This is a genomic window from Actinotalea fermentans, assembly GCF_007991475.1.
Taxonomy (GTDB): Bacteria; Actinomycetota; Actinomycetes; order Actinomycetales; family Cellulomonadaceae; genus Actinotalea; species Actinotalea fermentans.
Map to the genome: position 1 here is coordinate 1 of NZ_BJYK01000007.1, position 57671 is coordinate 57671.

At 73.8% G+C, this 57671-nt stretch carries 47 protein-coding genes, 1 tRNA gene and 1 riboswitch (1 of these 49 running past the window's edge); of the genes, 18 read left to right on the top strand and 30 right to left on the bottom strand.

Annotated elements, in window-relative coordinates:
* The 6 genes from AFE02nite_RS10825 to AFE02nite_RS10850 form a co-directional block, all read right to left on the bottom strand.
* The coding region (locus AFE02nite_RS10825) for an ABC transporter permease subunit (protein ID WP_407643094.1) at positions 1-536 on the bottom strand (536 nt) is incomplete at its 3' end.
* Positions 533-1618, bottom strand: coding sequence for an ABC transporter permease (locus AFE02nite_RS10830; RefSeq protein WP_034247746.1), 1086 nt, complete (start codon positions 1616-1618; stop codon positions 533-535). The genes AFE02nite_RS10825 and AFE02nite_RS10830, both read right to left, overlap by 4 nt.
* A complete protein-coding gene (locus tag AFE02nite_RS10835; protein WP_146819627.1) occupies positions 1615-3264 on the bottom strand; it encodes a sugar ABC transporter ATP-binding protein in 1650 nt (549 codons plus the stop codon). The genes AFE02nite_RS10830 and AFE02nite_RS10835 overlap by 4 nt, the downstream gene beginning before the upstream one ends.
* Before the next feature lie 96 nt (positions 3265-3360).
* Entirely contained in the window at positions 3361-4398 is a 1038-nt protein-coding gene (locus tag AFE02nite_RS10840) for an ABC transporter substrate-binding protein (protein WP_034247747.1), read from the bottom strand.
* A 289-nt stretch (positions 4399-4687) separates the two neighbouring features.
* Entirely contained in the window at positions 4688-6235 is a 1548-nt protein-coding gene (locus AFE02nite_RS10845) for a sugar ABC transporter ATP-binding protein (protein WP_034247748.1), read from the bottom strand.
* Complete coding sequence (locus AFE02nite_RS10850) at positions 6232-7251, bottom strand: LacI family DNA-binding transcriptional regulator (RefSeq protein ID WP_146819628.1); 1020 nt, start codon at positions 7249-7251, stop codon at positions 6232-6234. Before AFE02nite_RS10850 ends, AFE02nite_RS10845 begins: the two co-directional genes overlap by 4 nt.
* 218 nt (positions 7252-7469) lie before the next feature.
* Here AFE02nite_RS10850 and AFE02nite_RS10855 point away from each other — a divergent pair, with 218 nt between their 5' ends.
* The 3 genes from AFE02nite_RS10855 to AFE02nite_RS10865 are packed head-to-tail and all read left to right on the top strand — an operon-like array spanning position 7470 to position 9601.
* Entirely contained in the window at positions 7470-7778 is a 309-nt protein-coding gene (locus AFE02nite_RS10855; protein WP_034249335.1) for a hypothetical protein, read from the top strand.
* Entirely contained in the window at positions 7775-9214 is a 1440-nt protein-coding gene (locus AFE02nite_RS10860; protein WP_034249337.1) for a putative T7SS-secreted protein, read from the top strand. Before AFE02nite_RS10855 ends, AFE02nite_RS10860 begins: the two co-directional genes overlap by 4 nt.
* Positions 9215-9223: 9 nt before the next feature.
* Positions 9224-9601: a hypothetical protein gene (locus AFE02nite_RS10865; RefSeq protein ID WP_034249339.1), complete on the top strand. Its 378-nt coding sequence runs from the start codon at positions 9224-9226 to the stop codon at positions 9599-9601.
* Between the two features lie 99 nt (positions 9602-9700).
* Here AFE02nite_RS10865 and AFE02nite_RS17430 read toward each other — a convergent pair whose 3' ends face one another.
* Positions 9701-10027, bottom strand: coding sequence for a hypothetical protein (locus tag AFE02nite_RS17430; RefSeq protein ID WP_186814538.1), 327 nt, complete (start codon positions 10025-10027; stop codon positions 9701-9703).
* Positions 10028-10198: 171 nt separating this feature from the next.
* On the opposite strand from AFE02nite_RS17430, the gene AFE02nite_RS10875 reads away from it, so the two are divergent.
* Complete coding sequence (locus tag AFE02nite_RS10875; protein WP_146819631.1) at positions 10199-11098, top strand: SDR family oxidoreductase; 900 nt, start codon at positions 10199-10201, stop codon at positions 11096-11098.
* 71 nt (positions 11099-11169) lie between these two features.
* On the opposite strand, the gene AFE02nite_RS10880 is transcribed toward AFE02nite_RS10875, so the two are convergent.
* The gene (locus AFE02nite_RS10880) at positions 11170-11874 is read right to left on the bottom strand and encodes a TetR/AcrR family transcriptional regulator (RefSeq protein WP_034248136.1); all 705 of its coding nucleotides are present in this window, start codon (positions 11872-11874) and stop codon (positions 11170-11172) included.
* A gap of 109 nt (positions 11875-11983) precedes the next feature.
* Here AFE02nite_RS10880 and AFE02nite_RS10885 point away from each other — a divergent pair, with 109 nt between their 5' ends.
* Together AFE02nite_RS10885 and AFE02nite_RS10890 are read left to right on the top strand one after the other, a co-directional pair.
* Complete coding sequence (locus AFE02nite_RS10885) at positions 11984-13003, top strand: NAD(P)-dependent alcohol dehydrogenase (RefSeq protein ID WP_052113959.1); 1020 nt, start codon at positions 11984-11986, stop codon at positions 13001-13003.
* Between the two features lie 49 nt (positions 13004-13052).
* Positions 13053-13526, top strand: coding sequence for a DUF5946 family protein (locus tag AFE02nite_RS10890; RefSeq protein ID WP_034248128.1), 474 nt, complete (start codon positions 13053-13055; stop codon positions 13524-13526).
* A 47-nt stretch (positions 13527-13573) separates the two neighbouring features.
* Here AFE02nite_RS10890 and AFE02nite_RS10895 read toward each other — a convergent pair.
* The 6 genes from AFE02nite_RS10895 to AFE02nite_RS10920 all read right to left on the bottom strand — a co-directional run bounded on the left by AFE02nite_RS10895 (position 13574) and on the right by AFE02nite_RS10920 (position 20405).
* A tRNA-Ser gene (locus AFE02nite_RS10895) sits at positions 13574-13663 on the bottom strand.
* 103 nt (positions 13664-13766) lie between these two features.
* Positions 13767-14207 carry a PIN domain-containing protein gene (locus AFE02nite_RS10900; RefSeq protein WP_034248130.1) on the bottom strand — a complete coding sequence of 147 codons (441 nt, stop codon included), beginning with the start codon at positions 14205-14207 and terminating at the stop codon, positions 13767-13769.
* A 158-nt stretch (positions 14208-14365) separates the two neighbouring features.
* Positions 14366-14974 (bottom strand): GTP-binding protein, encoded by a 609-nt coding sequence (locus AFE02nite_RS10905; protein WP_034248131.1) that lies wholly within the window; start codon positions 14972-14974, stop codon positions 14366-14368.
* Positions 14955-15356, bottom strand: coding sequence for a DUF742 domain-containing protein (locus AFE02nite_RS10910; protein ID WP_034248140.1), 402 nt, complete (start codon positions 15354-15356; stop codon positions 14955-14957). The genes AFE02nite_RS10905 and AFE02nite_RS10910 overlap by 20 nt, the downstream gene beginning before the upstream one ends.
* A 35-nt stretch (positions 15357-15391) precedes the next feature.
* Entirely contained in the window at positions 15392-15838 is a 447-nt protein-coding gene (locus tag AFE02nite_RS10915) for a roadblock/LC7 domain-containing protein (RefSeq protein WP_034248133.1), read from the bottom strand.
* A gap of 46 nt (positions 15839-15884) precedes the next feature.
* Positions 15885-20405, bottom strand: a complete 4521-nt coding sequence (locus AFE02nite_RS10920) for a sensor histidine kinase (RefSeq protein ID WP_186814539.1) — start codon at positions 20403-20405, stop codon at positions 15885-15887.
* Positions 20406-20597: 192 nt separating this feature from the next.
* Here AFE02nite_RS10920 and AFE02nite_RS10925 point away from each other — a divergent pair, with 192 nt between their 5' ends.
* The gene (locus tag AFE02nite_RS10925) at positions 20598-21575 is read left to right on the top strand and encodes an NAD(P)H-quinone oxidoreductase (protein WP_034248400.1); all 978 of its coding nucleotides are present in this window, start codon (positions 20598-20600) and stop codon (positions 21573-21575) included.
* A 7-nt stretch (positions 21576-21582) separates the two neighbouring features.
* Here the strand turns inward: AFE02nite_RS10925 and AFE02nite_RS10930 are convergent, their stop codons facing one another.
* A complete protein-coding gene (locus AFE02nite_RS10930) occupies positions 21583-22815 on the bottom strand; it encodes an AGE family epimerase/isomerase (RefSeq protein ID WP_034248398.1) in 1233 nt (410 codons plus the stop codon).
* 48 nt (positions 22816-22863) lie between these two features.
* On the opposite strand from AFE02nite_RS10930, the gene AFE02nite_RS10935 reads away from it, so the two are divergent.
* Positions 22864-23364: a bacterial proteasome activator family protein gene (locus AFE02nite_RS10935; RefSeq protein ID WP_146819633.1), complete on the top strand. Its 501-nt coding sequence runs from the start codon at positions 22864-22866 to the stop codon at positions 23362-23364.
* Between the two features lie 60 nt (positions 23365-23424).
* On the opposite strand, the gene AFE02nite_RS10940 is transcribed toward AFE02nite_RS10935, so the two are convergent.
* From AFE02nite_RS10940 to serS, 7 genes are all read right to left on the bottom strand, one after another.
* A complete protein-coding gene (locus AFE02nite_RS10940) occupies positions 23425-24321 on the bottom strand; it encodes an EamA family transporter (protein ID WP_261765581.1) in 897 nt (298 codons plus the stop codon).
* Between the two features lie 110 nt (positions 24322-24431).
* Positions 24432-25376, bottom strand: coding sequence for a carbohydrate ABC transporter permease (locus tag AFE02nite_RS10945; RefSeq protein WP_034247399.1), 945 nt, complete (start codon positions 25374-25376; stop codon positions 24432-24434).
* A complete protein-coding gene (locus tag AFE02nite_RS10950; RefSeq protein ID WP_052113827.1) occupies positions 25373-26332 on the bottom strand; it encodes a carbohydrate ABC transporter permease in 960 nt (319 codons plus the stop codon). Before AFE02nite_RS10950 ends, AFE02nite_RS10945 begins: the two co-directional genes overlap by 4 nt.
* Positions 26333-26619: 287 nt before the next feature.
* Complete coding sequence (locus AFE02nite_RS10955; RefSeq protein WP_034247397.1) at positions 26620-28011, bottom strand: ABC transporter substrate-binding protein; 1392 nt, start codon at positions 28009-28011, stop codon at positions 26620-26622.
* A gap of 271 nt (positions 28012-28282) precedes the next feature.
* Positions 28283-29308 carry a LacI family DNA-binding transcriptional regulator gene (locus AFE02nite_RS10960; protein WP_034247395.1) on the bottom strand — a complete coding sequence of 342 codons (1026 nt, stop codon included), beginning with the start codon at positions 29306-29308 and terminating at the stop codon, positions 28283-28285.
* 181 nt (positions 29309-29489) lie between these two features.
* Positions 29490-30308, bottom strand: a complete 819-nt coding sequence (locus tag AFE02nite_RS10965) for an HAD family hydrolase (RefSeq protein ID WP_034247393.1) — start codon at positions 30306-30308, stop codon at positions 29490-29492.
* A complete protein-coding gene (gene serS / locus AFE02nite_RS10970; RefSeq protein WP_034247391.1) occupies positions 30305-31603 on the bottom strand; it encodes a serine--tRNA ligase in 1299 nt (432 codons plus the stop codon). Before serS ends, AFE02nite_RS10965 begins: the two co-directional genes overlap by 4 nt.
* 84 nt (positions 31604-31687) lie before the next feature.
* Between serS and AFE02nite_RS10975 the strand changes: the two genes are divergently transcribed.
* A complete protein-coding gene (locus tag AFE02nite_RS10975; RefSeq protein ID WP_034247389.1) occupies positions 31688-32896 on the top strand; it encodes a diacylglycerol/lipid kinase family protein in 1209 nt (402 codons plus the stop codon).
* Positions 32897-32908: 12 nt separating this feature from the next.
* On the opposite strand, the gene pheA is transcribed toward AFE02nite_RS10975, so the two are convergent.
* Entirely contained in the window at positions 32909-33859 is a 951-nt protein-coding gene (gene pheA / locus AFE02nite_RS10980; protein ID WP_034247386.1) for a prephenate dehydratase, read from the bottom strand.
* Positions 33860-33991: 132 nt separating this feature from the next.
* On the opposite strand from pheA, the gene AFE02nite_RS10985 reads away from it, so the two are divergent.
* The gene (locus AFE02nite_RS10985) at positions 33992-36376 is read left to right on the top strand and encodes a hypothetical protein (protein WP_146819634.1); all 2385 of its coding nucleotides are present in this window, start codon (positions 33992-33994) and stop codon (positions 36374-36376) included.
* Here AFE02nite_RS10985 and AFE02nite_RS10990 read toward each other — a convergent pair.
* Together AFE02nite_RS10990 and AFE02nite_RS10995 are read right to left on the bottom strand one after the other, a co-directional pair.
* Positions 36339-37064, bottom strand: a complete 726-nt coding sequence (locus tag AFE02nite_RS10990; protein WP_146819652.1) for a glycosyltransferase family 2 protein — start codon at positions 37062-37064, stop codon at positions 36339-36341. The two genes, AFE02nite_RS10985 and AFE02nite_RS10990, sit on opposite strands and share 38 nt — an antisense overlap.
* Positions 37065-37511: 447 nt before the next feature.
* The gene (locus tag AFE02nite_RS10995; RefSeq protein ID WP_034245390.1) at positions 37512-38342 is read right to left on the bottom strand and encodes a DUF5926 family protein; all 831 of its coding nucleotides are present in this window, start codon (positions 38340-38342) and stop codon (positions 37512-37514) included.
* Between the two features lie 102 nt (positions 38343-38444).
* On the opposite strand from AFE02nite_RS10995, the gene pgm reads away from it, so the two are divergent.
* Complete coding sequence (gene pgm / locus AFE02nite_RS11000; protein ID WP_034245393.1) at positions 38445-40139, top strand: phosphoglucomutase (alpha-D-glucose-1,6-bisphosphate-dependent); 1695 nt, start codon at positions 38445-38447, stop codon at positions 40137-40139.
* Positions 40140-40315: 176 nt separating this feature from the next.
* Positions 40316-41569 carry an MFS transporter gene (locus AFE02nite_RS11005; RefSeq protein WP_186814540.1) on the top strand — a complete coding sequence of 418 codons (1254 nt, stop codon included), beginning with the start codon at positions 40316-40318 and terminating at the stop codon, positions 41567-41569.
* On the opposite strand, the gene AFE02nite_RS11010 is transcribed toward AFE02nite_RS11005, so the two are convergent.
* Positions 41530-42624, bottom strand: a complete 1095-nt coding sequence (locus tag AFE02nite_RS11010) for a VIT1/CCC1 transporter family protein (RefSeq protein WP_034245396.1) — start codon at positions 42622-42624, stop codon at positions 41530-41532. The genes AFE02nite_RS11005 and AFE02nite_RS11010 overlap by 40 nt on opposite strands.
* Before the next feature lie 22 nt (positions 42625-42646).
* Positions 42647-43591 (bottom strand): methylenetetrahydrofolate reductase, encoded by a 945-nt coding sequence (locus AFE02nite_RS11015; protein WP_146819635.1) that lies wholly within the window; start codon positions 43589-43591, stop codon positions 42647-42649.
* Positions 43592-43594: 3 nt separating this feature from the next.
* Positions 43595-43691, bottom strand: a riboswitch (SAM riboswitch).
* A gap of 154 nt (positions 43692-43845) precedes the next feature.
* Between AFE02nite_RS11015 and AFE02nite_RS11020 the strand changes: the two genes are divergently transcribed.
* Positions 43846-44817 (top strand): FKBP-type peptidyl-prolyl cis-trans isomerase, encoded by a 972-nt coding sequence (locus tag AFE02nite_RS11020; RefSeq protein ID WP_261765582.1) that lies wholly within the window; start codon positions 43846-43848, stop codon positions 44815-44817.
* A gap of 87 nt (positions 44818-44904) precedes the next feature.
* On the opposite strand, the gene AFE02nite_RS11025 is transcribed toward AFE02nite_RS11020, so the two are convergent.
* Positions 44905-47334 carry a GH36-type glycosyl hydrolase domain-containing protein gene (locus tag AFE02nite_RS11025; protein ID WP_034245404.1) on the bottom strand — a complete coding sequence of 810 codons (2430 nt, stop codon included), beginning with the start codon at positions 47332-47334 and terminating at the stop codon, positions 44905-44907.
* Positions 47331-49811, bottom strand: a complete 2481-nt coding sequence (locus AFE02nite_RS11030; protein WP_034245407.1) for a GH36-type glycosyl hydrolase domain-containing protein — start codon at positions 49809-49811, stop codon at positions 47331-47333. Before AFE02nite_RS11030 ends, AFE02nite_RS11025 begins: the two co-directional genes overlap by 4 nt.
* Before the next feature lie 391 nt (positions 49812-50202).
* On the opposite strand from AFE02nite_RS11030, the gene AFE02nite_RS11035 reads away from it, so the two are divergent.
* From AFE02nite_RS11035 to AFE02nite_RS11045, 3 genes are all read left to right on the top strand, one after another.
* Complete coding sequence (locus AFE02nite_RS11035; protein WP_052113613.1) at positions 50203-52296, top strand: elongation factor G; 2094 nt, start codon at positions 50203-50205, stop codon at positions 52294-52296.
* A 243-nt stretch (positions 52297-52539) separates the two neighbouring features.
* Positions 52540-53514, top strand: a complete 975-nt coding sequence (locus AFE02nite_RS11040; RefSeq protein ID WP_052113614.1) for a type IV toxin-antitoxin system AbiEi family antitoxin domain-containing protein — start codon at positions 52540-52542, stop codon at positions 53512-53514.
* A gap of 125 nt (positions 53515-53639) precedes the next feature.
* Positions 53640-54257, top strand: a complete 618-nt coding sequence (locus AFE02nite_RS11045; protein ID WP_034245410.1) for a class I SAM-dependent methyltransferase — start codon at positions 53640-53642, stop codon at positions 54255-54257.
* 36 nt (positions 54258-54293) lie between these two features.
* Here AFE02nite_RS11045 and AFE02nite_RS17620 read toward each other — a convergent pair whose 3' ends face one another.
* Entirely contained in the window at positions 54294-56177 is a 1884-nt protein-coding gene (locus tag AFE02nite_RS17620) for a DUF7937 domain-containing protein (RefSeq protein ID WP_222594390.1), read from the bottom strand.
* Positions 56178-56419: 242 nt separating this feature from the next.
* On the opposite strand from AFE02nite_RS17620, the gene AFE02nite_RS11055 reads away from it, so the two are divergent.
* Entirely contained in the window at positions 56420-57343 is a 924-nt protein-coding gene (locus AFE02nite_RS11055) for a hypothetical protein (RefSeq protein ID WP_146819636.1), read from the top strand.
* Between the two features lie 142 nt (positions 57344-57485).
* Positions 57486-57671 carry the 5' end (the start) of an L-threonylcarbamoyladenylate synthase gene (locus tag AFE02nite_RS11060; RefSeq protein WP_034249949.1) on the top strand. 435 nt of this gene lie beyond the right edge of the window, so the window shows 186 of its 621 coding nt (coding positions 1-186); its start codon is at positions 57486-57488; the stop codon falls past the right edge of the window.

Consider the following 57671-nt stretch of genomic DNA (forward strand, 5'->3'; position numbering starts at 1 on the left):
GAGTCGTCCGCGAGCCGCTCCGGGACGGTGCTGAGCATCGACGCCAGCCCGCGGCCGAGGAACATCATCGCCAGGGTCGCGATGAACGGCTGCACGTTGAAGTACTGGATCAGCACCCCGGACGCGAGGCCGAACACCGACCCGAACGCGACCATCAGCACCATCACGAGGTACGGGTTCCAGCCCGCGTTGGCCAGCAGCACGCCGGACACGCTCGAGAACGCGATGACCGCGCCCACGGACAGGTCGATGCCGCCCTGCCCGCTGATGATCACCATGGTCATGCCGATGGCGATGATGATCAGGTGCGCGTTGTTGATCAGCAGGTTCGACAGCGTGCTGTACTGCACGATCCGCCCGTAGGCGGTCTCGCCGTACACGATCATCGCCACGAAGATGACGACGGCCGCGACCGTGGGCAGGGCCGAGGCGTTGGCGCGCCACGCGTCGGCGAGCCAGGTCAGGACGCGCCGGCCCGCCGTCGGCGGCTGGGCAACCGGGGCCTGGGGAGGCGTGGGGGGTGCGGTGACGCTCATGCCGCCACGCTCGCCTTCGTCTCGACCGTCTCGGTGAGCGAGGCGGGTCTTGGCCGCCTGGACCGCAGCAGGTTGCGCACGTTGTCGGCCTGCAGCAGGAACAGGATGAGGATCACGGTGGCCTTGAAGGCGGGGGTGGCCGACGACGGCACCCCGAGGAACACGACCGTCTTGTCGAGCGTCGCGATCAGCAGCGCGCCGACCGCGGCGCCGCCCATCGACAGGCGCCCGCCCGCGAGCGTCCCGCCGCCGACGACGACGGCGAGGATCGCGTCCATCTCGAGCTGGTAGCCGGTCTGGGAGACGTCGACCGTCATGACGCTCGACACGGCGAACATGCCCGCGATCGCGGCCAGCGCGCCGCTCAGCGCGTACACCGTGACGAGCAGGCCGGCCGGCTTGATGCCCGCCATCCGGCTCGCGCGCGGGTTGATGCCGATCGAGACGATCATCATGCCGAGCGCGCTGCGCCGGACCACCAGGATGACGACGAGCACGATCGCGACCGCGAGCAGGAACACCACCGGGAAGCCGAGCACGTAGCCGTTGGCCATCCAGCGGAACTGCTCGTTCGTGGCGGTCGTGTTCTGGCCCGACGTGATGACCTTCGCCAGCCCGCGGCCGGCGAGCATCATGACGAGCGTCGTGATGAACGGTTGCAGACCGACCTTCGCCACGAGCAGGCCGCTGAACGTGCCGAGGAGCGCACCCAGCCCGATCGACATCGCGATGGCGACGAGCGCGGCGCCCAGCGACGACGGCGCACCCGCGTTCTGCAGGTACTCCATGGAGACGGCGCCGGCGACGGCCATCACCGAGCCGACCGACAGGTCGATGCCGGCGGTCGCGATGACCAGGGACATGCCGGTCGCGACCATGAGGATCGGCGCCGAGGCGCGCAGGATGTCGAGCACGTTGCCCGCGAGGTTCCCGTTGCTCGGGTTCACGCGGATGGCCAGGTAGGTCGGGTCCTTGAGCAGGTTCACGACCAGCAGCAGCAGGATGGCGACGATCCCCCAGAAGAACGGCTTCCGGACGAGCTCGGCCAGGCGGGCGCTGAGGGTGGGGCTGGGGGCGTTCACGCTGCCGGCACCCCTTCCGTGGTCGGGGCGCCGTCGTTGGCGCCGTCGCGGAGGCGGTCCGTGGGGGATCCCGGCGGGCCGTCGGGGTGATTGTCGCCCGGATCGTCGCCGTCCGGGAGGTCTCCGTCGCCGTGCGCGGCGATCAGCTCGACCACCTGCTGCGCGGTGACGTTCGGGCCGTTGGTGATCTCGCCGATCTTGGCGCGGTCCTTGAGGACGACGATCCGGTCGCTGATCCGCACGACCTCCTCCAGCTCGGAGGAGATGAAGACGACGGCGACGCCGTCGGCCGCGAGCGTGGCGACGCTGTCCTGGATCTCCGCCTTCGCGCCGACGTCGATGCCGCGCGTCGGCTCGTCGAGGATGAGCAGCTCGGGCTCGGTGGCCAGCCAGCGGCCCAGGAGGACCTTCTGCTGGTTCCCGCCCGAGAGGTTGCCCGCGAGCATGTTCGGGTTGGCCGGGCGGATGTTCAGGGCCGCGATGTACTTGCCGACGATCTCGTCCTCCTCGCGCCGCGAGAGCGGGCGGGCCCAGCCGCGCTTGGCCTGGACGGCGAGGATGACGTTGTCGCGCACCGTGAGGTCGGCGACGATGCCCTCGTCGCGCCGGTTCTCCGTGGAGAAGGCGATGCGGTTGTCGAGGCCGGCGACCGGGCTGGTCAGGGCGACCTTGCGGCCGTCGATGGCGATGGAGCCGGAGTCCGCCTTGTCGGCGCCGTAGAGCAGGCGCGCGAGCTCGGTGCGGCCGGAGCCGAGGAGCCCGGCGAACCCGACGACCTCGCCGCGGTGCACCTCGACGTCGGTGGGCTCCATCGAGCCCTTGCGGCCGATGCCGGTCGCGCTGAGCAGCGGCTCGCCCGTCCGGGCGGCGGCACGCTCGGAGCGCGTGGACTCCAGGGACGCCAGCGTCTCCAGGTCCTTGCCGATCATCGTGGCGATGAGCTTGGCGCGCGGGAGGTCACGGAGCAGGAACTCGCCCTGGTACTGGCCGTTGCGCAGCACGGTGACGCGGTCGCTGATCGCGTAGACCTGGTCCAGGAAGTGCGAGACGAAGAGGATCGCGACACCCTCGTCGCGCAGGCGCCGAATCACGCCGAAGAGCTGCTCGACCTCGGCGGCGTCGAGGCTGGAGGTCGGCTCGTCGAGGATGAGGACCCGCGAGTCGGTCGCCATCGCGCGGCTGATCGCGACGAGCTGCTGCAGCGCGATCGACAGCGAGGAGAGCGGCCGGCGCGGGTCGAGGTGGCCGAGGCCGAGCTTGGTGAGGGCCTGCGTGGCGCCGCGGTACGTGGCCTGCCAGTTGATGCCGAACGGCCCGCGCACCTCGTGGCCGAGCATGACGTTCTCACCGATGGTGAGGTTCGTGCACAGGTTGACCTCCTGGTACACGGTGGAGATCCCGGCCGCCTGCGCGTCGGCCGTGCCGTGGAAGCGGCGCTGCGTCCCCTGGACCTCGATCGTGCCCGCGTCGATCTTGTAGACGCCCGTCAGCGCCTTGATGAGGGTCGACTTGCCGGCACCGTTCTCCCCCATGAGCGAGTGGACCTCGCCCGGGAGGAGCCGGAAGTCGACGCCGTCCAGCGCCTTGACGCCGGGGAACGCGATCGAGATCCCCGTCATCCGGACGACGGGTTCTGGTGCTGTCATGGCCTCTTCCTCACTTCGACCTCGCTGTCGACGCGGCCCCGCGGGCCGACGCGTGCCCGGCACCGGTCAGCTCGGTGCCGGGCACGCGTGTGGCTGTCAGTACTCCCGGCTCGGGAGGGCCTCTTCGGCGGCCTCGGGCGAGTCGAACGTGCCGGAGGGCACGATGATGTACGAGTCCACGGTCCCACCCTCGAGCACCGTGTTCACGACCTCGAGAGCCGTCTGGCCGAACAGCGGGTTGTACTCGGCGACGAAGCTGAGCCGGCCGGCGGCCAGCGCCTCGAGCGCGGGCTTGGTGCCGTCGATCGTCGCGATCTTGACGTCCTCACCAGGCGTGAGGCCGGCCTCCTCGACGGCGAGCGCCGCGCCCAGGCCCATCTCGTCGTTCTGCGCGAAGACGATCTGGATGTCGTTGTTGTTGGCGCGGAGCACGGTCTCGAAGACGCTCTTGGCCTCCTCGGTCGACCAGTTCGCCGTCTGCGCACCGACCTTGACGAACTCCGGGTGGTCGCCCATGACGTCGTCCCAGCCGCGGTTGCGCTCGTTGACGACGCCGACGCCCGCCGGGCCCTCGAGCGTGAAGTAGTTGCCACCCTCGGGCAGCGCGGACAGGGCCCACTCGGCCACGCCCTGCGCGACGACGAAGTTGTCGGGCGCGATGCGGGTCACGTACAGGCTCGGGTCGTCAGGCTCGATGCCGCGGTCGATCAGGATGACGGGGATCTCCGCCTCCTGCGCACGCGTCAGCGAGTCCTCCCAGCCGGAGCCCTCGGTGGCCGACAGCAGGATGACGTCCACGCCCTCGTCGACGAACGAGGTGAAGGCCGCGATCTGCGACGCCTGGTCGAGGTTGGTCGCCGGCGCGTAGCTCAGGTCGAAGCCGGCCTCCTCGGTGAACGTGTCCTGGATGTTCTTCTCGTTGGCCGCACGCCAGCCACCCTCGGGGCCGACCGCGACGAAGCCCACCGAGATGAGCTCGCCGCTGTCACCGCCGTCGTCGGTGCCTGCGTCGGTGCCGGTGTCGGTGCCGGTGTCGGTGTCGTCGCCACCGTCGTCACCGGAGCAACCGGCGAGCGCGAGGGCGAGTCCTGCCGTCAGGGCGACGCCCGCGGCCCAGGTCTTGGTACGGAACATGCATCTCCTCCTTGAGAGGCGCCCCGGGGGAGTCCGGCGACGCGACGTGCACGCGTTCGTGTGGTACCGCTAACACGACGGATGTTAGCGGTAACACCGACGAACCGGTCAAGACGCCAAAGTGACGATCCGGTAACGCTTGTCCGACTCGCCCCAAGCGCCCCCAGCGCCGTCGGTGAGTGGAGCGTTTCGGACGGGCACGCCGGGCGTGTCGCGTCGGAACGCTCCACCCGTGATGCGAACGCTCCACTCGAGGCGGACCTGGGCGGCGGGAGGGCCGACGCGCGCGTCAGTCGAGTTCGCGGCCGTCGGCGGCGATCATCTCGATGACGGTGTCGGCGCTGAGGGCCGGACCGTTGCTGAGCTCGCCGATCTTGCGCCGGTCCTTGAGGACGACGATCCGGTCGCTCACGCGCACCACGTCCTCCAGCTCGGAGGAGATGAACACGACGGCCACGCCCTCGGTCGCGGCCTGCGCGAGGTGCCGCAGGATCTCCACGCGCGAGGCGACGTCGGCGCCCATCGTCGGCTCGTCGAGGATGAGGACGCGCGGCCGGGTCGCCAGCAGCGCGGCGAGGGCGAGCTTGCGCTTGTTGCCGCCGGACAGGAACTTCGCCTTCAGGTCCGGGTCGGGCGGGGTGATCGAGAACGACTCGAGGTACGTCGTCACGACCGACTGCTGCTCGTGCCGCGAGAGCGGCCGGGTCCAGCCACGCAGCGCCTGCAGCGGCAGCAGCAGGTTCTCGCGCACCGTGAGCTCGGCGACGACGCCGCCGTCGTGCCCCTCGTCGCTCAGCAGGGCGACCCGCTGCCGCAGCGCGACGCGCGGGCTGGAGAACGTCGTCGACCGCCCCGCGACGACGATCTGGCCCGAGTCCCGCGACTCCGCAGCCCCGAGCAGCAGCGCCAGCTCGGTGCGCCCCGACCCTCGCAGGCCCGCGAGGCCGACGATCTCCCCCGGGTACAGCTCGAGGTTCGTGGGCGCGATGGTGCCTCGCCGCCCGACGCCGGCAGCCCGGTAGACCGGCGGGCCCGTCGGCTCTCGCCGGTGCGCCTTGCGCTGGGAGCTGATCGCCTGGAGGCCGACGATGTCCTTGCCGAACATGGTCGAGATCAGCTCGGCCGGGTCGAGGTCGTCGGGCAGGTACTCGCCCACCCGGCGGCCGTCCCGCAGGATCGTGATGCGGTCGCTGATCGCGTACACCTGGTCCAGGAAGTGCGACACGAAGACGATCGCCACCCCCTTCTCGCGCAGCCGCCGCACGACGCCGAAGAGCTTCGCCACCTCGCCGACGTCGAGCGACGACGTCGGCTCGTCCAGGACGAGCACGCGCGGCTGCGCGACCATCGCCCGGGCGACGCCGACCAGCCGCTGCGCCGCCGGCGACAGCGAGGACAGCGGGCGGCGCGAGTCGAGGTCCTCGAGCCCGAGCTCGGCGAGCGTCGCGGACGCCACGGCGTGCGTGCGCCGCCAGTCGATCCCCCACCGGCCGCGCGGCTCGTTGCCGAGCATGACGTTCTCGCCGATCGTGAGGTTCGGGCACAGCCCGAGGTCCTGGTGCACGGCCGCGATGCCGGCCCGCTGCGCGTCCGCCACGGAACGGATCCGGGCCGTCTCGCCGTCGATCTCCACGGTGCCCGCGTCGCGGGCGTAGACCCCGGCCAGCACCTTGACCAGCGAGGACTTGCCGGCGCCGTTCTCCCCCATGAGCGAGTGGACCTCGCCCGGGTACAGCGTGAGGTCGACGTCGGTCAGCACCGGGACGCCCTGGAACGCGACGGAGATGCCGCGCATGCGCACCAGTGGGGGCTTCGTTGCCCGGGCGGGGGTCGTCATCGGGCGCCTCTGGGCGGGGCGGACGACGCGCGGACCACCAGCTCGACCGGGATCTTGGTGCGCTGCGGGATCGGCCGGCCCTCGATCGCGGCCTGCAGCACCTGCATGGCGGTCAGGCCGAGCGCGTGGAAGTCCTGCCGGATCGTGGTCAGCGGGGGCAGGAAGTGCCGGGACATCGGCAGGTCGTCGAAGCCGACGACGCTGATGTCCTCCGGCACGCGGATGCCGTTCTCGTGCAGCCCGTGGATGACGCCGAGGGCCATCTCGTCGTTGCCGGCGAAGATCGCCGTGTACTCGGGCAGCGTGGTGAGCTCGCGCGCGAACTCGTAGCCGAAGTCCGACGTCCAGTCACCGACGACGATCGGCCGCTCGCGCATCCCCCACGACTGCGCGCGGGCGTGGAAGGCGCGCTCGCGGCTGCGGGCGTCGAGCCAGTCCAGCGGCCCGGCCAGATGGAGGATGTCCGTGTGGCCGAGCGCCGCGAGGTGGTCGACGGCGAGCAGCGTGCCGAGGTGTTGGTCCACCGACACGGTCAGGAACGCCGGGTCGCGCTCGGCCTTGACCACGAGCACCGGCACGCCGACGTCGATCTTGCGGATCGCGGACACCGACGACGAGCGTGGCGCCACGATGCAGAGCGCCTCGACGCCCTGGTCGGTCAGGTGCGCGACCGACTCCTCCGGCGTGAGGTGCGCCTCGTCGCGGATGGAGATCGACGTGACGGTGTACCCCGCCTGCCGGGCGGCCAGCTCGATCGAGTTGAGCGTGCTGGTGGGCCCGTACTCCCCGACGCTGTCCATGAGGACGCCGATGCGGCGCGTGCGCTGGGTCGCGAGCGCCCGCGCGACGGCGTTCGGCCGGTAGCCGAGCTCGTGGATGACCTCGAGGACCCGCTGCCGGGTGTCGGGCAGCACCTTCGGCGAGTCGTTGAGGACCCGCGAGACCGTCATCGGCGAGACGCCGGCCCGGGTGGCGACCTGACGGATGTTCGGCCGCTCCGGCGGTGTCGTGGCCACGTCGCCTCCCTCCAGGGCTCGTCGCGCGCCCACCCCGCCGCAGACTGCTGGGAAGCATAGCGGCGCCGTCCGCGCGTACGGATCGGGACGGGGGAGCGGCGTCGAACGACGGCGGGAGGCGTTCCTTCCACGCGCCTCCGGTACGGCGCGCTTCCGGCGCGGGTGAAGTTCCCCGACGCGGCGTACCCGCGGACAGGGCCCCGGCTAGCGTGCCGTGCGTGACTGGGGGCGGGCACGAGGTAGACACCGAAGAGCTGCGCGCGTGTGGCAGCGGCATGGTCCGTGCTGGTGACGCGATCACCGGGACGGCGGCGCGGGGCGCGACGCCGGGGCGCGCAGGGTATGGCGGCGCGGACCTTACCCGGGCTGCGGACACGTTCGAGGCCCGGTTCACGTACCTGCTGCGTCGGCTCGGTGACGAGGCCGAGGACATCGGTGTCTCGATGCGGGGGTCGGCGTTCGCCTACGAGGAGTCCGACGCGATGATCGCCGCGTCCATGGACGACCTCGGCGGGATGCTCCATTGACCGGGTTCGGGCGGCTCGGGTCCACGACCGACCCGCACACTCTGGTCCCCGGGTCTGTGGACGCACTGCGGGCCGACGCCCAGGACCTGCGAACACGCGCGAACGAGCTGGAGTCGGAGTCCGAGGGTCCCGTCCGGCGGCCCGTGGCGTCGTGGACCGGGCAGGGCGCCGACCGTGCCACGGGCCGCCGCCTGAACCTCACCATGGCGATCGACGGTGTGGTGAGCGTGTACCGCACCGTCGCCACCGTCCTCGAGGCGCACGCACAGGTGCTCGCGTGGGCGCAGCAGCGGGCAGAGGTGGCGATCGACCTGTGGGAGGCCGGACTCGCCGCCGCGGCAGCCGCTGGCTCCCCGACGCTGGTGATGCGACCGCGGCAGACGAACCTCTTCGGTGTACCGGTCTCACCGTTCCCCGAGGTCGACGCCGGTGCCGGGCTACGTCGCCAAGCCGAGACCGTCCTTGCCCAGGCGCAACGGGAGGTTCGCCTCTCGCAGTCAGCAGCTGCGCAGGTACTCGACGAGTTCAACAACGGGCTGCCCGACGGCCAGTTCCACTTCGATCAGTTCCTCGCCGGCATCGGCGACTGGGTTGCTGGTCTGGCGGGCCTGGTGTGGAAGTTCAACGCGATCCGCGCCGTCGTCGACAACGACGCCATGAACGACGACGCCCGCGAGATCCGTGAAGGACTGCTGGACACGGGCGCCCACATCCTCGCCAACCCCGGCGACGCCGTCCCCCTGCTCTTCGACACCCAGACCATGCGCGACAACCCCGGCCGATGGTGGGGACGACTCGCCCCCGACATCGCCCTCACCGCCGCCGGCGGAGTCGGCGTCCTCACCAAGACCGGTGCAGTTGCTCGCATCGGCGACAACCTCAGCGACCTCGGCCGCCGCGTGCGCGCGATCGACTGGGCAGACGACTCGGGGGTCATCGACTTCCAAGCCTGGCTGCGTCGGGAACCGATCGACCTCACCGATGGAACCCAGCTTGTTGCCGCGACCGCCGAGGAACAGGCCGCCGCTGCTGCACGAATCGCTGACCTCCCTGAGGGCCCACTCCAGACGAGCGGCCCGCCTGCCGCCTACCAGAGCAGTGTGTACGGGGCGACCGAGCGAGTCGTGACTCTGCCCGGAGGCGCGACCCGATCGGTCGATGGCATCACGTCGCCATATGGGCTCATCCCGGGCGACGCGAAGCTCGTCTCGAACCCTGCGTCGTCGTTCTACATTCCTGGCACCCTCGATCCGGACCTGGGGGCGGTCGCGATCGCCAAGATGGATCGCACGCTCGAGACCCTCGTTGATGTCTCGGAGGCGCTCGGAGGGAACGGTGTTGTGGAGATCGTGACGAACAACGCGGCGTCAGCGGCCGCTTGGGAGGCGCGGATGGTTGCGGGCGACATTTCCGGCTACGTTCGGCTGCAGCCGTGAGGAGGAACCGTGCCTGAGGCAACACTCGCTGTCGCTCGAGGCGAGTTCACCATCGACCGTCTCGCCCTGGACGCCGTGATCGCCGCGCACTGGCCTGAGCGCCGGTACATCGAGATCAACACCGGTCGTCGGGCGCGCTCCCTCATCGGCCAATACCAGGTGCCAGCAGGTGCGGAGACGCCGCTTGTCGTCGATGTCGAGCGCACCGGCAAGGCTCTCGACATCATCGCGTCCAGTGACGTGATGGCAGCAGAGCTCATCGCCGCCGTAACGGCCCTGCCGGGCTTCCCCGCTGATGGCTCCGTCGTGCTGGCCGAGTGGTCCGGAGACGTCATCGCGCTCCATCCAGACACCACCGCCGAGGAGCTCCTCCATCAGCGCGACTGAGCCCCGGGCGTGACGAGCGCCCCGCCACCGAGAAGGGGCGGGGCGGTACGGGACGACGATGAGCGGTGGGGGCAAGAAGGTCTTTCCGGGGCAGTAGGGTCAGGCCCACTCCTGCGGGTGAACCTGTCCGGTTCGTCCCATCGCCGCGCCTGCACCGGCTAGCGTGCCGATCGTGACTGGGGGCGGGCGCGAGGTAGACACCGACGAGCTGCGCGCGTGCGGCAGGAAGTACGGGACGCAGCTCATGCCGGCGGTGGGTTGATGGCGTCGATCGTTGAACCCGAGCTTGCCGGTGGGCTCGGTGAAGGGACGGTCATGGACCGCACCGTCCATCCGCCGCGAATCACTCGACTGGAATATGCGTTCGAGGGGTGGCTGGGTGGCGACCTGGCGGATGTTCGGCCGCTCCGGCGGTGTCGTGGCCACGTCGCCTCCCTCCAGGGCTCGCCTGGCGCCCACCCCGCCGCAGACTGCTGCGAAGCATAGCGGCGCCGCTGCGCCGTCGGACGGCGTCACGCGGGCGAGACCTTGGGCCCTTGTCGCCGCACCACCGCGGGTCTCCGCTGGAGAGAGGATCGTCGACTCGAGGGGGCGCAGATGCTCGTCGTCGTCGCTGGGGGCACGGGGTTGCTGGGCAGCCTGGTCGCGGACCGGCTCGTGGATCAGGGTCATCAGGTACGGGCGCTGAGCAGAGGGCTCTCGCCGCACACCGGGCCGCACGACCCTCGGGTGGAGCGTGTCCGTGGCGACGTCCGCGACGCCGCCATGCTCACCACCCCGCTCGCGGGTGCGGACGTCGTCGTCTCCGCCGTCCAGGGCTTCCTGGGGCCGGACGGCGTGACGCCTGCGTCCGTGGATCGGGACGGGAACCGGAACCTGATCGACGCGGCGGCGCGGGAGGGGGCGGACGTCGTGCTCGTGTCGATGACGGGTGCCTCGGCGGACAGCCCCATGGAGCTCGCCCGGATGAAGGCGGCCGCGGAGGAGCACCTGCGGGGCGCCGGGGTGCCGTGGACCGTGGTGCGCGGCGCGGGGTTCGCGCAGGCGTGGATGGACATCGTGCAGGGGACCGCGGACGCCCGCGGCCGGCTGACCGTCTTCGGGCGCGCGGACAACCCGATCCCCTGGGTGGACGTCCGCGAGGTGGCCGAGCTGGTGGTCCGGTCGGTGACCGACCGGGCGCTGCGCGGCGAGATCCTCGAGCTCTGCGGGCCGGAGTCGTGGACGCTCGGGCGGCTCGCGGCAGAGCTCATGGCGGCCCGGGGTGTGGCGGGCCGTCCGCGGCGCATCCCACGGCCGGCGCTGCACGTCATGGCCGCCACCGTGGGACGGCTGCGGCCGGCGATGGGTCGCCAGGCGCGTGCCGCGCTCGCCATGGACGTCCTGCCGCCGGCGGACGACTCGGCGACCCGGGCCCGCTTCCCCGACCTGCCGCGCACGCCCGTGTCGCAGGTCCTCGCCGCACGCGTGGCGGGACGGCCCACGACCGTCAGCTGACGGCGACGGCGGTGAGGCCAGCCGTGCACCACCGGCAGACCCCGGCCCGGCCCGCGCGGCACGTCAAGCGCTCAGGCGCCGGACGCCCGTCGCTGGAGCCCCTCGAGGAGGACGTCGAGGGCGAACTCGAACTCGGTCTGGTCGTCGCACCAGCCGAGCGTGGAGCCCGGGTCGTCGTGGGCGACGGCCTCGAGCATCGCCGCGAGGTTCGGCAGCCGGTCGATCATCACCCGGGCCGCGGCGCGCGCCTCGGCGGCGCTCGGGTCGGGCTCGCCGACCTCCTGCGTGAACCCGTAGAGGCGGCTGCCGAGCGCGTGCAGACCGTGGTGGATGAGGTCGTGCGACAGGCCGCCGGTCCGCATGAGGCCCACCAGGGCGTCCACATGCCGGCTGGCGGCGAACCCGATCGCGGGCCGGGACGCGATCACGAGCGGCGCCCACGGGTGGCGCAGCATCACCGTGCGGGCGGCGAGGATGCGCGTCCGGACGGCGGCGTCCCACCGCACGCTGCCCTGCCGGACGGCGTCGGCGCCGGGCCCGGTGCTCGCGGCCTCGAGCACCTCGGCGAAGACGAGGTCCGCGATGCCGTCGAGCAGCGCGTCCTTGCCCGCGACGTGGTGGTAGAGCGACATCGCCTCGACGCCGAGCTCGTCCGCGAGGCGGCGCATCGTGAGCGCCGGCAGCCCGTCGGCGTCGGCCACGGCGACCGCGCGGCGCAGCACGGCCTCGCGGGTCAGCCGGACCCGGCCGGTCCGGCCGCGCGTGTCCTCGGGCACGGCCACAGCCTCTCATCCGGCCACCACCGGCCGGCCCTTGACGCACCGGCCGTGTGAACCTACCTTACGACGTAAGGCTTACAGCGTAAGGCTAGCAAAGGGGAACCCCATGGACACCCGCACCACGACGCCAGGCACGACGGCCGGCACCCGGCCCCTCATGCGCGCCGCCGTCGCGCGCCGCTTCGGCGGGCCGGAGGTGGTCCGGGTCGAGTCCGTGCCGCGGCCGACCGCCCGCGCCGGCGAGCTGGTGCTCCGCGTGCACGCCAGCACCGTCAGCGCCGCCGACCACCGCATGCGGGCGCGCGACCTCCCGAAGGGCATGTGGTTCATGGCGCCGATCGCCCTCGGGGTGTTCCGCCCGCGCGTCCGGGTCCTCGGCATGGACGCGGCCGGCGTCGTCGCGGAGGTCGGGCCGGGCGTCGAGAGCTTCCAGGTCGGCGACCGCGTCGTGGCCCGCCTCGGCTCGGCCTTCGGCGGCCACGCCCAGTACGCCCGCGTGCGCGTCGGCGTCGGGGTGGCCCGGATCCCCGAGGGCATGTCGTTCGTCGACGCCGCCGCCGTGCCGTTCGGCGGCCTGACCGCCCTGCACTTCCTCCGGGAGGCCGGGGTCACGGCCGGCTCGGACGTGCTCGTCAACGGCGCCTCGGGCGCGGTCGGGACGGCCGTCGTCCAGCTCGCGACGGCGCTCGGCGCCCGCGTCACGGCCGTCTGCGGCGACGGCGCGGACCTGGTCCGCGGCCTCGGGGCCGACGCCGTCGTCGACTACCGCACCGAGGACCTCGCCGCCGGAACGGCCACCTACGACGTCGTCGTGGACTGCGTCGGCACGGCGCCGGTCGCCAGGGTCGAGCACCTCGTCCGGCCGGGCGGCGCGTTCGCGCTCGTCGCCGTCGACGCCGCAGGCCTCCTCGGCGCCGGGCGGGCCCGCCGGCGCACGGGCAAGCGCGTCGTCGTCGGGAACATCACGGTCGACGACGGCGACCTCGCCTCCCTGCTCGGGCTCGTGGAGGAGGGCCGCCTGCGCCCGGTCGTCGACCGGACCTACCCCCTCGACGACGTCGTCGCGGCCCACGCCTACGTCGACACCTGGCACAAGAAGGGCAGCGTCGTCCTCGAGATCTCCTGAGCCGGGATCGCACGGGTCCAGCGACGGGTGGCCCGGCGACAATGCGGGGGTGACCTCCGTCCCGCGCGCCGGCGAGTGCCCCGAGTGCGGCGCGGTCACGCGGCTGCACACCTGCCACGACCTCTTCATGACCCTGCTGTCCTACGACCACGAGCAGCGTCAGCCGTGGGCGGCGTTCCACACGCTCAACGTCGCCTGCTACCTGCTCCAGCACCCCTCGCAGGGCACCGCCGCGAGCCGGGCCGGCCAGTGGCTCATGGTCCGGACGTTCGTCGACCACGGCATCGACGCCGTGCACGCGCTGGCCCGCGCCGCCGTGCGCCGCAACAGCCACCGGCACGGCGGGCGCGGCGGCCTGGACGCGGACCTGCCCGCACCCCCACCGCCGGTACGGCACCCGGCCGTCACGATCCACACCGTCGCCGTCGACGGGACCTTCCCCGCGGCGGGCTACGAGTCGCGGATGCGCGACTGGGCCGCCGCCACGCTGGCCTCGCGCGCCCCTGACGGCGCCCCCGGCTGACGTCCGCCCCAGAAGGGATCGGCCGGGTGCCGGTGACGTATCGCGTGCGGAGGGCAAGGGATTCGAACCCTTGAGGACGGGGACACCGCCCTAACGGTTTTCAAGACCGTCGCTTTCGGCCGCTCAGCCAGCCCTCCCGTGCGCCGCCATCGCGACCTGGGCGGTCCCCCACCCGTGCCCGACGCCGGCGCGCGCCCATTCTGGCAGCCCGCCCACCGCCGTCGTGCACCGGGCCGAGGGTCAGCCGGCCCACCAGCCCGCCGACCGGCCGGGAGTCACCACCTCCACGCCGTGCAGCACCGCCACCTGGGCCAGCTGCGCGTCGTAGGTCGCGATGGCGCCGACGTCGGCGTGCGTCGTCGCGATGCCCCAGTGGATGGCCGCGAACGGCGGCAGCACGCTCTGCGCCTGCGACGCCTTCCCCAGGGCTGTGTCGTAGAACCGGACGACCGTGAGCGTGTCCGCCAGGTCGCGGGCCCGGTCGCGCGCGGCACGCCCCCACGGGTCCGCCGCGCGCCGGAGCTCGGTCAGCCCGAGCGGTGAGGTCACGACGTCGCCCGCGTGCTCGGCGAACCAGGAGCGCCACGCGGCGACCTCGGCCGCGAGCTGCGGGTCGTCCGGTCCGCCGGGGCCGCCGACGACGGACCGGCTCAGCGCCGAGCCATCGGCGTAGATGAGCATGGGCGGCCTCGTGGACGGGGAGGGACGTCGTCGTGCCCGAGCCTAGCCAGCCGCGCGCCTCGGGCGAGCGCGCCGCCGACGATCACCCGTGCACGACGACGGCGCCGACGGGGGGAGGACGGTCCCCGTCGGCGCCGTCGCGGGCGGCCGTGACGCGGTCAGCCGCGCAGCCGCTCCATCGCGAGCTGCACGAGCGCGATGAGGGTCTGCTTGGTGGCAGCCCGCGAGCGCGCGTCGGTGTACATGAGGGGCACGTGCGCCGGGACCGAGAGGGCCTCGCGGACGTCGTCGAGCTGGTGCCGAGCCACGCCGTCGAAGCAGTTCACTGCCACGACGAACGGGATGCCACGCGACTCGAAGTAGTCGACGGCCGGGAAGCACTGGTCCAGACGCTCCGTGTCGACCAGCACGACGGCGCCGATGGCGCCCCGCACGAGGTCGTCCCACATGAAGAGGAAGCGGTCCTGGCCGGGCGTGCCGAACAGGTACAGCCACAGAGCGCCCGGGAGCGCGATGCGACCGAAGTCCATGGCGACGGTCGTGGTCGTCTTGCGGTCGCTCACGCCACCCGCGTTGTCGATCCCGACCGAGTGCTCCGTCATGGCAGCTTCGGTGTTGAGCGGCTCGATGTCGGAGATCGAGCCGATGAAGGTCGTCTTGCCGACCGCGAACCCGCCGGCAACGACGATCTTGACGGCGGTGGGAACCACGCCGGCTGGGACTGTGCTGCGGTCGGTCACGGCGGTGTCAGAGGGCTGAAATGCCATTGAGAACACTCTCCAGCACGCTCAGGGACAGGGCGGGGGACTGGCCGGTGTGGACACTGACCGGCGTGGAGGTGTGGACCCGGATGTGCTGGCTCTCGGCCAGGTCCGTGACCAGGATGCGCACGACGCCGAGGGGCAGCCGCAACAGGGCGGACAGCTCGGCGACGGACACGAACGTGTGGGCTGCGTGCTGAAGGATGGCGCGCTTCTCGGGCGGCAGGCCCTGACCGTTCACCGCTCCCGGGAGCGCCTCGACGAGCGCCTCCAACGGGAGGTCGGAGTTGGCGGCACGAACGCGGCCACCGGTCACGGCGTACGGGCGGACGGTGCGAGCCTCGTACTCGACCCCGTCCTCCGAGTGCGCGCCGGAGACCCGGTGCATCCCCCCGAAGGGCTCGTTGGTGGCCATGGAGGTGGTCACCCGACCGCTCGGACCGAACCGTCGATGGGGAGGTTCCCGCGCATCTCGGTGACGAGCTGCGGGGTGAGCGTGGTCTCGGTCCGCGACACGAGCATCGCCATCTCGTACCCGATGAGACCGACGTCGCACGTGGTGTCCGCGACGACGGCCAGCACCGAGCCGTTGGAGACGCTCATGAGGAACAGGAACAGCTCGTCCATCTCCACGATGGCCTGCCGGACGTCCCCGGCCTGGAGCTGACGTGCGGCGCCGCGGGTCAGGCTCGAGAGCCCCGCGACGATGGCGGCGAGCTGGTCACCGCTCGTGCGGTCCAGGTTGTCCGACATGGCCATGAGAAGGCCGTCGGCCGACACCACGAGGGTGTGTCGGGTGCCTGGCACCGTCCTGACGAAGTTGTCGAGCAGCCAACCGAAGTTGGCGGCTTCTGAGCTGATCGATGTCACGTGTCCTCCTACTGACGTCCGGCCTGGTGGTGCGTGGGGGGCGAGGTCACCATGAGGCTTCCCGCGTGGACGGGTCGGTGTCCGGGATCGGAACGGGCTCGCCCCGCCCGTCCGGACCGTCCGTGCTACCGGCGTGGCCGTTCTCGCCGGTGGTCTGCTGGGCTCCGTTGCCCGAGAGCTCCCGACCGCGGGACGTGCCCGACTGGAAGCTGGAGAGGAGGGAGCGCACCTGGTTCGCGTCGCGGGCCGGCCTCGGCGACGCCGAGGTGGTGATGGCCGGAGCGGCGGGGACCGCGGTGGGTGTGCGGCGCTGGAGCTTCGACGAGGACGACCCCGAGACCGCCTGCGGGCGGTAGGTCGACAGCTGGTTCAGCTCGGCCAGCGCCTGCTCGGCGATGTCCGCACGCTGGGCCAGCATGCTCGTCATCTCCTCGTCGAAGCCGAACATCGGCTGCGGCGTGAAGGTCTGCGGTCCGCCGTACACAGCCGGCGCGGGCGCCGGGGTGGCAGGCGGCGTCGCGGCCGCCGGGACGCCGCGCGACGGCAGCGCCGCCGGTGTGGCGGGCGCCTGCGGCCACGCGTCGGTGGGCCGTGCGGGCGCTGGTGCGGGCTGCCAGCCGGCGGGCTCGGGGGCGGGCGCCGGAGCGGCCGGGGCGGGCGCCGGAGCAGCCGGGGCGGGCGCCCAGGCCTCGGCGACGGGGGCCTCCTGCGCCGGGGCCGGGGCCCACGGCGACGCGGCGACGGGCTCGGTCCACGACGGCGTCGCGGGCTCCATCGGTGCCATGGCCGCGGGCGGCTCGACGACGGCGTGCGAGCCCGTGGTGGGCGCACCCCAGGCCGACTGGCGGACCGGCTCGGCGACGGCCGGCGGCTCGTACGAGGGCTTCGGGGTCGGCGCGAAGACCGAGAAGTCCGCGGCGGGCGCGGCAGCGGCAGCCGGGGCCAGCGGGGCCGGGGCGACCGGGGCGACGGCGCCGGAGTCGAAGGTCGGCACGGCGGGCGCGGGGATCGGGGCGACCGGGACCGCCTCGGCGGCGGCCGCGCCACGCGAGCGGCGGAACCAGCGCCGCTTGTGGCCCTGCTCGCGCAGGCTGCGCCGCGTCGGGCCGTGCACCAGCTCGGCGAAGTCGACGGTCGTCGGCGTGGCGTACGGGGGCAGCGTCGGTGCGGCGTCGACCGGGGCGGACGACGTCGCGCCCCAGGCCGGGGCAGCCGGGGCAGCCGGGGCAGCGGGAGCCGGGACGGCGGGCGCGGTGGCCTGCGCGGCGGCGACGACGGCGGCCCACGGGTTCTCCGCCTCGATCGGCTGGGCGGCGGCGGGCTGCCACGGGGTGGCCTCGGCCGCCGGTGCGCTCGGCGCCCACGGCGTCTCCGCGACCGGCGCGGCGACGGCAGGCTCCGCCATCATCGGCGCCCACGGCGTCTCCGCGACCGGCGCGGCGGGCTCCGCCATCGTCGGCACCCACGGGGTCTCCTCGACCGGCGCGGCGACGGCGGGCTCCGCCATCATCGGGGCCCACGGGGTCTCCGCGGCCGGAGCGGCAGGCTCCGGGACGCTCGGCGCCCACGGGCTCGCCTGGACGACCGGGGCGGTCGGCTCGGGGGCGGCGGGCGGCCACGCCGGGGCGGGCGCCGCGGTGAAGACCTCGAAGGGGACCTCGTCGGCCGAGCGGACGGTCGGCGTCGGGACCTCCGCGACGGGCTCGAGCGCGGCCGGGGCGAACGCGGCGTCCCCGTACTGGTCGTCGTCGTCGACGAGGGTCGGGATGACCATCGGCTCGTCGCCGAGGCCGACCGAGTCCTGATCGGTCTCGTCGCCGGCGGCGGGGCGCTGGAAGAACGCTGCGGCACCCGTCGCAGCCGCGGCGAGGCGCTCGACGGCGTCGGTACGCCCGAGGTCGTCCTCGCCCTCGCCGGCCTCGTGCACGGCGGCGGCGGCCAGCTCGGCGCGGCGGGACCGGAAGCCCGCGAACATCGCCGTGCGGCCCTCGACGTTGGTCGGGCCGCTCGCGCTCGCCGTGTCGACGGCCTCGCGGGCCGGAGGCCCGACGGGCGCGGCGGGACGGCGCGTGGGCAGGCCGGACGACGTCGCGGCGCCGACGCTCGACTGCGGGACCGGGGGCTGACCGGCCGTCGTCGGGGCGGCCGGGACGCCACCCGTGGCGGGGGCCGTGCGCTGGCGCTGCGGCAGTCCGGACGGGGCGGCGGGGGCGACGGGGGCGGCCGGCGGTTCCTCCTCCGTCCGACGGCGCGGGCTGAGCGGCGTCGACGCCTGGATCACCGGCGGCTGCCACACCTCGTCGCTGCCGGCCCTGGCGGCGTCGGCGAGCGCGTCGGGGCTCGGCGCGAGCGGGATGGCCGAGGCGGCGGCCGCGTTGCCCGCGGACATGTCCCACGTCGGTGCGGCGTCGGTGTGCGACCGGCGCTTCGGCAGGCCGGTCTCGGTGGTGCCCTCGACGAGGGCGGCGAGGTCGACCGCCTGGGCCGGGTTCTCGACCGACCCGAGCGCGCCCGCCGCGACGTCCTGGACGGCGTCGGGCACCGGGGCGTAGGCCGACTCGTGCACGACGGCAGCCGCCTCCTCCGGCAGCACGAACCCCTCCACCCGGGCCGGGGGGGCCGTGGGCGGCGTGATGGGGATGGCGCCGGGGTTGACGAACAGGACCAGCGGCATGCGGACCGTGACGAGCGTGCCCTTGCCGTCCGGGCCCGTGCTCATGCTCACCGACGCGCCGAGGCGCGCCGCGATGCGGCCGACGACGTAGAGGCCGAGGCGCTGGGCGCCGAGCACGTCGCTCGCGGACGAAGTCTCCAGGCGCGCGTTGGCCTGGTTGAGCTCCTCGGGCGTCATGCCGAGGCCCTGGTCCTGGATCGTGATGATGACGGCCGTCTCGTCGATGCCCGTCGAGACGTGCACCGGCGTGCCCGGGTCGGAGAACACCGTCGCGTTCTCGAGGATCTCCGCGAGCATGTGCGCGGTCGGCAGGGCGGTGTGGCCGAGCATCAGCGGGTCGACCGGGAGCTCGAGCTGGATGCGCTCGTAGTGCTCGATCTCGGACGACGCGGTGCGGATCACGTCGGAGGTCGGCAGCGGCTCACGGAGCCGGCGGCCGGTGTCGATGCCCGCCAGGACCAGGAGCGACTCGCTGTTGCGGCGCATACGGGTGGCGAGGTGGTCCAGCCGGAACAGGTCGGCCAGCGTCTTCGGGTCCTCCTCCGAGCGCTCGAGCGCGTCGATGAAGGACAGCTGCCGGTTGAGGAGGACCTGGTCGCGGCGGGCCACGTTGACGAACATCTCGGCGATGGACGCGCGCAGGGCGGCCTGCTCCTGGGCGACCTCGATGGTCGTCTGGTTCACCTCGTTGAACGCGGCGGCCAGGCGGCCGATCTCGTCGCGGGACTCGATCGGGATCTTCGTCAGCCGCAGGTCCGGGCCTTGGCCCGGGATGGCGACCTGCTCGACCAGGTGCGGCAGCTCGTCGCGGACGGTGCCTGCGGCCTCCGTCAGGCGGCGGACCGGGCGGACGATCGCGCGGGCGATGGACAGCGCGATGACGACGGACAGGATCACCGCGAGGGCGGTGACGGAGATGGACAGCGCCGCCTCGCGGAGAGCGGCGTTGGCGACGGCGGCCGACCGCGACTCGGCGAGGTTCGCGACCTCGCGCGCGGTGTCGTTGAGGTCGTCGAGCTCGTTCTCGGCGCCGGCGACCCAGTCGGTCGGCAGGATGGTGAGGGCGACGGCGACCTGGGCGACGCCGGCCGCGTCGAGGCGGCTCATCGTGCGTCGGTAGTTCCCGAAGTCCTGGGCGGCGGCCGTGACCAGGATCGACTCGGGGATCTGGTAGTCGGTGTCGAGGTCGAGCGTGTTGAGCGAGCCGGCGACGTCGTTGCGCAGGTCGTTGTTCTCGTTGATCGTCTCGGCGAGGAGGTTCAGCGCGGCGGTGTCGGGCTGGCCCGCGTGCACGCCGGCGAGCGTCTCGCGGCCGAGCACGAGCTCGCGCTGGTAGGCCTCCATGAGGCCGTCGAGCTCGCCCTGCGTGGAGACGATGACGGCGAGCTGCCGGTCCGTGAGGCCCTGCGCCAGGTCGACGGGGAACTCGGTGACGGCGCCGACGACGGAGTCGTACTGCTGCTGGATGACCGACGCGGCGACCTGACCGCCGTCGGCGAACTTCCGCGCGGAGTCGAGGATGCCGAGCGTGCCGATGATCCGGTCGAACGCCGCCTTGACGGTCGGGTCGAGGACGTCGAACTGGACCTTGCTGGTCGCGGTGCGGAAGCGGCTGGCCGCGGTGTCGACGTCGGACCGGACGTCCTCCGTGCTGGCCGTCGCCTGGCTCGCGAGGGGACCCATGACCTGGAGCGTGACCGACCGCTCCTCCTGGAGCGCGCCCGCGAGGAGGCGGGACTGCTCGACAGCGGAGAGGACGTCCTGCACCGCCCGGCTGGAGCGCACGTCCTGCACGGCCTGCCAGGAGACGAGACCTGCCAGGCCGAAGAGGACGAGCACGGGCACGGACAGGGCCGCGAGGACCTTGCCCCGAATGCCCAACCTGCGAAGCATTGGCGTCTCCTTCACTGTGCGGAGGCTGCGCATCCGCCGCACACCGTGCTGGATCCCGGTCGCGTCCACGTCGGCCGCCACCGTTGGATCAGCATCGGCGCACACATCGCCCGGCATTAGGCCGTTCGGGCATCGAGGTCGATCCCGCACACGATATCCGCCCTTTTTCACCCGCCTGCAACACTCGTGGCCATGCGTGTTCTCGGATTTACCGGTATCGGTGGCCCCGAAGTGCTCCAGGTGCGCGAAGAACAGGGTCCTGAGACCCCCTCCGGGGACGACGTCGTGATCGAAGTGGCGGCCGCCGGGGTGAACCGGGCGGACGTCCACCAGCGCGAGGGCCGCTACCCGCCGCCGCCGGGCGCGCCGGCCTGGCCGGGCCTCGAGGTGTCCGGCACGGTGCTCGCCGCCGGCCCCGCGGCGCCGTGGTCTCCCGGGGACCGCGTCGCGGCGCTGCTCGACGGCGGGGGGTACGCCGAGCAGGTGGTCGTGACCTCCGCGCTGGTCCTGCCGGCACCGGCCGCCCTCCCCCTGCCCGACGCCGCCGCGCTCCCGGAGGCGGCGTGCACGGTGTGGGCGACGCTGGTCATGAGCGCCGGGCTGCGGGCCGGTGAGACCGTCCTGGTGCACGGCGGCTCGGGCGGCATCGGCACGACGGCGATCCAGGTCGCCGCGGCGCTCGGCGCGCGGGTCGTCGCGACGGCGGGTGGACCGGAGCGGGCTCGTCGCTGCGCCGAGCTGGGCGCCGACGTCGTCGTGGACCACCGCGGCGAGGACTTCGTCGAGGCGGTGCGCGAGGCGACGCAGGGTCGGGGCGCGGACGTCGTGCTGGACATGGTCGGCGCGGCCTACCTCGAGCAGAACGTGGCGGCGCTCGCCGTCGGGGGCCGGCTCGAGGTGATCGGCCTGCAGAAGGGCCGACGCGCGGAGCTGGACCTGGGCGCGCTGATGGCCCGCCGCGCGAGCGTGCACGCGGCGACGCTGCGCGCCCGTCCGACCGCGGAGAAGGCGGCGATCGTCACGGCCGTCCGCGAGCACGTGTGGCCGATGGTCGCGTCGGGCGCGGTGCGGCCGGTGGTCCACGAGCGGATCCCGCTGGCGGAGGGCCGGCGGGCGCACGAGCTGCTGGAGTCGGGCGCCGTCTTCGGCAAGCTCCTGCTCGTGCCCTGAGGCGGCGTCAGTCGGCCAGGAGGCCCTCGGCAACGGCCGTGGCCAGCGTGGGGGCCAGGGGCAGGCGCGGGATCAGCGTGGCCTGGAGCGCGTGGTAGACGTCCGGCTTGCCGGACCAGACGGTGCGCGAGACGCGGTGATCGGCGTCGAGCTCGTGCCACCAGGAACCGCCCACGGGGTCGATGACGTGCGCGGCCGCCTCGTCCCACCAGCGGCGGTACCAGTCCTCGTACGCCGGGTCGCCGGTCGCCGTCGCCAGCGCGGCGGCCGCACCGATGCCCTCGCACAGCACCCAGTGCATCCGCTCGCGCACCACCGGCCGCCCGTCGAAGCCGACCGTGTACACGAAGCCGGACGCGCCGTCGGCGTGCCAGCCGTCGCGCACGGCCACCCGGGCGAGCGCGACGGCGTCGGGCAGCATCCAGGCCGGCGCGGCGCGACCGCGCAGCTCGAGGGCGGCCCGCAGGTGCAGCGTCAGCCGGGACCACTCGAGCAGGTGCCCGATCGTCACGCCGTACGGCCGGAAGGGGTGGGCCGGCACGTCCTTGTGGTGGTCGAGCAGCGGCTGCCAGGACGGGTCGAAGTGCTCCGGCAGACGCCAGTCGTGCTCGCGCGCGAACCCGTGCACCACCCGCTCGGTGATCCGCAGGGCGCGGGTCAGCCAGGCGTCGTCGCCCGTGACGTCCGCGGCGGCGAGGTACGCCTCGACCGTGTGCATGTTCGCGTTGACGCCGCGGTAGGCCTCCTCCCGGGTGAACGCCCGGTCCCACGACTCGCGGACCATCCCGGCGTCCTCCTCCCAGAAGTACCGCAGGGAGACGGCGAGCGCGTCGTCGAGGAGCTCGCGCGCGCCGGGCCGACCCGCGGCCGCCGCGCTCGACGCGGCCAGCACCACGAACGCGTGCGCGTAGGCCGCCTTGCCGTCGTCGGCGGGCCCGTCGGGCGTCCGGGAGGAGAACCAGCCGCCGTGCTCGCCGTCGTGGAAGGCCCCCGTGAGCGCCGCGACGCCGTGGTCGGCGAGGGGGCCCGAGCCCGGCCTGCCCAGAAGGTCGCCGAGCGCGAACACGTGCGTCATCCGGCAGGTGACGTAGAGCTCGGTCGCCCGCGCGTCGTCCACCGTGCCGTCGTCGCGCAGCCAGCCGAAGCCGTCGTCGACGCGCGACGCGCGGGCGAACGCGAGCAGCCGGTCCGTCTCCTGCTCGAGCCAGCGCCGGTGCGCGGGCGAGCCCATCCACGCCATGCGCGGCACGCTACCGGCGGCGGGCGGTGGGGGCGTCATGATGGAGGCATGACGGACCGCGAACCCCAGGAGATCCCCGCCGAGGCACCGGCCGAGGGGGCCGTCGACCCGTCCGACCCGGCGAGCATGATCGGCCAGCCGGCGAAGATCATGCGCATCGGCACGATGATCAAGCAGCTGCTCGAGGAGGTGCGCTCCGCGCCCCTCGACGACGCCGCGCGCGGCCGCCTGGCGGAGGTCCACGAGCGGTCGCTGCGCGAGCTCGAGGACGGGCTCTCGCCGGACCTGGTCGAGGAGCTCCGCCGGATCACGCTCCCGTTCTCGGACGAGGGGCAGCCGAGCGACGCCGAGCTGCGGATCGCCCAGGCGCAGCTCGTGGGCTGGCTGGAGGGCCTCTTCCACGGCCTGCAGACAGCGCTGCTCGCCCAGCAGATGAGCACCCAGGCACAGCTCGCCCAGATGCGCCGCGCACTGCCGCCGGGCGTCATCGTGCAGGGACACCTGGCCCATGACGAGGAGAACCCGAAGGCCCCGGGCCAGTACCTGTAGCGGCCCAGTCCCTGGAGCGGCCGCTGCGGCGCGTCGAGCGCGTCGGATGCCTCGGGCGCGTCAGGCGCCGTCGGTGGCGCCGGGCGGCGCGTCCGCGGGCGCGGGGTCGCGGCGCGAGGTCAGCGCGATGGCCACGGACACGAGGACCAGCCCGACGGCGTCGGCCGGGCCGGGCAGCTGGTGCAGCGCCACCGCACCGACGACGGCGGCGCTCGCCGGGAGCAGCGCCAGCAGGACGGCGAACGCGGCCGCCGACACGCGCGGCAGCACCACCTGCTCCACGGCGTACGGGATCACCGAGGACAGCACGGCGACCCCGACGACGAGCAGCGCCGTCCGCCACTGCCCGAACGCGGGCGCGCCCAGGCCGGCCAGCACGGGCGCGAGCACGACGGCGCCGGCCGCCATCGCGACGGAGAGCCGGGTGACGCCGTCGCCGGCCAGCGCGACGCGCCGGCCGAGCACGATGTACCCGCCCCAGCACGCCCCCGCGGCGGCGATGAAGGCGAGCCCGAGGGCGGCGTCGGCCCCCTCGACCAGCGTCACCCCCGCGAGCAGCACGACGCCCGAGGCCGCCAGCGCGACGCCGACCCGCTCGCGCCGGCCTGCGCCGGTGAGGACGGCCACCGTGACGGGCCCCATGAACTCGATCGCCACGGCCGTGCCCAGCGGCAGCCGCTCGATCGCCAGGTAGAAGGTCACGTTCATCAGCGCGAGGACCACGCCGAACGCGACCGCCGCGCCGAGCTCGCGCCGGCTCCACGCCATCCGCCAGGGCCGGCGCCACGCCAGGAGCACGACGGCGGCTGCGGCGATCCGCGCCCAGCCCACCCCGGCCGCGGGCAGCGTCGCGAAGAGCCCGACGGCGAGCGCCGCGCCCACGTACTGCCCCAGGCCCGAGACGACGAACAGGGCCGGCGCGGGCGTCCGCCCGACGAGCCGGCCCAGCGTGGTCACCGGCCAAGGCTAGGGCCGCGTCCGCGCCGCGGCCGCCAGGCGTGCTCGGCCGGACGCGACCGCGGGGCCTCGGGGGCCACCTCCCCGAGACCCCGCGACCACCGCCCCCCTCAGCCCTTGACCGAACCGGCCAACATGCCTCGGACGAAGTAGCGCTGCAGCGACAGGAACACGATGACCGGGACGATCATCATGATGAAGGCGCCGGCGGACAGCAGGTGCCACGTCTGCCCACGGGTGCCCGCCAGCTCGGCGATGGCGACCGTCAGCGGTCGCACCTGGGTGCCGGGGGCGAAGACGAGGGCGACGAGCAGGTCGTTCCAGACCCAGAGGAACTGGTAGATGCCGAAGGCGGCGATCGCCGGGGTCAGGATCGGCAGGAGCACCCGGAAGAAGATCTTCACGTGCCCGGCACCGTCGACGCGCGCGGCCTCGACGAGCGACGGCGGGATGTCCTTCATGAAGTTGTGCAGCAGGAAGATGGCCAGTGGCAGCGCGAAGATCGAGTGCGACAGCCACACCGTCCAGAAGCTGCCCGCCAGACCCCAGTCCACGTACTGGCTGAGCAGCGGGATCATCGTGATCTGGATGGGCACGATCTGGAGCGCGAAGACCGCGACGAACAGCGCGTCACGGCCCTTGAAGTCGATCCACGCGAACGCGTAGGCCGCGAGCAGCGCGATCGAGATCGGGATGAAGACGGCCGGCAGCGTGATCGCGACCGAGTTCACGAAGTACTCGATCATGTTCCCGTCGCCGAGCGCGGCCTGGTAGTTGTCCAGCGTGAAGTCCGGGTTGGTGACGACGTTCCACCAGCCGTTCGCGCGGATGTCCTCCGACGGCCGGAACGACGTCACGAACAGGCCGAACGTCGGGATGGTCCACAGCACGGCCAGGATGATCGCGATGCCGGACGCCCACGGGGAGCTCAGGCGCTTCTTGGCCATCCGGGCCCGGCGGGCCATCGGGCCCTCGCCCTTGCCGACGGTCGGGACCGGGACCTCTCCGGGCTGCGCCGCGGCGACGGACTGCGGCGGGGTCGGTGTGGTGGTCATCGAATCGCCTCCGAGATCCGCATCTGCCGCACGTTGTAGATGACGATCGGGATGACGAGGACGAAGAGGATCACCGCGAGCGCGGCGCCCATCCCCGCGTTCTGCGCGCGGAACGACTGGACGTAGAACTCGTTCGCCACGACCGACGTCTCGAAGTTGCCGCTCGTCATGGTGCGGACGATGTCGAAGACCTTCAGCGTGCCCATCGCGATGGTGGTCAGGACGACGACCAGGGCGGGCCGGATGCTCGGCACGGTGATGTACCGGAACATCGACACCCCCTGCAGGCCGTCGAGCTTGCCGGCCTCGATGATGTCGTCCGGGATGGCGCGGATCGCCGCGGCGAGGATCGTCATCGCGAAGCCCGCCTGGATCCAGACGAGCACGATGATGAGGAAGAGCGTGTTCTCCGGGGCGTCGAGCAGGAACTGCTTCGGGTCCAGCCCCACCGCGACGAGGACCTGGTTGATCAGGCCCGTCTGCTCGGTGGTGGGATTGCCGTTCGCGTCCCGCAGCGGGTCACGGAACTCGTACATGAACCGCCAGATGATGCCCGCGCCGACCATCGAGATGGCCATCGGCAGGAAGATGAGGGCCTTGGCGATCTTCTCGAACCGGCTCCGGTCCACGACGACCGCGTAGACGAGGCCGATGAACGTGGACAGGATCGGGACGAGGATCACCCAGATCGCGGTGTTGCGGAGCACGATCTGGAACTCGTTCTGCGTGAACGCGGTGACGTAGTTGTCGAGGCCGATGTACTCGTCACTGTTGCGCAGGAAGAACGAGGTGTAGATGGTCCGGATGGCCGGGTAGACCAGGCCGAACGCCATCGCCAGCAGCGCCGGGCCCGCGAACGCGGAGGTCACCACCCAGCGCGGGACCTTCTTGGGCTTGTCGACGGCGAGCAGGATGCCGCCCATCACCACCACGAACAGCACGATGGCGATGACCATGAGGACGAGCTTCTGGGCGGGGTTGTCGGCCTCGAGCAGGAACTCGCGGACCGGGTCCCACAGGTAGCCGATCCAGGCGCCGATGTTCTCGATGAACTCCACTGCCACCTCCGTCGGCCGGGGCCGGACCTCGTCGTCCGACATCCCGGATCAAGACTGCTGCGAACGCCCCCTCGACACCAGCCCCCGTGGCGGCGCGTCCGATCTGCGGTCGCGCTGCGGGCGATGTCGCCTGGCACAGCAGGGGCCTGCCGCTTCCGGCAGGCCCCTGCTGCATTCCGACTAGATCACGGCCAGGAGGCCTCGATCGCGTCGAGGACTTCCTGGTTGCTCTTGTCGCTGGCGATCCAGTTCGTCATCTCGGTCCAGAAGGACGCCGCACCGACCTCACCCGGCATCAGGTCCGACGCGTCGAACCGGAAGACGGTGTTCGGGTCGGCCAGGAGCTCGGCCGAGAGCTTGTCGATCGGGGACGCGTACAGCGAGGTGTCCTGACCGCTGTTCGCGCTGACCCAACCGGGACCCGTGGCCTCGATCTTGGCGTTGTTCCACTCCGGGCTCACGAGGTAGGCCTGGAAGGCCGCGACCTCGGGGCGGTCGGAGAAGGCGGCGACGAACTCGCCACCACCGAGGACCGGACGCGTGTCCGGGTCCATCGACGGGAAGTAGAACGCGAACACGTCGCCGTCCTCGGCCACGGTCACGCCCTCACGAGCCGACTCCCAGTTCGCCGCGTAGAACGACGCCTGGCGGTGCATCCAGCACTGGCCGTCGAGGATCGGGAAGCCCGCGTCGGTGAACGGCGTCGACGCGATGGAGCGCACGTCGCCGATGCCGGCGTTGACGTAGTCCGGGTTCTTCAGGATCGAGCCGACGGTCTCGAGGGCGTCGGCCACGGCCGGGTCGTTGAACGGGATCTCGTGGCTGACCCACTGGTCGTAGACGTCGGGGCCCGCGGTGCGGAGCATGACGTCCTCGAGCCAGTCGGTGGCCGGCCAACCGGTGGCCTCACCGGACTCGATGCCGGCGCACCACGGCTTGCCGCCGTCGGCGACGATCTGGTCGCTCAGCGCGATCAGCTCGTCCCAGGTCTCCGGGATCTCGTAGCCGGCGTCGGCGAACATGCTCGGCGAGTACCACACGAACGACTTCACGTTCGCGCCGAGCGGGGTGGCGTAGTACGTGCCGTCGATCGAGCCGTAGCCCTTCCACGCCGGGTCGTAGTACTCGTCGACGTTGGCCTCGGCCATCTCGCCCACGGGCACGACGGCGTCGGGGTTGTCGCGGACGATCGTCGCGAGCAGACCGGGCTGCGGGATGTACGCGATGTCCGGCGGGTCGCCGGCCTGGATGCGGACGGGCAGCTGGGCCTCGAACTCACGCGAACCCTCGTACTCGATGGTCGCGCCGGTGCACTCCTCGAACGGCTTGTAGGAGTCGATGTGCGGCTGGTCCTCCGGCGACGTGATGGAGGTGTAGACCGTCACGGTCGTGCCGCTGAGGTCGCCGTAGTCGGCAAAGGCCTCGCAACCCTCCGCGACCTCGCTGCCGCCGTCGTCACCACCGGCGGTGGGCTCGTCCTCGTCGTCCGGCGGTGCCGTACAGGCGGCCAGCGTCAGCGCCAGGCTCAGCCCGCCGACGACCGCGATCGCGCGGTTTCGTCTGGTGTTGCTTCGCATTCGTCCTCCACATCGTCGTGGTGATCCCCCACGGTCCGGCCTCGGCGGGACGCCGGCCGGTGCATGCCCCCCTATGCAAGCGCTTGCAGCGGCTCGCGGCAAGGCTGTGGGGCCGCATTGCCGTTCCGATCAGGTCACGATTGCGTCACAGCCCACGCCGAAGGCCGAGGTGACACGCGCAAGCCCCTGACCAGGGGCGGAGCGCTTGACCGGTCACGTGGATACGCTCCCAGCAAGGGCCGCGCGTCCTGCAAACGACGGCAGCGCGCGTTCAGTCCACGGCGCGCGGCGCCGACGGCGCCGGGCCGGTGGAGCCGCGCTCCACGAGCACCGTCGGGTAGACGAGCTCGGGCGGCGGCGCCGCCCCCGCGATCATGTCCAGCACGATCTGCGCGGCGGCCGCGCCCTGCTCGTCCGCGGGCTGCGCCATCGTCGTCAGGCCGACCAGCTCGCCCAGGTCGTGCCCGTCGATGCCGATCACCGAGACGTCCTCCGGCACGCGCCGGCCGGCGTCGCGCAGGGCGAGGATCGCGCCCATCGCCATCTCGTCCGACGCCGCGAAGATCGCCGTGACGTCCGGCGCCCGGTCGAGGAGGTCGCGCGTGGCCGCGCGCCCGCCGGCGACGTCGAAGTTCCCGTGCGCCTCGAGTGCCGGGTCGACCGGCAGGCCGGCCTCCGTCATCGCCGCCCGGTAGCCGCCCGCCCGCTCGACCGGCGGGGACCAGGGCGCGATGTCCTCGGGCGCCCCCGTGATGTGCGCGATGCGCGTGTGCCCCAGCGCGATGAGGTGCTGCGTCGCCGCCTCGGCCGTGCCGCGGTCGTCCAGCCGCACGGTGACCTGCCCGTAGCCGCCCCAGCCGATGCAGACCAGCGGCTGCCCGAGCGCCCGCAGCGCGTCCATCTCCTCGGGCGCGAGCGGCAGCCCGACGACGAGCACGCCGTCCACGCGGCGCCGCAGCACCTCGGGGTCCACGGCCGCGCGCGAGCTCGGCAGGTCGGCGTTGAACGTGTACAGCAGCACGTCGAAGCCCCGCTCCCGCAGGGTCCGCTCGGCGCCCTCGATGACGTTGGCGAAGAACCAGCGGCGGATGCGCGGGCTGATCAGGCCGATGGTCCGGGTGCGCCCCGAGGCGAGGCTCACGGCCGACGGCGAGGCCACGTACCCGAGCTCGGCGGCGACCTCGCGGACGCGGGCCCGGGTGAGGGCGTTGACGTTCGGGAGCCCCCGGAGTGCACGCGACACCGTCGCGGTCGAGACTCCCGCGACCCGGGCCACGTCCTCGATGCCAGGGACCATGGCCGCCGATTGTGCCCCTGCCGACCGCGACGGGTCCACCCGGCGCACGGACCTCACCCGCTCGGCGAGTCCCCCACCCCCATCGGGTGGAACGGAAGTGTCGTGGATCCCGACCGAGTGGAACGTCGTGCTCCACCTCTGTTCCACTCGAGGTGGGGCGGGGTCCGGAGTCCACTCGCCGTCAGGTCGTCAGCAGGCCCCGCAGCACCGGGGCCGCGCCGTCCTCCAGCACGCCCCCGGTCACCTCGTCGGCGGCCTCGCGCACGACGGCGTCGGCGTCGCCCATCGCCACGCCGCGCGCGGCCCAGCGGAGCATCTCCAGGTCGTTGTGCCCGTCCCCGATGGCGATCGTGCGGCTCGGGTCCACGCCGAGGTGCCGGCGCACGGCCTCCAGCCCGGTGGCCTTCGACACGCCCTTGGGGTTCAGGTCGAGCCACGCCACCCAGCCGACCGTGTACGAGACCTCGTGCAGGCCGAGCCGGGCGACGATCTCGTGGAACTGCTCCTTGGTGTGCTCCGGGCTGCGGATGACGACGCGCGTCGCGGGCAGCTCGCAGAGCTCCTCGAAGGTCACCTGCACGTGCCGGCCCTCGATCTCCCCCGGCGGGAAGGGCTTGGTCACGTAGAAGCCGCGGCCCACCTCCTCGACGCCGTACGCGGCGTCGGGCAGCTCGGTGCGGATCAGCCGCAGCGCGGGACCGGGGTCGAACGTGATCGTCTCGATCACCTCGTAGCCCGCCTCCGCGGTCGGGTCCATCCGGACCGTCACCGCGCCGTTCGAGCACACGGCGGGCCCGGACGTCAGGCCCAGCCGCTGCGCCACCGGTCCGGCCGAGATGACCGACCGCCCGGTGGCGACCACCACGTGGTGACCGGCGTCGCGCACCGCCGCCACGGCGTCGAGGACGGCGTCGGAGATGGTGCCGTCCCAGCGCATCAGGGTGCCGTCGACGTCGACGGCGACGAGGTACCGTCCGTCGGCCCGCCCCGCTTCGGTCACGCCCGCCCGCCCGCGTCGACCGGCGTGAGCACCTCGAGGCCACCGAGGTACGGCCGCAGCCCCGCCGGCACGTGCACCGAGCCGTCCGCCTGCTGGTGGTTCTCGAGCATCGCGACGAGCCAGCGCGTGGTCGCCATCGTGCCGTTGAGCGTGGCCGCGGTCCGCGTCTCGCCCGACGCCGTCCGCTCGCGGATGCCGAGGCGGCGCGCCTGGAAGGTGGTGCAGTTCGAGGTCGAGGTCAGCTCCAGGTAGCGCTGCTGGCTGGGCAGCCACGCCTCGCAGTCGTACTTGCGGGCGGCGCTCGAGCCGAGGTCGCCCGCCGCCACGTCGATGACCCGGTACGGCAGCTCGACGAGCTGGAGCATGCGCTCCTCGAGGGCGAGCAGGCGCTCGTGCTCGGCCTCGGCGTCGTCGACGCTCGTGTAGGTGAAGAGCTCGACCTTGTTGAACTGGTGCACGCGGATGATGCCGCGGGTGTCCTTACCGTACGAGCCCGCCTCGCGGCGGTAGCACGTCGACCAGCCCGCGTAGCGGCGCGGCGCGGTCGACAGGTCGAGGATCTCGTCTGCGTGCATGCCCGCGAGCGCGACCTCCGACGTGCCCACCAGGTACATGTCGTCCGCGTCCACGCGGTAGATCTCGTCAGCGTGCGCGCCGAGGAACCCGGTGCCGCGCATGATCTCCGGCTTGACCAGCGTCGGCGTCACGACGGGCACGAAGCCCGCCTCGACGGCCATGTTCTGCGCCGCGGTCAGCAGCGCGAGCTCGAGCCGGGCCCCCACGCCCAGGAGGAAGTAGAACCGCGCCCCCGAGACCTTCGCGCCCCGCTCGGTGTCGATCGCGCCGAGCAGCTCGCCCAGGTCCAGGTGGTCGCGGACCGCGAAGTCGGGGCCGTACTCGGCGGCGAAGTCCCGCGGCGTGCCGACGTGCCGGAGCACCACGTAGTCGTCCTCGCCGCCCGCGGGCACGCCGTCGATGACGAGGTTGCCGATCCGCATCGTCACCTCGTCGAGCTCGACGGCCGCGGCGTCGGCGTCGGCCTGGGCGGCCTTGACCTCGTCCGCCAGCGTCTTCGCGCGCGCCAGGAGCGCCGCCTTCTCGTCGCCGGCCGCCTTCGCGACGCCGCGCCCGATGCTCTTCTGCTCCGCCCGCAGCGTCTCGAAGCGGGTCAGCGCCGCGCGTCGGCGCTCGTCCAGCGCGAGGGCCGCGTCGACCAGCGACACGTCGTCACCACGCAGACGCTGGCTCGCGCGGACGGTCTCGGGCTCGGCACGGAGGATGCGCAGGTCGATCACCCCCTGAGGGTATCGAGCCACCGCGGGCGCGCGTCGCGCTCAATCGGGGTGTGCCATGCCGCCACGGGCCGTACCGTGAGCGACATGTCGTGGGTGGGCTGGGTGGCCGTCGCATCGACGGTCGCGCTGCTGCTCGCGGCCGGCGCCCTGTGGATCGCGCTCGCGAACCGGCGCGCCCTGCGCGGCCGCGGCATCCCGATCCCGCCCGCCATCGGCGCGCCCGGCAGCCGGGGCACCGCCGCCACGGACCAGACCGACGCCGCGCACACGCTCGTGGCCTTCGTCGCCAACCCGACCAAGCCGGGGGTGCCCGCGCTGCGCGACGCCGCCGTGCAGGCCTGCGCGGCCCGCTACCTGCCGGAGCCGATGTGGTTCGAGACGACCGCGGAGGACCCGGGCGTCGGGCAGACGCGCGAGGCGATCGCCCGCGGAGCGCAGCTCGTCGTCGCGGTCGGCGGTGACGGCACGGTCCGCGCGGTCGCGGAGGGCGTGGCCGGCACCGACGTCGCCATGGGCCTGGTGCCGCAGGGCACGGGCAACCTGCTGGCGCGCAACCTCGACCTGCCGCTCGGGGACGTGGACGCGCTGCTGCGGATCGCGCTCACCGGCACGGAGCGGCCGATCGACGTCGGCTGGCTGACCGTGGTCCGCGACGAGGCCCAGGTGAGCGACGACATCGCGGAGGCCGACCCGCACGCGGTCGCCCCGCAGGAGACCCCGCCCGACACGCGGGAGCCGGCCCGGGACCACATCTTCCTGGTCATCGCCGGCCTCGGCTTCGACGCGGCGATGGTCGCCGACGCCGACGAGGAGCTCAAGGCGAAGGTCGGCTGGATCGCCTACTTCGTGGCCGGCGTCAAGCACCTGCACGCCCGCCGCCTGCGCCTGCAGATGTCCCTGGACGACTCGCCGTGGTTCAACGTCCGGCTGCGCAGCGTGCTCATCGGCAACTGCGGCAAGCTCCCCGGCGGCGTCGTCCTGCTCCCCGACGCCGTCCTCGACGACGGCTGGCTCGACGTCGCCGCCATCGACACGCGCGTGGGGCTGCTCGGCTGGACGCAGCTGTTCGGCGAGGTCGCGCTGCAGCGGTTCGGCGTCCGCACCCGGCTGCCCAACAAGGCCGGCCGCATCGACCACGCCCGCAGCCGGGAGGTGCGGGTGCGCACGCGGGACGCGCAGCAGATCCAGGTGGACGGCGACATCATCGGCCGCGCGTTCGAGGTGGCCGCGCGCGTCGACCCGCTCGCGCTCCGGGTCCGCGTGGCCGATCCCGCGGCCCCCGCCGCCCCCTGACCGGACCGACCGTCAGGTCGCCTGGCCCTCGCGCAGCGCCGTGACCCAGGCCCGCGCGGCGTGGAAGTCCGCGTCGAGCGTGCCCGGGCGGACGCCGTCGTGCGGCTCGTCGACACGCGGGTAGGAGCCCATGAACCGCACGTGCGGGCACACCCGGTGCAGGCCCATGAACGCCTCGGCCACGCGCTCCTCGGCGATGTGCCCCTCGACGTCCATCGAGAACGAGTACCGGCCGAGGGCGTCGCCGATCGGGCGGGACTCGATGCGCGAGAGGTTCACCCCGCGCGTCGACAGCTGCTCGAGCATCTCCATCAGCGCGCCGGCCTGGTTGCTCGGCAGGTGCACGACGAGCGTCGTCTTGTCCGCGCCCGTGGGCGGCGGCACCTCCCCCGGCGTCCCGACGACGACGAAGCGCGTCACCGCGCGCGAGCTGTCCGCGACGTCGGTGGCCAGGGCCTCGAGGGCGTAGTGCTCGAGCGCGGCCGGCGGGATGAGCGCGGCGTCGAACGCCAGCTTCTCGTCGGTGCCGGCGAGCAGCGCGGCGGGCGCGGTGTTCGACGTCGCGGGCACGTGCACGACGCCGGGCAGGTTGGCCCGCAGCCAGCGGCGGCACTGCGCCCAGGCGTGCGGGTGGGCGGAGATGCGCGCGACGTCGGCCATCGTCGTGCCCGGGCGCGCGGCGAGCGTGAAGGACACCGGCACGAGCATCTCGCGCTGGATCACCAGCGGGTCGCCGGTGGCCAGGGTGTCCAGGACCGCCGTGACGCCGCCCTCGACGGAGTTCTCGATCGCGACCACCGCGAACTCGGCCTCGCCGTGCCGGACCGCCTCGATCGCGGACACCACGTCGACCTGCGGCAGGTAGGCGGCCTCGTCGGGGCCCACCACCTGGCGCAGCGCGGCCTCGGTGAACGTCCCGGCCGGGCCCAGGTAGGCGTAGCGCGGCCGCTCGTCGCCCGTCATGCGTCCTCCTCGCCGGACTGCTCAGTCCACCCGCCGGGCGCGCCCGCGCGCACACCGGTCCTCCACCAGGCCGTGGCCGGCTCGTCACGTTCCCCGCCGCCGCTCGAGCGTAGTGCGCCCTACCCTGGTCGGGTGCCCCCGTCCCGTCCGCTCGCGCGCCGCCTGCGCCGGGTGACCCGGGCCGCGGCCGCGGTCGTCCTCGCGGGGATGGCCGCCCTGGGCGTCACGGCGTCCGCCGCCGCCGGGGCCGTCGGGGCCGCAGCCGACGACGACGCCGCCGCGCGCCCCGCGGCGCCCGTGGTCCTCGTGGGCGTGACCGGGCTGCGCTGGGACGACGTCCAGACGCTCTCCACGCCCGCGCTGTGGGACATGTCCCGGAGCGCGACGCTCGGCCTGGTCGCCGCCCGCAGCGTGTCGAGCACGGCCTGCCCGGCCGACGGCTGGCTCGCCGTCGGCGCCGGGGCGCGCCTGGCCGACCTCGACGTCCCGGACCGCACGTGCCGGACGCTGCGCGACCCGGGCGAGAGCGGCGAGGTCCCCGGCTGGGCCGACTACCGCGCCGCGGCCGCCGAGCAGCCCTACGGCGCCCGGCCCGGCCTGCTCGGCGACGCCATCACGGCGGGTGGGGTGACCGCGACCGCCATCGGGCCGGGGGCGGCGCTCGCCCTGGCCGACGCCGACGGCCTGCCCGCCGGGACCGCCCAGCCGCGCCCCGTCCTGCCCCGCGACCTCGGCGTGGCGGTCCGCGAGGCGCTGCAGACCTCCGCGCTGGTGATCGTGGACGCCGGCGCGATCCGCGACGCCGGCAACGCCACCCGCAGCCGGGCCGCGACGACGCCGGGTGACACCGACGGCGACGCGGCGGACCTCCCCGGCGACGAGCCCTCGCACGACCCGAGCGGCCTCGACATCTTCGTCGAGCCCACGCGCGCCGAGCAGGTGCGGCTCGTCGACGAGCGGGTCGAGGCGGTCCTGCGCGCGACCCGCGCGAGCGACGCGACGGTCCTGGTCGTCTCGATCGCGGACTCCGGTCGCGCGCGGCTGCAGCTGGCCGCGGCCACCGGCCCCGCGCCCGACGGCGGCACCTACGCGGGCGGCCTGCTCACGTCCGGCTCCACGCGCCAGGACGGGCTGGTCCAGACCACCGACGTGACCTCCACGCTCCTGGAGCTCCTCGGGCTGCCGCAGCCGGCGGCGGCGTCGGGCGCACCGATCGTCCGGACGGGCGGTCCGGCGACGGCCACGGAGCGGGTGGCGCTGGTCCAGGACATCGCGGTCGAGGCGCGCCAGGTGACGCGGCTCGCCAGCTCCTACCTGACGCGGCTGGTCATGGCCGAGGCGGTGCTCTTCGTCGCGGCCGCGCTGCTGCTCGGGCGCCGCGCGGCGCGGGGACGCGCCGACCGGGCCCCGCTGCGTCCCGCGCTGCGCGTGCTCGCGGTGGTCTCGCTCGCGCTCGGCTCCGCACCGGTCGCGTCGTACCTGGCGGGCGTCGTGCCGTGGTGGCGGGCGTCGTCGCCCACCTGGGCGTTCTGGTGGGCGGTCCTGGCGTGGATGGCGGTCATCACCGCGGCCGCGCTCGCCGGGCCGTGGCGCCGGAACCTGCTCGGGCCGGCGGGCGTGGTGGCCGGGGTCACGGTCGCGGTGCTGCTCGTCGACACCATGCTCGGGTCGCCGCTGTTCATCGACGCCCCGATGGGCTCGCACCGGATCCAGGCGGCGCGCTTCTACGGCATGGGCAACCAGGCGTTCGCCCTGGTGGCCGCGGCGGGCATCCTCGCCGCGACGGCCGTCGCCCAGCCGCTCGTCAGCCGCGGGCGACGCACCCTCGCCACGTGGCTGGTCGTCGCCATCGGGCTGGTCGTCACGGTGGTCGACGGCGCCCCCGGGCTCGGCAGCGACTTCGGCGGACCGCCCGGGATCATCCTCGGCTTCGCCGTGCTGGCCACGGTGGTGAGCGGGCGGCGGGTGCGGTGGAAGCCGCTCCTGCTCGTCGCGCTCGTCGCGGGCGCCGTGGTGGTCGGCTTCGCCTGGCTCGACTGGCTGCGCCCGGCCGCGGACCGCACGCACCTGGGCCGGTTCTTCGCGACCGTCATGGACGGCCAGCTCTGGCAGGTGGTGTCCCGCAAGGTCGCCGTGCAGCTGCGCGTGCTGACCTACTGGCGCTACCTGGTGCTCGCGCTCGGCGGCACGATCGTCACCGTGCTCGTGCTGCTCGGGCCGTTCCCGTGGCGGCGTCGGGCGCGGCGCGCGGAGGGCGACGCCGTCGGCGCGCTCGCGGACGGCGACGGGCCCCTCTCGGGCCTCGGCCGCGCGGTCCCGCTCCTGGGAGCGGGCATCGCGGGCGTCGCCGTGGCGCTCGGCATCGGCTTCCTCATCAACGACTCGGGCATCGTCGTGCCGGCGACCGGGCTCGCCGTCGTCGTGCCGTGCCTCGTGGCCGCGGCCGCCCAGCTGCGCCTCGCGGAGGCGCGCGCGGGGGTCAGTCCTCGGCCGGAGCCGGACGAGACTCCCGCCTGACGAGCCGCCGGGCCCGCCGGGCGTTCACGGCGATGAGCACGTCGCGGTACTGGGCCGCGCGGTGCAGCTGCCCGCGGAAGTCCGAGCCCGACGGCCGGTGCCGCAGGTCGCACGGCACCTCGCGGATCCGGAAGCCCTTGGTGAGCAGGTCGATCGTCATACCTGTCTCGACGCCCCAGCCGCGCGCGAGCGGCGTGGCCGCCTCGAACGCCTCGCGCGTCACGCAGCGCATGCCCGACAGCGGCTGCGTGGGCGTCCAGCCGGTCATCGACTGGATCGACCGCCGGGCGAGCCCGACGACGATGCCGCGGCCGCCCGCGCCCGGCTGCGGCGGGAGCAGGGCGATCGTGGCGTCCGCCTCGCCCTCGAGCACCGGCGGCACCAGCGGGGCGGTGTTGACCGCGGACTCCGCGAGGTCGCCGTCGATGAAGAGCAGGAGGCGGGCCGGGCCGTCCTCGACGTCGCGCATCGCGACCACGGCGGCGCCCGTCTCCATCGCGGCCGCCTTGCCGCGGTTGTGCGAGTGCCGCACGACGACGGCGCCCGCCTCGCGCGCGACGTGCTGGGTCGCGTCCTCGCTGCCGTCGTCGACGACGAGCACGAGGTCCACGTGGGGGATCGCGCGCGCGGCGCGGACGGTGGCGGCGATGCGGCGGGACTCGTCCTTCGCCGGGATCACGACGGCCACGCGCTGCGGGGCCGGCTTGCTGCTCCGGGCGCGCCGGGCACGCGGTGCACGACGCGCGGGGCTCGCGGGGGCCGCCGGGGTCGCAGGGGAAGCGGCGGCGTCCGGGCTCGCGTCCGCGTCGGGTGCGGCGCTGTTGGCGTCGCCGGTGGGGTCGGCCGCCGTGGCCGGGGCGTCGGCCGAGCCCTCGGGCTCTGTCGTGCCGGGCTCCGTCGTGCCGGGAGCGGGCGCGCCGCCGTCGGCGGGCTGCTCCGAGCGGCGTGACCTGGCCACACGCACACCCTATCCGGAACGTAGGGGTGCATCATCCGGGCGCCACGACCTGGTCAACGGACGGTCATCGGCGCAGGCCGCGGCGGGGACGCGCGGCTCGCGTCCCCTCGTGTGGGCAGGTGTGGGCAGGGTGCGGGCAGGGTGCGGGCAGGGTGCCGGCGGGATGCCGGCGGCGCGTCAGCGGAGCGTGAGCTGCCGCGCGACGAGACCCGCGCGGGCCCGGCGGGCGTTCGCGTCGAGGGGCCCGTCGACCGCGAGCGCACCGTCCAGGCGGCCGGCGAGGGCGCCCATGAGCTCCTCGATGCGGTCGTCGGCCAGGCCGGGCTCGAGCTCCCACACCGGGACCACGAGGCCGCACGAGCGGAACGCTCCGATGAAGCGGCCCTGCGCGCCGCCGTCGCCCAGACCGGACTCGCGGCGGGCGTGCAGCCGGGCGAGGGCGTCCATGAACGCCTCCTCGTCGTGCGGCTGCGCCCAGCGGATGTACTCGCGGCCGCCCATGCGGGTCCAGTACGCGTGCTCGACGGAGGTGAGCCGTCGGGTGGGCACCATGTCGAGCGCGTCGGCCGTCGCGACGGCGTCGGCCTCCAGGTCGCTGCCCTCCAGGCCCCAGAAGTCGAAGGCGTCGTGCACCGTGACGGTGAACGGGACGGTCAGGTCCAGCACGTCCTGCAGGCGCGGCCCGTCGGCGTCGGCCGGCGGCGTCGCGCTGCGGATGGCGGTGCCCGGCTCGAGCGCCATCGCGCGCAGCAGCAGGTCCGCCAGGTCGCGCGAGGCGTCCCCGGAGCCGGCGTTCTGCTGGAGCGCCAGCAGGACCACGCCGTCGGCGCGGTGGATCGCCGGCCACGCGCCCGGCAGCAGCGTGACCACCATGACGTCCTTGGCGCCGTGGGCCTTGGTCGTCCTCGCCGTCGCGGACGCGGCGGGGACCACCTCCCGCATCGCCACCCAGTCGGGCTCGCCGGGCAGACCCTCGAACGGACGCAGCACGAACTCAGTCCTCGCCATGGGCAGCGAGGGTACCGGTCGCCGGTCGCGTCCCCCACCTGTGGCGGTCGCGGTGGTCCGCAGCCATGGAGCCGGGCAGGTGCTCGGTGCAAGGATCGGAGCATGCACCCGCGCGCTGGAACCGTCGCCCTGCCCGAGGACCTCATCGACACGGGCGCGCTCGTCGCCGCCTACTACGACCGCACGCCGGACCCCGAGAACCCCGACCAGCAGGTCGTCTTCGGCACGTCCGGCCACCGCGGGTCGAGCCTGGACACCGCGTTCAACGAGGCGCACATCGTCGCGACCACCGCGGCCATCGTCGAGTACCGGCGGGCGCAGGGCACCGACGGCCCGCTGTTCCTCGGCCGCGACACCCACGCGCTGTCGGAGCCCGCGTGGCGGACGGCGCTCGAGGTGCTCGCCGCGGCCGGCGTCGAGGTGCGCATCGACGCGCGGGACGCGTACACCCCGACGCCCGCCGTCTCGCACGCGATCCTGCTGCACAACGGTGCGACGACCGCGGAGGGGGTGCGCACGACGTCGTCGGGCGGCGCGAGCGGGCTGGCGGACGGCATCGTGGTGACGCCGTCGCACAACCCGCCCCGCGACGGCGGCTTCAAGTACAACCCGCCCCACGGCGGGCCGGCGGACTCCGACGCGACGGGGTGGATCGCGCGCCGGGCGAACGAGATCCTGCGCCAGGGCGTCGACCAGGTGCGACGCGTCAGCGTCGAGTCGGCGCTCGTCGCGGACACGACGCACAAGCACGACTTCCTGTCCGCGTACGTGGACGACCTGCCGTCGGTGCTGGACATCGACCTCATCCGCGCCGCGGGCGTGCGCATCGGCGCGGACCCGCTGGGCGGCGCGGCCGTGGACTACTGGGGCGCCATCGGGGAGCGGTACGGGCTCGACCTGACGGTGGTGAACCCGACGGTCGACCCGCGGTGGGCGTTCATGACGCTCGACTGGGACGGCAAGATCCGGATGGACTGCTCGTCGCCGTCGGCGATGGCCTCCCTGGTCCGGGCGATGGCGGCGACCGACGGCGGGAGCGCGCCGTTCGACGTCGCGACCGGCAACGACGCCGACTCCGACCGCCACGGCATCGTGACCCCGGACGCCGGGCTGATGAATCCGAACCACTACCTCGCCGTGGCGATCGACTACCTGTACGGCGGCGCGCGGCCGGGCTGGCCGGCGGGCACGGCCATCGGCAAGACGCTCGTGTCGTCCTCGCTGATCGACCGGGTCGCCGCGGCGCAGGGGCGCCGGCTGCTCGAGGTGCCGGTCGGGTTCAAGTGGTTCGTGCCGGGGCTGCTGGACGGGTCGGTCGGGTTCGGCGGCGAGGAGTCCGCGGGCGCGTCGTTCCTGCGCTCGGACGGGACCGTGTGGACCACCGACAAGGACGGCATCCTGCTGGCGCTGCTGGCGTCGGAGATCATCGCGCGGACCGGCCAGTCGCCGTCGCAGCTGCACGCGGGCCTCGTCGAGCGGCACGGGCAGTCCTGGTACGCCCGCGTGGACGCCCCGGCGACGCGCGAGCAGAAGTCCGCCCTCGCGCGCCTGACGCCGGACCGCGTCACCGCGGACACGCTCGCGGGCGAGCCGATCACCGCGCGTCTGACGTCGGCGCCGGGGAACGACGCCCCGATCGGCGGGCTCAAGGTCGTGACCGAGAACGCGTGGTTCGCCGCGCGCCCGTCGGGCACCGAGGACGTCTACAAGATCTACGCCGAGTCGTTCGTGTCCCCCGAGCACCTGGCCGAGGTCCAGTCCGCGGCCCGCGAGGTGGTCACGGCCGCCCTGACCTGACGGCCCGGGTCCCCTCCCGCGGAGTGGAGCGTTCGGGACCGACACGCCCGGCGTGTCGGTCGAGAACGCTCCACTCCAGGTACGAACGCTCCACACGGTGGGGTGGGGACGGCGCCCGGTCGGCGGGCCCGGACATGGGTTCAGGGGTGTCGGTCCGAGGGCGGACAATGGAGCACATGCTCCGGCCCTATCGCGAGGTTCTCGCGCGCCCGGGCGCCCTGGCCTTCTCCGCTGCGGGCGTCCTCGCGCGCCTCCCCATGTCCATGGTCGGCATCGCCATCGTGCTGGCGGTACCCGAGGTCTACGGGTCGTACGCCCTGGCGGGCCAGATCACCGCCGTGTACGTGGTGGTGCACGCGATCGCCGCGCCGCTGCTCGCCCACCTCGTCGACCGGTACGGCCAGGCGCGGGTCATGAACCCGGCCCTGCGGGTCGCGGGCCTGGGGATCTTCGGTGTGATCGCCGCCATCGGGCTCGAGGCGCACCCGGGCTGGATCTTCGCCTCGGCGGTCGTCGCCGGCGCGAGCATCGGCTCCGTCGGCGCGCTCGTCCGCGCGCGATGGACGTACGTGCTGCGCGACCCCGGCGCGATCCACACGGCCTACTCCCTGGAGTCGGCCCTGGACGAGTTCGTCTTCATCGTCGGGCCGGTCGTCGCGACGGTCCTCTCGACGACCGTCGCGCCCACCGCCGGCCTCTGGCTGCCCGCGGTCGCGGTGCTCGTCGGCGGCTGGCTGCTCCTGTCGCAGCGCGCCACCGAGCCGCCCGTCGTGCCGCGCGCGCACGACGCCCCGAAGGGCTCGCTCCTGCGCTCGGGCGGGATGATCGTGCTCACCCTCGTGTTCGCCGCCGTCGGCGCGATCTTCGGCGCCACCGACGTCGCGACCGTCGCGTTCGCCGAGGAGCAGGGCAGCAAGTCCTCCGCCGGCTTCGTGCTCGCGGTCTTCGCGTGCGGCTCGATGCTCTCCGGCCTCGGCTACGGCCTGCGGCACTGGGTCAGCCCGCTGTGGCGGCGCTTCGTCATCGGCGTGCTCGCGCTCGCCGCGGGCGTCTCGCTGTTCTTCGTGGTGACCAGCCTGCCGATGCTCGCGGCGGTCATGTTCGTGACCGGCTTCACCATCGCGCCGACGATCGTCAACGGGAACGGCCTGGTCACGTCGTTCGTGCGCCGCGACCAGCTCACCACGGGGCTGGCCTGGGTCGGCACGGCGCTCGGCGTCGGGGTGTCGATCGGCTCGGCGGCCGCCGGCGGCGCCATCGACAACCAGGGCTCGCACGGCGGGTTCCTCGTCGTCGCCGGGTCGGCGGCCTTCGCGGTGCTCGCGACGCTCGTCGCGATCCCGACGCTCCGGGCCGGTCACGTCGACGCGACGCCCGGCCCCGGCCCCGCTCAGGCGACGGTCGTCCCGAACAACGCGCCCAAGCCGTAGGTGACCGCGGCCGCGCCGTAGCCGATGGCGAGCTGCCGCAGCGCCCGACGCACAGGCGGCCCACCGCTGATCAGGCCGACGAACGCGCCCGTCGTCATGAGCGCGACACCCACGGCGACCAGCGCGACGACGAGCGCCGTCGCCCCACCGAGCCCGAACATGTACGGCACCACGGGGATGACCGCGCCCATCCCGAAGAAGCAGAACGACGACGACGCCGCGCCCCACGCGGTCCCGACGGCCTCGTGCGGGTCGACGTCCGGGTCGGTGTCCGCGTGGAAGCGGCGGCTCGCGGTTCCGAGGATGACGATGTCGGCCATCACCTCGTCCGCGTGCCTCTGCGCCTCCTCCGGCGTCATGCCGCGCGCCCGGTAGACCAGCGCCAGCTCGTTCGCGTCGACGTCGAGGTCCGGCAGCGCCTCGATCGCGTCGGGGCTCGGCGTCGAGGCCGCGAGGAGCTCACGCTGCGAGCGCACCGAGATGAACTCGCCGGCGCCCATGGACAGGGCGCCGGCCAGGAGCCCGGCGAGGCCGGTGAGCAGCACGACGCCCCGATCGGTGCCGGCCGCGGCGACGCCCATGATGAGGGCGACGTTGGACACCAGGCCGTCGTTGGCGCCGAAGACGGCGGCCCGGAAGCTCCCCGCGAGGCGGTTGCGGCCGCGCGTCGCGAGCGCCCGGACCACCTCGGCGTGGATGCGCTCGTCGGCGGCCATCTGCGCCGTCGCGTCGACGTCGGCCTCGTAGGTCGAGCGGACCTCGGCGCGCTGCGCGAGCGCCAGCACGAACACCGAGCCGAAGCGCCGCGCGAGCAGCGCCAGGACCCGGAACCGGAAGCCCGGCCGCGGGAGGCGACCCGCGCGGTCGCCGAGCAGGGCCTGCCAGTGCGCGGCGTGCCGGCCCTCGGCGTCGGACAGGGCGAGCAGGATCTCGCGCTCCTCGCCCTCCTTGCGGCGGGCCAGGTCGCGGTACACGCCGGCCTCGGCGAGCTCGTCGGCGAGGTAGCGCCGCCAGCGCCGGAGGTCGGCGGGGGTGGGGGTGGTGGTGCTCGTCACGGTTCTAGCGTGCCACCTGCGCTCACGCCCGCCGCGGGACCGGCAGGTGCAGCGCGGCGAGCAGGTCCAGCGACGCCAGGTGCGTGTTGAACGTGTACAGGTGCACGCCCGGGGCGCCCGCCTCGACCAGGCGCTCGACGAGCCCGACACCCAGCCGCCGCCCGACGACGACGCGCTCGTCGCCGTCGCTCAGGTCGAGCCGCACGAGGATCTCCGGTGGCACCGGCACCCCGCTGATCTCCTGGAGCCGGCGCAGCCGCGCCGGGTCCACGAGCGGCACGATGCCGGGCAGCACGGGGATGTGCACGCCCGCCGCGCGCGCGGCCGCGACGTACCCCGCGTACACCTGCGGCTCGAAGAACACCTGGGTGATCGCGTAGTCCGCGCCGGCATCCTGCTTCGCCAGCAGCGCGAGCACGTCGTCGCGGCCCGGCTCGGCGCTCTGGCCGGGCGCGGCCCAGGCCGCCGACGGCGTCGCCGCCACCCCGATCGACAGCGGCACCGCGTGCTCGCGGCCGAGCTCGCGCAGCCGGGCGACGAGCTCGCTGCCGGACGTCAGCCCCTCGGGGTGGGCCTCCCAGGTGGCCACCCCCCGCGGCGGGTCGCCCCGGAGGGCGAGCAGGTCGCGCACCCCCTCCTCGAGGAAGCCCTCGGCGGTCTGCCGGAGCTCCGCCCAGGGCACGCCCACGCAGGTCAGGTGCGCGACGACGTCGGCGTCGGTGTTGGCCTTGAGCCAGCGGACCACCTCGCGCGAGGTCTCCCGGGTGCTGCCGGACGCGCCGTACGTCACCGAGAAGAAGTCGGGGCCGACGGCGGCGAGCTGCTCGACCGCGCGCTGCATCGACGTCATGCCGGCCGGGGTGCGCGGCGGGTACAGCTCGAAGGACACGCTGGGCCGCGCGGGGTCGGCGACGCACGCGGCGACGCCCGTGGGGCCGGGGCGCCCGGCACCGCTGGTGGTGGTCATCTCGCTCCATCGTCCCTGGTGGGAGCACCCGCACGCGCAGGACAGGCGCGGGTTGCTGCGGCGTCGCGGAGCCAGGTCTCTCGGCCGCTCGTGATGGGACGCCTCACCATAGCGGGGGCGGTCCGGCCGCCGACGGCCCGGCCGCTGACCGGACGCTCACCGGACGCACAGGACCGGGCATGGTCATCGGACGTAGGCTGCCCTGCGGCCCTGTGCGTCTCGCGGGCCGTCCCGATCCCGGAGGAACTCCAGCCGTGCGCCGACCCATGCTTGCCGCCGTCCTCGCCGCGACGCTCCTGCTCGCCGCCTGCGGCAACGAGGCGGACTCGGGCGACGCCGCCGAGAGCCCGACCCCGACCGCGACGACGACCTCGGAGCCGACCGGCGAGCAGCCGCCCAGCGCCGCCGACCTCGCGGCCCTGGCGGCCGTCGCCGTCGAGGGCCCGCTCGGCTCCGCGCCGACCGTGACGTTCGACGCGCCGTTCGAGGTCTCCGCCCCGGTCGCCCGCGTCGACACCCCCGGCGCCGGCGAGCCGATCACGGACGGCCAGCTGCTGCGCGTGCACTACATGCTGGTCGACGGCTCGACCGGCGAGCCTGCCGGCTCCACGTGGGACGTCGGGGCCCCGCAGGCCTTCCTGCTCGGCGACCCGAACATGCCGGCCGCGATGAACGACGTCCTGGCCGAGCAGAACGTCGGCGTGCGCTTCCTGCTCGCCGTGCCGGGCACCCCGGGCACCGACGGCGCAGAGGGAACGCCGTCGACCGTCTTCGTGTTCGAGGTCGTCGGCGCCGTGCCGGGTCGCGCCGCCGGGACGGCCGTCGCGCCGCCCGCCGGTCTGCCGACCGTGACCCTCGCCGAGGACGGCTCGCCGTCCATCGAGGTCGGCGACGCGACCGAGCCCACCGAGCTCGTCGCCCAGACGCTCATCGAGGGCACGGGCCCGGCCGTCCAGACCGGGCAGGTGCTCACGCTGCAGTACACCGGCTGGCTGTGGGACGGCACGACGTTCGACTCCTCGTGGGAGAACGGCGCCCCGTTCCAGACGACGATCGGCGCGGGACGCGTCATCGCCGGCTGGGACCAGGGCCTGGTCGGCAAGACCGTCGGCAGCCAGGTGCTCCTGGTCATCCCGTCGGACCTCGGCTACGGCCCCGACGGCAACGGCTCCATCCCGGGCGACGCGACGCTGATCTTCGTCGTGGACATCCTCGACGCATCCTGACCGGCACGGTGGTGACGCCAGGGCGTCACCACCTCCGGGCGCGACCTCCGGGCGCGACCTCCGGGCGCGCGGCCCGGCGGGCGCTCGTCAGCCGAGGCGGACGTCCAGCACCGAGCCGTCGCGCAGCATCGACTCCGGCGCGAGGTTCCCGACGACCGGGACCCCGTCGACCTCCATGGACACCACGCCGCGGCTCACGTGCTCGGGGTTGCGCACGCGCACCCGGACCGTGCGGCCCCGGAAGGCGCGCGTCATCTCGAAGCCGTCCCACGCCGTCGGCAGGCACGGGTCCACGCGCAGGCCGCCGACCTCGGGGCGCACGCCCAGCAGGTACTGGGTCACCGCGACGTAGGTCCAGCTCGCCGTGCCCGTCAGCCAGGGGTTGCGCGCCTGACCGAACCGCGGCGACGACGGGCCGTGCGTGAACTGGCTGTAGACGTACGGCTCGGCCTGGTGCACCTCCTGGCGGGGGTCGGCGTCGCCGTCGCCCTTCGCCGGCAGGTAGGAGCGGTAGTAGTCGTAGGCGCGGTCACCCCGGCCGAGAACGGCCTCGGCGACGATCGCCCACGAGTTCGCGTGGCAGAAGATGCCGCCGTTCTCCTTGTGCCCCGGGGGGAACACGAGCAGGGACAGCCCGATGCCCTCCATCGGGTGCGTGTGCGGCGGGTCGCACAGGGCCACGCCGTGCTCGGTCGCGAGGTGCTCGTGCACCGCGTCCATCGCGCGCTCGGCGCGCTCGCGCGACGTCGCCCCGGAGATCGCCGCCCACACGTTGGGCTCGAGGTAGATCCGACCCTCGTCCGCCTCGACGGAGCCGAGCGCCGCGCCCGTGGCGGAGATGCCGCGGATGAACCAGTCGCCGTCCCAGGCGGCGTCGATCGCGGGTGCGAGCTCGGCGAGCCCGGACGCGCACCGGTCGGCGACGTCGTCGCGCCCGGCCGCGGCGGCCAGCTCGCCGACCACGCGCAGGCCGTTGGCCAGCAGGAACGTGGAGAACATCGACTCGCCCGTGGTGCCGAACTGCAGGCAGTCGTTCCAGTCGGCCGCCAGGCCCTGCACGAGCCCGTTCGACCCGCGGTGCGCGAGCGAGAAGTCGAGCGCGCGCAGCAGGTGATCCAGGACCGTCGCCTCGCCGTGGTCGGCGAACGGCAGCACCTGCGCGAGGTACCCCTGGTCGCCCGACTCCCCGACGACGGCGGCCACCGCGATGGGCAGCCAGAGCGCGTCGTCGGAGCGGTACTGCTCGAGCGCCGGCGTCGGCTCGCTGCCCGGGGTGTGCGTGAGCGGCTTGACCAGGGGCAGCCCGCCGCCCTCGGCCGTCTGCGCCGTGAGGAGCATGTCCAGCCGCTCCCGGACGGCCGCCGGGATGGCGTGCGTGACGGCGAGGCAGTCCTGCGCCGTGTCGCGGTAGCCCAGGCCGTCCCGGTCCCCCGCCTCGACGAGTGAGACGCCGCGCGACCAGCTGAACGTCATGTGCGTCTGGTACGCGTGCCAGACGTTGACCATCGAGTCGAGCGTCGGGTCCGGCGTCGTGACCTGGAGCGTGCCCAGGCGCTCGGCCCACTCCGCGCGCAGCGCGGCCAGCTCGGCGGCGACGCGCTCCGGGGTCGCGTACTCGGCCATCACCTGCCGGCCCGGGGGCAGCGGCGGGTCGCCCGCCGGGGCGCCGATGCGCGGGCGCTCGTCGCGCCAGGGCTCGTCCGGGTTCCCGACGCCGAGGCAGAAGATCACCTGGCGGCGCTCGCCGGGGGCGAGCTCGAGGCGCACCTGCAGCGACGCGCACGCGTTGTCGCCGGTCGCCTCGCTGCCGGAGCACTCACCGCGCTCGACCGCGAGCGGGTTCGCCTGCGTGTGGTACGGCCCGAGGAACGCGTCGCGGTCGGTGTCGAAGCCGACGACGTCGGCGCCCGCCACCGCGAACCACAGGTCGCTGTCCGCCTCACGCGTCGAGTTGCGCCGGTGGATCATCCCGTCGCGGTAGCGGCAGACGACGACGTACTGGCTGTACTGGAGGTTCTCCAGGTCCTGCCGGTAGCTCCACTCGTTCGCCAGCTCGGCGTAGGAGAAGACGGAGATGGTCCGCGCGTCCGGCCCGGGGTTGTGCACCTCCAGGGACCAGTACTCGAAGGCCTGGCCCGCGGGGATGAACGTCGTCAGTTCGCTGCGGATCCCGGCGTAGCCGGCCTCGAACACCGAGTAGCCCAGACCGTGCCGCACCCGCGCGTCGTACTCCCCGAGCGGCTTGCCCACCGGCTGCCAGGAGGCCGACCAGTAGTCGCCCGTGGCGTCGTCGCGCAGGTAGACGAAGCGACCCGGCTCGTCGACGGGCACGCCGTTGAAGCGCATCCGCAGCACGCGGCCCGTGCCGCCGGACCGGTAGAACGAGTAGCCGCCGGCGTTCTGCGTGACGATGCCGCCGTACAGCCGCGAGCCCAGGTAGTTGATCCAGGACCGCGGCGTGTCCGGCCGCGTGATGACGTACTCGCGGGCGGCGTCGTCGAAGTGGCCGTACCTCACAGCTCGGCCGTGATGTGGACGGTGCTGCCGGCGGCCGCGTACGGCACGAGGCGACCCTCGACGGGGGCGCCGTCGACCGTGAGCGACGCGCGGCGACCCGGCGTGCCCGAGTTCTTCACCGTGATCACGTAGGTCGCGCCGCGGGCGCGACGGGTCACGGTGAACTCCGGCACGGACGGACCGATCTGCGGGTCGACGACGAGGCCGTCGTAGTCCGTCCGCACACCCAGCAGGTACTGGCTGACCGCGACGAACGTCCACGCGGCCGTGCCGGTGAGCCAGGAGTTCTTCGCCTCGCCGTGCCGCGGGGCCTCCTTGCCGGCGATCATCTGCGCGTACACGTACGGCTCGAGGCGGTGCACCTCGCTGATCTCCTCGCGGTACGCGGGCGCCGTGCGGGTCCAGTAGTCGAACGCGCGGTCGCCGCGGCCGAGCACCGTCTCACCGATGACCACCCACGGGTTGTTGTGGCAGAAGATGCCACCGTTCTCCTTGTACCCCGGCGGGTACGTCGTGACCTCGCCCATGTTCAGCCGGTAGGTGCGGTACGCGGGGTACTGCAGCACGAGGCCGTGCGGCGTCCCGAGCATGTCGCGCACCGAGTCCAGCGCGGCGACGGCGCGGCTGGCCTGCGACTCCGGCGTGGTCGGGTCGTCGCTGTCGACGCCGATGCCTGCCATGACCGCGAAGCCCTGGGGCTCGATCCAGATCTGGCCCTCGGTGTCGGCGTGCGTGCCGATCGGCGTACCGAAGTAGTCGTACGCCCGCAGGAACCAGCTGCCGTCCCACCCGTGGTTCTCGACGGCGACGCGCATCTCCTCGACGGCGGCCCGCGCGTCCGCGGCGACGTCGGCCAGGCCGCGATGCTCCGCGATGGCGGCGTACTCGGCGCCGTAGAGGACGAACTGCGCCGCGATGAACACCGACTCCGCGACGCCGCCCGCCTTGTTCTCCGTCGTCTGGAACGACTCGCCCGGCGTCGTCGAGAAGCAGTTGAGGTTGAGGCAGTCGTTCCAGTCCGCGCGCCCGATGAGCGGCAGGCCGTGCGGGCCGCGGTGGTCGACCGTGTACCGGAACGAGCGCGTCAGGTGCTCGAACAGGGTGTCGGCGAGGGCGTCGTCGTTGTCGAACGGCACCTGCTCGTCGAGGATCGAGAAGTCGCCCGTCTCCTTCAGGTACGCGGCGACGGCGGCGACCAGCCACATCGGGTCGTCGTTGAAGCCCGAGCCGACCTCGAGGTTCCCGCGCTTCGTCAGCGGCTGGTACTGGTGGTAGGCCGAGCCGTCCGGGAACTGCGTCGCCGCGACGTCGAGGAGGCGCTCGCGCGCCCGCTCGGGCACCAGGTGCACGAAGCCCAGCAGGTCCTGGGTGGAGTCGCGGAAGCCCATGCCCCGCCCGATGCCGGACTCGAAGTACGACGCCGACCGCGACATGTTGAACGTGGTCATCACCTGGTACTGGTTCCAGATGTTGACCATGCGGTCCAGGCGCTCGTCGGTCGAGGTGACCGAGTAGGTCGACAGCAGGTCGGTCCAGTACTGGCGCAGCTCGGCGAGCGCGGCGTCGGCCTGCTCGGTGGTGGCGAAGCGCGCGAGGAGCGCGTGCGCCGGCGCCTTGTTGATGACCTGGTGCGCGTCGTCGGCCCACTTGGCGTCGTCGTCGTTCTCGAGGTAGCCGAGGACGAACACGAAGGTGCGCGACTCGCCCGGGGCGAGCTCGACGGCGAGGCCGTGCGAGGCGATCGGGTACCAGCCGCTCGCGACCGAGTTCGCCGAGGCGCCGGCCGTCGGGACCACCGGCTCGTGCAGGCCGTTGTAGAGGCCGACGAACGACTCGCGGTCGGTGTCGAACCCGTTCGCGCGCGTGTTCACCGCGTAGACGGCGTAGTGGTTGCGGCGCTCGCGGTACTCGGTGCGGTGGTAGATCGCGGTGCCGGTGGGGCCGTCCTGCTCGACCTCGACCTCGCCGATGTTGAGGTTGCGCTGGAAGTTCGTCTGGTCGTCGAGCGCGTTCCAGAGCGCGAACTCCACGTAGGAGAAGAGCTGCAGCGACTTGGGGGCGTCGGTGGTGTTGGTGACCGAGACGCGCTGCACCTCGGCGTCGGTGTCCACCGGCACGAAGAACAGCGACTCCACGCGCACGCCGCCGCGCTGGCCCGTGATCTGCGAGTAGCCGAGGCCGTGCCGCGCCTCGAAGTGCTCGAGCTCGGCCTTCACCGGCAGGTACGACGGCGTCCAGACGTCGCCGCCGTCGTTGACGAACAGGTAGCGCCCGCCCTCGTCGGTGGGGACGTTGTTGTAGCGGTACCGCGTGATCCGGCGCATCCGCGCGTCGCGGTAGAAGGAGTATCCGCCGGCCTGGTGGCTGATCAGCGAGAAGAACCGCTCGGAGCCGAGGTAGTTGATCCACGGGTAGGGCGTGTGCGGGGTGGTGATGACGTACTCGCGGGTCGCGTCGTCGAAGTGCCCGAAGCGCATGGCAGGAGGCCCTCTCGTGGTGCTGGGTGGGTGCGCAGGTGTCGTGCTCTGAGTGTGCTCTGAGGTGCTGCTGTGGCGTGCTCTGGGTGCTGCTCTGACGTGCTGGCGTGCCGTGGGGTGGTGCGACGGATGCTCTCTCGGCGGGGCACCGGCTGCACCTCGGGCCCGGCCCGGGGCTTCGGCGCCGGCGGGCGGACACGGGCGAGAGCGCTCCCACGTCGTCGCCATCCTAACCGGAGTTGAGGAGTGCTGGGGAAGGACCTCGACCGGCACCCACGAGCCCCGGCCGCCCGCGCTGCGGCGCGTCGGATGCCACCGACGTAGGTCCCCTTGCCAGCAGGTCCCATCTGACTACCCTGCCCCAAAGGGCCACTCCAACGAAGGAGTAAGAATGGACACCGCAACCATCCGGAATGTGGCTCTGGTGGGCCACAGCGGCGCAGGCAAGACGACCCTCGCCGAAGCCCTCCTGCACCGGGCTGGGGTCGTCCCTCGACTGGGCCGCGTCGAAGAGGGCACGACGGTGTGCGACACCGAGCCCGAGGAGATCAAGCGCGGCATCTCCCTGTCGCCCGCCATCGCCCCGTTCCCGTGGAAGGCGCCCGACGGGCGCGAGTACACGATCAACCTCATCGACACCCCCGGCTACGCCGACTTCGCCGCGGGCGTCGACGCCGCCCTGTCCGTCGCGGACCTCGCGCTCATCGTGGTCAGCGCCGTCGACGGGGTCGAGGTCGGCACCGAGATCGTCTGGAAGCAGTGCGAGGAGCTCGGCATCCCGCGGATGGTCTTCCTGACCAAGGAGGACAAGCCGCGCGCCGACTTCCACCGCGTGCTGGAGCAGATGCGCGCCACGTTCGGCTCGGGGCTCGTGCCCCTCGAGCTGCCGATCGGCGAGGAGGAGGCCTTCCACGGCGTCGCCGACGTGCTCACCGAGGAGGGCTACGCCTACGACGGCGACGGCACCCACCACACGCAGGCGCTCAGCGGCGAGGTCGCCGACGAGGAGAAGCGGCTGCACGACGAGGTCGCCGAGGAGATCGTCTCCGGCGACGACGAGCAGCTCGAGCGCTACCTCTCGGGCGACGTGCCCTCGGTCGACGAGCTCGAGAAGGCCCTCGTGCACGAGGTGCGCGACGGCTCCGAGTTCCCCGTGCTCGTGGGCTCCGCGCTCACCGGCGTCGGCGTGGACCGCCTGGCCGACTACCTGTGCGAGCTGGCGCCGTCGCCCGCGGACCGCCCCGCCGTCGTGCGCGCCGGCACCCCCGACGGCCCGGAGACCGAGGTCGTGGCCGACCCCGCCGGCGAGCCGCTGCTGTACGTGTTCCGCACGGTCGCCGACCCGTTCGTCGGTCAGGTCTCGCTGTTCAAGGTGCTCTCGGGCACCGTGAGAAACGAGGACCGGCTGGTCAACGGCGTGACGGGCACCGAGGAGCGGATGCACGGCCTGTTCCGGATGCGCGGCAAGGAGCACACGAACGTCGAGTCGCTCGTCGCGGGCGACATCGGCGCCGTCGCGAAGCTCGCCGCCACCCCCACGGGCTCCACCCTGGCCAAGCGCGGCCAGACCGTGCACGTGCCCGCCCCCGCCAAGCGCCCGACGCCGTACGCGCTCGCCCTCAAGCCGCTCACCCAGGCCGACGACGACAAGCTGTCCTCGGCCATGCAGCGGCTGGTCGGCGAGGACCCGAGCCTGGCGATCGACCGGAACGACTGGAGCCAGACGATCCTGCGCGGCACCGGCGACACGCACATCGCCGTCGCGCTCGAGCGGCTGGCGCGGAAGTTCGGCGTCAACGTCGTGACCGAGGACGTCCGGATCGCCTACCGCGAGACCATCACGCGCACCGCCGAGGCCGAGGGCAAGCTCAAGAAGCAGTCCGGCGGCCACGGCCAGTACGCCGTCTGCCAGCTGCGGGTCAGCGCGGCCGAGCGCGGCGAGGGCTCGGCGTTCATCGACTCGATCGTCGGCGGCGCCATCCCGCGCAACTTCATCCCCGCGGTGGAGAAGGGCGTCCTGGAGCAGATGGCGCTGGGCGGCGTGCACGGGTTCCCCGTGGTCGACGTGAAGGTCGAGTGCTACGACGGCAAGTTCCACCCCGTCGACTCCTCCGAGATGGCGTTCCGCACGGCCGCGTCCATGGGCCTGAAGGAGGCCATGGCCAAGGCCGGCCCGGTCATCCTCGAGCCGGTGGCGCTCATCACCGTGCGGGTCCCGCAGGAGCTGCAGGGCGACGTCATGGGCGACGTCTCCTCGCGGCGCGGGCGGATCGCCGGCACCGACTCGCTCCCCGGCGGCATCAGCGAGATCCAGGCGATGGTGCCGGAGGCCGAGATCAGCCGCTACGTCATGGACCTGCGGTCGATGACCGGCGGTCGCGGCACGTTCGACGCGCGGTTCGACCACTATGACGTGCTGCCGAGCCACCTGGTCGAGAAGGTCGCCGCGGCGGCCAAGGAGGCCAAGGACCCCAAGGAGCACTGACCCTCCCGTCCCAGCCCTCTGGCCCGGCACCGGGCCGGCGCATCCAGCTCTGCGGAGGATTCGTCGCGGAATTCGCGATGGATCCTCCGCAGAGTGGTCGATCAACGACCGGCCGGGCGATCCGGCGGCGGGCTGCGTGCACAGGGGGCTGCGTGCACAGGGGGCTGCGTGCACAGGGGGCTGCGTGCACAGGCAGGGCGGGCCCGACGCCGGACCTCGTGCGCCGTCGCGTGGTCTGTCCCCGTGGACCCGTCCCGGCTCGACCTCGTCAAGCGGAGGGCCGACCAGCAGGACGGCGTGCTCACGGTCGCCCAGCTGCGCGCCCTCGGGGTGAGCGCGGACGCCGTCGGGCGGAGGGTGGCCCGAGGCGAGTGGCAGCGGGCGTTCACGGGCGTCGTCGTCGTGCACTCGGGCGAGGTGCCCTGGCGGACCTGGGCGCGGGCCGCCCTGCTGCGAGCCGGCGCGGGCGCACACCTCAGCCATGCCGCTGCGGGGTTCGTCCTCGGCTACGTGCTCCGCCCCCCGCGCGTCCTGGACGTCTCCGTCCCCGAGTCGCGCCGCCTCACGCCGACGCCGAGGTCCACGCTCGCCGCCGCACCCACGGTTCGACTCCACCGACGTCGGCGGCTCGACGGCGAGGTCGTGGCTCGCTTCCCCGTCACGAGCCCGGGCACGACGGCGCTGGACCTGGTCGCTGCCGCCCGGTCCGACGATGATGCGGTCGGTCTGATCTGCGCTGCCGTGCGGGCACGGACGCGGCCGGAGCTGATCCTCGACGCAGCCGCCGCGCGTCCCCACCTGACTCGGCGCGCCCTTCTCCTCGAGCTGCTCGCGGCCGTCGCCGACGGTGCTGAGTCGCCGCTGGAGCTGCGCTATCACCGGGACGTCGAAGGACGGCACGGCCTGCCACGCTCCGCGCGCCAAGGCTGGGAGCGGCTCGGCGACCGCTGGATCCGCTCCGACGTCCGGTACGACGGCCTCGGGGTCCGTGCAGAGCTCGACGGACGCCTCGCCCACCCGTCGGGACGTACGGAGGCCGACACGTGGCGGGACAACGCCGTCGTCATCGCCCGTGCGGAGCTGACGCTCCGCTACCGGTGGGCCCACGTCGCCGGGAACCCGTGCGGGACCGCGCGCCAGGTGGCCGAGGCCCTGCGATCCCGCGGATGGACGGGAACCCTCCGCCGCTGCGGCCCGACCTGCGCCGCTCTCCCCTGACGAGCCTCACCGTTCTGCGGAGGATTCGTCGCGGAAAGCGCGATGAATCCTCCGCAGACGAGCAGAAGAGCGGACGGCGGAGGCGCGGCGGCGGGGCAGTGGCGCGGAGGGCGGAGACTGGGGGCATGAGCGCTCAGCGACCGACCCGCTGGGAGGCCCGCGTCGCGGCCGACCCGAACCACTCGCACTGGTACGTCGACCGGTTCCGCCGGATGGCGGCCGACGGCGCCGACCTCGCCGGCGAGGCGCGCCTCGTCGACGCGATGGTCCCGCGCGGGGCCCGGATCCTCGACGCCGGCTGCGGCCCGGGCCGGGTGGGCGCGGAGCTGCACGCGCGCGGGCACGTCGTCGTCGGGGTGGACGTCGACCCCGTGCTCGTCGACGCGGCCCGCGCGGACCACCCCGGCCCGGACTGGCGCGTGGGCGACCTCGCCGAGCTCGACCTGCTCGCCGACGGCGTCGAGCCGTTCGACCTGGTGCTCTGCGCGGGCAACGTCATCACGTTCGTCGCCGAGGGAACCGAGGTCGACGTGCTGCGCCGGATGGGCGCGCACCTGGCGCCCGGCGGCCGCGTCGTCGTCGGCTTCGGGGCGGGACGCGGCTACCCGTTCGAGCACTTCTTCGCCGACGCGCGGGAGGCCGGCCTCGAGCTCGACGTCGCCCTGGCCACGTGGGACCTGCGGCCGTTCACGCCCCAGGCCGACTTCCTCGTCGCCGTCCTCAGCCCGCGCGCCGACGCCTGACCCGCTCGGCCCGGGCCCTGCTTGCCAGGGCGCCGCTCAGGCCCCGCGGCGCTCCGCCACCGCGCGCGAGACCTCCGGGTCGCCGAGCGCCGCCAGCCAGTCCAGCAGGTCCGGGTACGCGGCCGGGTGCCGCGCGATGTGCACCCGGGTGGCCGGGACGCGCGTCGCCAGGTCGGCCAGGGTGGCCTGCGGAGTCGCGGGGTCCTGCGCCTGCCGGACGGCGTACGCCACGGCGGCGTCCTGCTCCGCGGCACCTGCACCCGCGGCACCCACACCCGCGGCACCGGGCGACGACGGCGGCGCGGCCCACGCGGGCGGCTCGGCGACGGCCGGGTGGCCCAGGGCGCCCCGTGCGTCCTGCGACAGGTGCGCCAGCACCACCCCGGTGTAGGCGGCCGGCAGCCCGAGCGCCAGGAGCAGGTCGATCTCGGTCACCCCGCTCCACTCGCTGCCGAGCAGCAGCAGCACCGCGACCACGCCCAGCAGGAACAGCGCACCGGCCACCGCGAGCGCGACGACGGGCGACACCCGCCGCCCCTCCCGCAGGAACGTCCGGGCCTGGACCGCGGCCACGAGGTACAGCAGGGCCACGACGGTCAGGACGACCCAAAGGCCCTCCTCCTCGCTGTCGGCGATGGTCAGCAGGCTCACGAGCAGGTCCACGGCTGCCACGACGATCGCGACCGACAGCACCCGGCCCGCGGCGTCGGCCCAGCGCGCCCGCGTCACCCGCATCGCCCGACGCGCGGACGGGGCGGCCGCCGCGGCCGCGACCGCGGGCCAGAAGACGAGCCCGCCGGGCAGCGCGTGCACGGACTCGACGAGGACCCCGGGTGCGGTCCCGGCGTCCGCGACGAGGTACAGCAGGACCGGCGTGGCGGCGACCGCGGCCAGCGCGAGCCGCCACCCCTCGTCCCGCCGGAGCAGCCCGACGACGCCGAGCGCGAGCACCGCCGGCCCGAGCAGCACGGTGAGCAGGACGCGCACGAGCTCGGCGCTCGAGTAGTAGTCCGCCCCGTCGCCGAGGACGAAGACGAGCAGGCCGGCGAGCACCCAGACCGCGGCGACCCCGCCGATGACCGCCGGCACGGTGAGCCACCCGCGGTCGACCGGGTTGGCGCCGCCGAGCTCCGTGGCACGCGGCGCCATCGCGAGCACCGCGCCCGCGAGCCCAACGGCCAGGCCGGCGCCCACCCCGCCGACGAGCTCGGGCGAGTCACCCTCGAAGGCGTCGCCGACGAGGAAGCCCAGCACCATGACGAGGTAGGGCACGTTCAGCGCGAACCGCAGCAGCCCCGCCCGCCGCACGTCGAGACGCGGGCCGTACGCGCCGGCGCGCGCGAGGTAGGCCGCGAGCAGCGACACCAGCGAGATCGCCGTGATCACGACGACCTCGAGCCGCCCGAGCCCGTCGAGGCCGTAGTCCCAGGGGAGCGTCAGGCCCAGCACGAGCAGCAGCGCGGCGAGCGCGTCGCGCACGACGTCGCCGCCCGGCACCCCGGCGAACGCCCGTCGCACGGCGCCCGACGGCGTTGGCGACCCGTGCGCGTCCTCCCACCCGCCGTAGGTGGGCAGCTGGGGCCGCCATCCCTGCTGCGGGTAACCCTGCTGCGGGTAACCCTCCTGCGGGTACGACTGCTGGGCGTAACCCTGCTGGGCGTGCCCCTGCTGCGGGTAGCCCTGCTGCGGGTACCCCGCCTGGGGGGCCGTCTGGGGGTACGGCGGCTGGACGGGCAGCACGGCGGTCGGCTGCTCGGCGCCCCCAGGCTCGCCCGCAGGGCCGCCCCCAGGCGCGCCCCCAGGCTCGCCCGCCGGCTCCGCCGCCCGCTCGACGTCCGCGGGCCGGCCGCCGCCCGGTTCCACCGCTGCGCTCGTCGGCTCGGGCTGCTCGGCAGCGCCCGTCTTGTCCGCCTTGGCCATCGCGTCCTCCCGTGGGTCGCCGGCGCGTCTGCACGCCCGCACTCGTCAGGCCGTCCCGATCGTGTCACGGCGCTCTGTGACGCGCCGCGCATCGGACCCATCGTGACGTAGCGAGACGAGCCGGGCGAGGCCAGCGGCCCGGCGTAACGCCCAGGTGAACGAATCTCAGCCGAACGGCCGCTCTCGGTCACAGCACACCTTGCCGATGTCATAGGGGTCGTGACGGAGAAGGGGACTCACGGATGAGCATCACTCACCACGCCGGTGCGCCCAGCACCCTGGGCTCGGTGGAACCGGCCACGGAAGGCCACGGACGTCGCCTCGCGCCCGAGCAGCTCGCCGCGGTCGACGCCGAGCAGCGCGCCCACCTGAGCTTCGCGCAGTCCCCCGATGCCCCGGAGGGCGAGCACCTCGTCCGTCGCAGCATCGAGCTCCTCGCGCCCTACGGCTGGCACCACCTGCGCATGGTCACGTGGCAGCAGGCGACGCCCGGCACCGTCGCGCACCTCGTCGTCGGCCCGGGTGGCGTCGTCGTGGTCGACGAGCGGATCTGGACGGGCGCGGTCTCCGTGGAGGCGGGCGTGCTCCGGCACGGCGGCTACCGCTGCGAGCGCGAGGTGGACGCCCTCGGCGACGCCGTCGCGGCCCTCTCGGCCATCCTGCCGCCGCAGTACCGGACGTCCGTCTCGGGCGTGCTCTGCGTGACCCCGCGCGACATGCCCGCCCAACGCCTCGACGGCATCCACCTGGTCGGACGGCTGCACCTGGGTGGACTGCTCGCCGGCCTCGAGGAGCGCCTGTCGCCCGTCGAGGTGCAGGACGCGGCGCGGGCCCTCACCCTCGCCTTCGACGGGCCCGCGCCCGCGCCCGCACCCACCCCCGGCCCGCTGCCGGCGGTGCCGTCGCAGCGGCCGTCTCCCGAGGCCATGCACCTGCCGGCGGAGAGCCCCGCGCCCGCGGCCTACTTCGCCCGCTCCCAGGGCGCGACCGCCGACGCCGCCCCGCCCGCAGCGCCACCGACCACGCCGTGGCGCGCCGTGGCCGGCCGCGTCGCCGTCGCGGTCCTGGTCGGCGTGCTCACGTTCCAGAACAGCCAGGCGATCACCACCGCCGTGTCGGAGTGGCTGGGCGGCGACACGACGAGCGTCGTCGCCGCCGAGGGCTGAGGGGCTCGCGGCCGAGGGCACCATCGGACTCCCGAGGGACTGAACCCCGGGTAGGACCCCCGGGTCGGCGTACCTGCGCAGTCACGCCGACCCGGGGGTCATTGGCCCGAGCGCGCACGGGCGCCGGGCCTACCCTGCCCTCATGGCTCGCTACGTCGACGTCCACCCGAAGGACCCGCAGCCGCGCGCGATCGATCAGACGGTGGCCCTGCTGCGCGACGGCGCCCTGATCGCCTACCCGACCGACTCGTGCTACGCGCTCGGCGCGGCCATGGACAGCCATGACGCGGCCGACCGGATCCGCCGCATCCGCCACCTCGGGGACCGC

What these genes read in the sequence shown, in the direction of transcription:
- AFE02nite_RS10835 (WP_146819627.1), bottom strand. Translation starts at nt 3,264, where the DNA reads ATGACAGCACCAGAACCCGTCGTCCGGATGACGGGGATCTCGATCGCG.
- AFE02nite_RS10840 (WP_034247747.1), bottom strand. Translation starts at nt 4,398, where the DNA reads ATGTTCCGTACCAAGACCTGGGCCGCGGGCGTCGCCCTGACGGCAGGA.
- AFE02nite_RS10845 (WP_034247748.1), bottom strand. Translation starts at nt 6,235, where the DNA reads ATGACGACCCCCGCCCGGGCAACGAAGCCCCCACTGGTGCGCATGCGC.
- AFE02nite_RS10875 (WP_146819631.1), top strand. Translation starts at nt 10,199, where the DNA reads ATGCTCGTCGTCGTCGCTGGGGGCACGGGGTTGCTGGGCAGCCTGGTC.
- AFE02nite_RS10885 (WP_052113959.1), top strand. Translation starts at nt 11,984, where the DNA reads ATGGACACCCGCACCACGACGCCAGGCACGACGGCCGGCACCCGGCCC.
- AFE02nite_RS10900 (WP_034248130.1), bottom strand. Translation starts at nt 14,207, where the DNA reads ATGCTCATCTACGCCGATGGCTCGGCGCTGAGCCGGTCCGTCGTCGGC.
- AFE02nite_RS10905 (WP_034248131.1), bottom strand. Translation starts at nt 14,974, where the DNA reads ATGGCATTTCAGCCCTCTGACACCGCCGTGACCGACCGCAGCACAGTC.
- AFE02nite_RS10910 (WP_034248140.1), bottom strand. Translation starts at nt 15,356, where the DNA reads ATGCACCGGGTCTCCGGCGCGCACTCGGAGGACGGGGTCGAGTACGAG.
- AFE02nite_RS10920 (WP_186814539.1), bottom strand. Translation starts at nt 20,405, where the DNA reads ATGCTTCGCAGGTTGGGCATTCGGGGCAAGGTCCTCGCGGCCCTGTCC.
- AFE02nite_RS10925 (WP_034248400.1), top strand. Translation starts at nt 20,598, where the DNA reads ATGCGTGTTCTCGGATTTACCGGTATCGGTGGCCCCGAAGTGCTCCAG.
- AFE02nite_RS10930 (WP_034248398.1), bottom strand. Translation starts at nt 22,815, where the DNA reads ATGGCGTGGATGGGCTCGCCCGCGCACCGGCGCTGGCTCGAGCAGGAG.
- AFE02nite_RS10935 (WP_146819633.1), top strand. Translation starts at nt 22,864, where the DNA reads ATGACGGACCGCGAACCCCAGGAGATCCCCGCCGAGGCACCGGCCGAG.
- AFE02nite_RS10945 (WP_034247399.1), bottom strand. Translation starts at nt 25,376, where the DNA reads ATGACCACCACACCGACCCCGCCGCAGTCCGTCGCCGCGGCGCAGCCC.
- AFE02nite_RS10950 (WP_052113827.1), bottom strand. Translation starts at nt 26,332, where the DNA reads ATGGTCATCGCCATCGTGCTGTTCGTGGTGGTGATGGGCGGCATCCTG.
- AFE02nite_RS10955 (WP_034247397.1), bottom strand. Translation starts at nt 28,011, where the DNA reads ATGCGAAGCAACACCAGACGAAACCGCGCGATCGCGGTCGTCGGCGGG.
- AFE02nite_RS10960 (WP_034247395.1), bottom strand. Translation starts at nt 29,308, where the DNA reads ATGGTCCCTGGCATCGAGGACGTGGCCCGGGTCGCGGGAGTCTCGACC.
- AFE02nite_RS10975 (WP_034247389.1), top strand. Translation starts at nt 31,688, where the DNA reads ATGTCGTGGGTGGGCTGGGTGGCCGTCGCATCGACGGTCGCGCTGCTG.
- pheA (WP_034247386.1), bottom strand. Translation starts at nt 33,859, where the DNA reads ATGACGGGCGACGAGCGGCCGCGCTACGCCTACCTGGGCCCGGCCGGG.
- AFE02nite_RS10995 (WP_034245390.1), bottom strand. Translation starts at nt 38,342, where the DNA reads ATGGCGAGGACTGAGTTCGTGCTGCGTCCGTTCGAGGGTCTGCCCGGC.
- pgm (WP_034245393.1), top strand. Translation starts at nt 38,445, where the DNA reads ATGCACCCGCGCGCTGGAACCGTCGCCCTGCCCGAGGACCTCATCGAC.
- AFE02nite_RS11005 (WP_186814540.1), top strand. Translation starts at nt 40,316, where the DNA reads ATGCTCCGGCCCTATCGCGAGGTTCTCGCGCGCCCGGGCGCCCTGGCC.
- AFE02nite_RS11015 (WP_146819635.1), bottom strand. Translation starts at nt 43,591, where the DNA reads ATGACCACCACCAGCGGTGCCGGGCGCCCCGGCCCCACGGGCGTCGCC.
- AFE02nite_RS11030 (WP_034245407.1), bottom strand. Translation starts at nt 49,811, where the DNA reads ATGCGCTTCGGGCACTTCGACGACGCGACCCGCGAGTACGTCATCACC.
- AFE02nite_RS11035 (WP_052113613.1), top strand. Translation starts at nt 50,203, where the DNA reads ATGGACACCGCAACCATCCGGAATGTGGCTCTGGTGGGCCACAGCGGC.
- AFE02nite_RS11045 (WP_034245410.1), top strand. Translation starts at nt 53,640, where the DNA reads ATGAGCGCTCAGCGACCGACCCGCTGGGAGGCCCGCGTCGCGGCCGAC.
- AFE02nite_RS17620 (WP_222594390.1), bottom strand. Translation starts at nt 56,177, where the DNA reads ATGGCCAAGGCGGACAAGACGGGCGCTGCCGAGCAGCCCGAGCCGACG.
- AFE02nite_RS11055 (WP_146819636.1), top strand. Translation starts at nt 56,420, where the DNA reads ATGAGCATCACTCACCACGCCGGTGCGCCCAGCACCCTGGGCTCGGTG.